Here is a 55,635-nt window from a genome sequence, read left to right as displayed (position 1 = left end):
ATTGCAACTCGGAAAGTTTGGTCTTCAACGCCTGCCGCGCGAACGCCTTGCTCTCCTCTCCCGTCGGTGGCCCAAAGAACTCCGGCCAGCGTTCGGCAAGCACCTTGTAGAGCCAGATCGCACTTGCGATCTCGACCGTGTTCAACGCGGCAAAGAGCCATTGCGTGATTTCCGCACGCCGCGCCTCGGGCAAGAGCGCGGTGCCCTCGCCCACATAGAGCAGGATCGCCCCGCTCTCGAACAGGGTCAAATCCCCGTCGCGGATTATGGGCACCTGCCCAAAGGGCTGCATTGCGCGGTGCACGTCGCTCTTGGGCTGCATGGGCGCTGTTTCAACCTGGTAGGCGCGGCCAATCTCTTCGAGCGCCCACCTCACCCGCAGGTCACGCACAAAGCCACGCGGAAACTCGGGCACCCAATCCAGCGTGATCAGTGTCAGAGTCATGCCGCTTTTCCCGAATCGAAAATGGGTTCGAACCCCGCCCACATCATGCGCTTGCCATCGAACGGCATCGCGGACATATCCATGTCGCCCATCTCGGCTTCCATTGCCTTGGACGCCGCATCGCAGGTCGCACGGTCCGGCCAGGCGATCCAGCTAAAGATTGGAACTTCACCGTCCTCCGCCTTGGTGGCACGGTAGAAATCCGTCTTCTTGCCCTTGGGCACGTCCACGCCCCAGTTCTCGACCATGCCGAGCGCACCGCCCTTGTGGAACATGTCCCAGGCTTCGCGCGCCATATCGACATAGGCTTGCTTTTTGGCTTCGGGGACGGCGAGCAGAAAGCCCTGATAGTAATTCGCTCCACTGTGCGACCCGCATTCAACAACCGGGTCAAACCCGCCAAAGATCATCCGGCTGCCGTCAAACGGCATTGCGGGCATCTCCTTCATTGCCGGATCGTTCTGCATTTTTTCCCAAGAGGCATCCGCAGTTGCTTTGTCGGGCCACTCGATCCAGGAAAATGTGATGGCTTCGTCGGCTTCTGCGGCGACTGAGCCGTAGAAATCGGTGATTTTGCCATGGGGGACATCCACACCCCAGGTCTCGATCATGCGGGTGGCACCATAAGATTTGAACATCTCCCAGACCGTGTCGACATGGGTCTGATAAGCATCCTTGTTGGTGGAGGGGACGGCGGCAACCGAGCCTGTGAAATAGGGCATTTTAACTCTCCTTTCCTATGTGTTCGCGCGCGAGAGAATCACTCTTGCATCGATACTGTGCCGCGAGTAGTATTAAAAAACAACTATAAGTATGAAAAAATGACCAAACAGGCGAAATCCCCCACGCTGCGCTATGACGAAGGCTGTCTTGCCGCGCATGCGCTCAACCTGATCGGCGACCGCTGGGCGCTGTTGGTCGTGCGCGAACTGATGTTCGCGCCCAAGCGCTTCCAGATGATCCGCGCCGGCCTTCCGGGCATCACGGCTAGCGTGCTGACCGGACGCTTGGCACAGATGGAACAGGGCGGGGTGCTGACGCATGACACGCGGTTGGGCGTTTATGCGCTGACCGATCCCGGTCGCGCCCTCTTGCCAGTCCTCGAGGCACTCTGCCAATGGGCGTTGACGATACCTGGCCATGACCCCTCGCGCTTTATTAGCCCCTCGGCCTTGATGATCTCGATGGGTGCGATGCTCCGGCGCGACCGGGCTTCGGGTCTTGATGTGAAGGCCGGGTTTGATTTCGGAAGCGAAGTCTTCGAAATGCACTTGACGGATGGTGCGCTCCATACCCGTTTGGTGGCCAAGCCCAGCGCACCCTTTGTGCTCGTCGGAAACGGCAACACTCTGGCAGCCGCCGTTTACGGAAAAAAATCTCTGCGCGACATGACACACTTGGGTGTGATCTCCCTGCGGGGCGATCAAGATGCCGCGCAGGCCTTTGTCGACCTCTTCCAACTTTCAGCGCAAGCGCAGTGATCGGCAGATATTACTCCTACTTTGGTCGTAGGCAATGAGCACAGCAAGGTCTTGTTCGTTCGCAAAACTGCGATAGGGTCAGACCTGTGCGATTACAACGTAAACGGTACTCGCATGAGCCGCGCGAAGGGGAGAGCGCGTTGGGTCTGCTTTTAGAGGTCTAAGATCAGGGTCCTGTTCTGACGCAAAGCGGCGGACAGGCTGGTTGGATTTTCAAACGGGAGGAACCCCATGAAGCAACTGCTGTCATCCATCGCAACCCTTGCACTCAGCGCGGGCCTTGCCCACGGGCAAGCGGCCAATGTGCCGGACAATCTGGAAAAGCTGTCGAATTTCCAGTCCACCGGCGTCACCGATTTCACTTTTATCGAACAGGGCGGCGACTATGCCGAGGGAATCAAGAAAACGCTGGAGGGGATCAGCCTGCCCGACGGGTTCAAGATCGGCCTCTATGCGGTCGTCCCCGATGCGCGCCACATGGCTGTCGGCCCGCAGGGCATCGTGACCTTTGTCGGCACCCGCAAGGACAAGGTGTGGTCCGTCACCGATCGCAACAAGGATCGTGTGGCCGATGAGGTCAAGGATTTCGCGCCCTCGTTGCAATTCTCTATCCCGAATGGCCCCTGCTTTTCCAAGGACGGGTTCCTCTATATCGCCGAGCAGAATCGCGTCCTGCTCTTTCCCGCCGCCGAGTTCTTTTACGAAAGCCCCGATGTGGCGGCCTTCAATCTTGTAGCCAAGGGCGATCTGATCCCTGAGGAGCAGGAAAGTTTCAACCACACCGCGCGCGTCTGCGACATTGGCCCGGATGGCAAGATCTATATCTCGCTCGGCCAGCCCTTCAACGTGGCCCCGAAAGAGAACCTGGAGACCAACACCAAATGGGGCATCGGTGGCATTATCCGCATGAACACCGACGGCACCGGCCGCGAGGTCTATACCTACGGCGTCCGCAACTCGGTCGGTCAGGATTTCCACCCCGAAACCGGCGATTTGTGGTGGACTGACAATCAGGTTGACGGCATGGGCGATGATATCCCGCCGGGCGAGTTGAACCACCAAACCGAGGCAGGTCAGCATTTTGGCCATCCCTGGTATGGCGGCGGGTCCGTGCGCACCAATGAGTACAAGGGTGAAGACGTCCCGGTTGAAGTGGTAATGCCTGCGGTCGAAACCGTGGCCCATGCCGCGGACCTCGGCATGACTTTCTACACCGGCAAGATGTTCCCGGCCAAATACAAGAACGCCATCTTTTCGGCGCAGCACGGGTCTTGGAACCGCACAGAGCCGGTCGGCGCCCGCGTGATGGTCACCGTCATCGACGGAGAGGGCAACGCCACGATGGAACCCTTTGCAGAAGGCTGGATTGACGAGAACGGCGAGTATCTGGGCCGTCCCGCCGATGTGGCGCAATTGCGCGACGGCTCGATCCTCGTGTCCGACGATCTGGCGGGGGCCATCTATCGCATCTGGTACGAGGGCAACTGATGCTCAAGGCATGTATTCTGGGTCTGGGCGGGGTTTTCCTCGCCCAGATTGCTGTTGCAGGGGATCTGACCGGCGACCCCGAGGCGGGGCGTAAGCTGGCGGGGCAGTGCCGCACCTGTCACGGGATCGAAGGTATGGCGAAAATGCCCATCGTCCCGCATATCGGCGGCGAAAACCCGTCCTATATCGAGCATCAACTGACCGCTTTTCGCGAGGGGCGGCGCGTGCACGAAATGATGAGCGTGGTGGCCGCGAACCTGACCGATCAGGCCATTGCCGATCTGGCGGCGTGGTATAGCAGCCAGACGCCTATCGCGACCCTCGCCCCAACCCAAACCGCCGAGAGCGCGCCTGAGGGCTGCACCGCCTGTCACGGCGCGGATGGGATCGCAGTGATCGACGACGCGCCCAATCTTGCGGGCGAGACGGTGATGTATATCGACACGCAGCTCAAGGCATTCCGCACCGGCAAGCGTCAGCATGACATCATGAGCGGCATCGCCGCCGAGATGACGAATGATGAAATCCGCGCGGTGGCAGACTGGTATTCCTCCGTTCAGTTCAAGGTCGCGCCGGTCCAATAGCGAACCCGGCAAATGCAAACGGGCGCACCTGATGGCGCGCCCGTCTCTATTCTGTCTGAGGTATCTCAGCCCTTTTTCAACACGCGCTGCCCCAACACTTCGGCGATCTGCACGGCATTCAGCGCGGCACCCTTGCGGAGGTTGTCGCTGACGCACCAGAGGTTGATACCATTATCAATCGTCGGGTCCTGACGGATGCGGCTGATAAAGGTGGCGTAATCGCCCACGCATTCAATTGGCGTCACATAGCCGCCGTCCTCACGCTTGTCGATCACCATGATGCCGGGAGATTCGCGCAGGATATCGCGGGCCTCGGCCTCGTCGAGATGATCCTCGAACTCGATGTTGATCGCTTCGGCATGGCCGACAAAGACCGGCACCCGCACGCAGGTGGCCGTGACCTTGATCTTGGTATCAAGGATCTTCTTGGTCTCGGCGACCATTTTCCACTCTTCCTTGGTCTGACCATCCTCAAGGAACACGTCGATATGCGGGATCACGTTGAACGCGATCTGTTTGGTGAACTTCTTGGCCGGCTTGTCGTCGGTGGGGTTATAGACAGCCTTGGTCTGATCCCAGAGCTCGTCCATGCCCTCCTTGCCGGCGCCCGACACCGACTGATAGGTCGAGACGACAACGCGCTTGATGCGCGCGCGGTCATGCAGCGGCTTCAGGGCCACAACCATCTGAGCAGTCGAACAATTGGGGTTGGCGATGATGTTCTTCTTGGCATAGCCCAGCACCGCATCGGCATTCACTTCCGGCACGACCAGCGGCACGTCGGGATCGTAGCGATAGAGCGACGAGTTGTCGATCACGACACAGCCCGCCTTGGCGGCCTTGGGCGCATAGATCTTGGTCGCGTCCGACCCGATGGCGAACAGCGCCATGTCCCAGCCGGTGAAATCGAACGTATCCAGATCCTGGGTCTTGAGAGTTCGCTCGCCAAAGCTGACCTCGGTGCCCAGAGACCGGCGCGAAGCGAGCACCGCGATCTCATCTACCGGAAACTCGCGCTCGGCGAGGATATTCAGCATTTCGCGGCCCACGTTGCCCGTGGCACCTGCGACGACGATTTTGTAACCCATGTGTGTCTGCCTCCATAGCGGGGGTTGCGGAGCGGGTCATACAAGGATTGCACAAGATGTGAAAGGGGCCGCGCTCAGTTCATGCTGTCGCGGCTAAAGAGGTATGTCACCAGACCCGCCAGCAGGGCAAAGCCGAACAGGGCAAAAATGGCGGTATATCCGGCCAATACGCTTGGGGCTGAGGCGTGTAGCGGTCCAGAGGCAAATTGCGCCACCCCGGCCCCACCAATCCCAAAGAGGTTGAGCAGCGTTACACCCCGCCCTGCCAGATGTGCCGGAAAGAACGCCCGCCCATGCGCGATGAGCACGGGAAAGGTGGACCCCGCAAGCCCGATCCCCGCGAGGAGGGTAATGGACAGCATGAGGCCCCGATCCGGCCAGAGCATAAGCGCAAAGATGGCCAGGGCGCAGATCACATTGCCGGTGAAAATCACCCATTTGCGTGACTGGAAAATCCGATCAAGCGGACCATAGGCAAAGGTGCCCGCGATCATCGCCACGCCCATGACCAGCGTCGCCTGCCCCACCTGCCCGGTATCAAGGCCAAAGACATCGCGCAGGTACGGGCCTGCCCAGAGCCCGCGCAGCGCTGCCGCCGGCGCGTAGGCGACAAACATCAATGGCAGAATGGTCCAAACGGCAGGCATGCGCAGCAGATCAAGGAGCGAACCGCGCGTGTCGCCGCTCACCGCCTCGGGGTCACGAACCACCGCAAGGATACCAAGCGCTGCCGCAACCGAGACGGCAGCTAATCCCCAGAGCGCCGCGCGCCAGCCAATCGTTTCCGCCGCCCATGCCATTGGATAAGAGGCCACCAGATTGCCAAATGATCCAACCCCCAGCATGACCGCCGCCAGCGTTGCAAATCGCGCAGGCGAGAATTGCCGCGCGAAAATGTAATAAGACGCCATCAGCACCGGCGAACAACCCACACCCAGCAATACCATCGCTAGATTGATATGCAGCGGGCTGGTGGCCATCGCAAAGAGCGCCGCTCCCCCGCCGCCGCCCAGCAACAGCAGAACCGCCGCCGTGCGCCGTGGCCCGACCCGGTCGAGCGCCCACCCCACCGGCAATTGCATCACTGCGAATGTCACGAACATGAGGCCCGAGGCTGTGGCCAGATCATCGGGCGTTGCACGTACATCCTGTGCCAAGGGGCCGGTCAGAACCGCCAGAAAAGCGCGGAAAAACTGGCTGAGCACATAGGCAAGGCTCAGCAGGACAAGGCCAGCACGCATGCGGTTTCCCTTTTGAAGCTAAGATCAGGCTGCTCCGCGCGCGATCAGGACATCGACATGCACCGCCACACTCTCGGCCAACGCATAGAGGTTATAGCCACCTTCAAGACAGCTCACCAATTTGCCACCGCAGAGTTCATCCGCCAGATCACACAGCCGTTCCGTGACCCACCGGAAATCCTCTGTTTCCAGCATGAGATCGGCCAACGGGTCTTCGCGATGCGCGTCAAACCCGGCAGAGACAAGGATCAGCTCAGGTTTGAATGCCCGAACGCGCGGAAAGACCTTGGCCTCGTACTCGCGTCGAAACACAGCGCCGCCCGAACGCGGGGCCAGTGGCACATTGAGGATCGTGTCATGCGGTCCGGTTTCATGCGCCGCCCCGGTGCCGGGCCAAAGCGGGTATTGATGCGACGAGGCGAAAAAGGCGCGCGGCTCGTCTTCCAACAGGTCCTGCGTGCCATTGCCGTGATGCACGTCGAAATCCACCACCGCCACCCGTTTCAGCCCGTGATGATCCAGCGCATATTTCGCCGCCACCGCCACATTGCCAAAGAGACAGAACCCCATGGTCGTCTCGCGCTCGGCATGATGCCCCGGCGGTCGGGTGGCGACAAAAGCGTTGCGCACCTCTCCCGACAGCACCAGATCAACGGCACGCACGGCACCGCCCACCGCGCGATGCGCCGCCGCCAATGTGCCCGGCGACATCCATGTATCGGCATCCAGCGGCACCACCCCCTTGACGGGGGATGCGGCGCGGATGGCCTCCAAATGGGATTTCGGATGCACCCGCAACAGATCGTCTTCGGCAGCAAGCGGGGCGGTCACGCGGGTCACGTCCTTGCCCTCGAGCGCCTCGAGGATACGCTCCAGCCGGGCCACCTGTTCGGGATGCCCGTCGGGTGTTTCATGCCCCAGACAATCGGGATGTGTGATCAGGGCTGTGGTCATGGCGCTCCTCCATACTTGGCGCAAAAAGAGCCTGAATTTCAGGGCTTGTCCAGTGCAGCCTTGTGGGCGGCTTGACCGCGTGCCAGTCTGGCAGACATGGAAGGAGATGCCGCCTCAGTGACTCAGGACATCGTGCTTGCCGTTTGGGGTCAGGCCGAACTGTTCCTGTGGAGCATGCTGCGGCCTTGGAATGCCTATCAGGTGGGCATCCTGCTTGCCCTATTCTTCGCGGCATATCTGCTCGAACGCCTCTTGGGACCAGCGTGCCGCGAATGGATGCGGCAACGCGAAGGCTGGCCGAAGTGGCGCATGCGGCTGCTTGTCATGCTGCACCGGCGCTTGCGTCTTATCTTTTTCGTGATGCTGATCTGGCCGGTGTGCTGGATCATGCGTGAAGTGACATGGCCTAGCCGCTCTTATCTACTGGCGATCGCCGGAGAATTGGCTCTTGCTTGGTTGGTGATCGCCATCGTCACCCGGTTGATTGGCAATAGCCTGCTGCGCAGCCTTGTGCGCTACGCAGGCTGGACTTGGGTCACGCTCAGCATTCTCAATCTCACCCACGAGGCACAAGCGCTGTTGGACAGCGCCGCAATAGACGTGGGCGAGACACGATTCTCACTCTGGCTGGTTGTGCAGGCGGTGATCGTGATCGGCGCGCTCATCGTTGTGGCACGCTTTACCGCAAGGGTGACAAGCGCACGGGTCCGCAGCAACGAAGATCTCTCCCCCTCGATGCAGGTGCTGGTGGTCAAATTCATGCAGGTGCTGCTCTATGGTGCCGCGTTCTTCATTGGCTTACGCACCGTCGGGGTGGACCTCACCGGGCTTGCCGTGCTGTCCGGCGCGATTGGCGTGGGCCTCGGCTTTGGTCTGCAAAAGGTGGTTTCGAATCTGGTCTCAGGGATCATTATCCTGCTCGACAAGTCGATCAAACCCGGCGACGTCATCAGCTTGGGCGAAACCTTCGGCTGGATCAACAGCTTGGGTGCCCGCTATGTTTCCATCACAACCCGAGATGGGCGCGAATACCTCATCCCGAACGAGGATCTGATCACTGGACAAGTGGTCAACTGGTCCCATTCCAACGATTTCGTGCGCCTCGACATCTACTTTGGTACAGCCTATGGCGACGATCCCCATAAAGTGCGCAAGATCGCAGTCGAAGCTGCCCTGAGCGTTGGCCGCGTTCTGAACGAGAGGCCCCCGGTTTGTCACATCGTTGGCTTTGGTGACAGCAGCGTGGATTATATCCTGAGATTCTGGATCAGGGACCCCACTCAAGGCCTGACCAACATTCGCGGCAATGTCTATCTGGCACTTTGGGATGCGTTTCAAGAGCATGGCATTTCCATCCCCTTCCCACAACGCGAGGTGAGAATGCTGGGGGACGAACCCGGTAACGAACCACAGATCGGGTAAATTTGCAGCACATTCCCGCGTCATGGTGCAATAGGATGCGGCGGTTTATTGAAAAGTCATGCATCTCTTGCTACTTTGATATCATACCTAGCACCGGGGCCTGCGGTGTGCAGCAAAGGAGGACGATGTCCTGTCTTTTACGACATATGCGGCAAACGCCGCTGACCAGGGGGCCATCTCGATGATGCCCACCATGACCGCAGATAGCGAAGCGCAGCTTGCGGCGATCCTGACCTCTCTCGACGATGACAAGGCGGAAGACATCGTGCAGATCGACCTGCGCGGAAAAACTGCCATGTGCGACTATATGGTGATCTGCTCGGGGCGCTCCTCGCGGCAGGTTTCTGCCATCGCAGAGAAACTGATGGATCGGCTTAAGCAGGATATGGGGATCGTTGCCCGCAGTGAGGGCAAGGAAACCGGCGACTGGGTGCTGATCGACACGGGCGATGTGGTCGTCCATGTGTTCCGCCCTGAGGTTCGCGATTTCTATCAGCTTGAGAAGATGTGGCTGCCTTCCGGGCAGACGGCGGCGTCTCAGGTCTGAATGAGGGTTCACATCTGCGCGGTGGGCCGGTTGCGGACCGGCCCGGAACGCGCATTGTTCGACGATTATCTTACCCGGTTCGACCGAACGGGGCGGGCGCACGGCCTTGGCCCTGCCACCCTGCACGAGGTCGAGGATAAGAAGGGCGGTGGCATGGCCGCCGAGGCCAGTTTGCTTGACCGGGTGATCCCCCAAGGGTCCGTGCTTGTGGTCCTCGATGAACGAGGCAAGCTGCTGTCCTCTCCAGACTTTGCAGATACGATGGCGGGCTGGCGCGATGCCGGGCGCAGCGATCTGGCTCTGGTGATTGGCGGCGCGGATGGTATCGCGCCAGAACTGCGGTCGCGGGCGGATTTCGCACTATCCTTTGGCCGGATGGTCTGGCCACATATGTTGGTGCGGGTGATGCTGTCGGAACAGCTCTATCGCGCCGCCTCGATATTGGCCGGAAGCCCCTATCATCGTGTTTGAAGTGGCGAGGGACCATGTGCCCCTCGCCTTGATTGGATTACTTCTTCAGGGCGTCGCGGATTTCCATCAGGATATCCAATTCGGACGGGCCGGGATCGGCGGCAGGTGCCTCTGCCTTGGGCTTGGATGTGGCATCTTTGGCGCGGTTGACCAGCTTGACCAAAATAAACACCACCCAGGCAATGATCAGGAAATTGATCACGGCCATGATGAATCGACCATAGGCAAAAACGGCTGCCCCGGCTTCTTCCGCCGCTGCGATCGAGGAATACTCGCCTGATCCAAGCACGACATAGAGGCCCGAAAAATCAATGCCGCCCATAAACAGACTGATGATCGGGTTAATGAGATCCGCCACCATCGAGCCAACAATCGCAGTAAAGGCCGCACCGATGATAATCCCAACGGCCATGTCCATGACATTGCCCTTGGCGATGAAATCCTTGAACTCTTGAATCATTTTCGTCCCTTTTCCACTGTCACACACGGGTCTTCTTGTGCGCCCGCGTCGGGCCTCTAGCATATTTTTGCGCAGATTTGACATAAATCTGACGGGCGGCACGGGGAATTGACCCACAATCCTCCCCTCAGAGCATCGCACTAAACCCCGACATAGCGGTCCACTAATCCGCGATCCGCGCGCAACGCCTCGGCGCTCATCACGGCACCCCCTTGGCCATTTTCCAGAAAAGCAACACGGTCCGCCACCTCCAGCACCGCATCGACCCGCTGTTCCACCAACAGCACTGCGACGCCTTCTGCCCGCAACGCCGTGATCACCTCGCGAATGGCTGCGATCATCGAGGGCTGCAATCCCTCGGTCGGCTCATCAAGCAACAGCACCTCTGGCCGCAGACAGAGCGCCCGCGCCATCGCCAGCATCTGCTGTTCGCCCCCCGAAAGGGTCTGCGCCTTCTGTCCCAGCCGATCTCGCAGGCGGGGAAAGAGTGTCAGCACTTGCTCGCGCACCTCTGGCCCGCTCTGCCGCGCCATCAGACCAATCTCCAGATTTTGCGCCACTGTCAGGTCGGCAAACAGCCTGCGACCCTGCGGCACATACCCCACGCCTGCGCGTGGCACCTCATGCGCGGGCAGCGCGCTCAGGCTCCGCTCACCCAACCAGATGGTGCCCGACATGAGCGGCAAAAGCCCCATGATTGCGCGCATCGTCGTGCTCTTGCCCGCCCCGTTGCGCCCCAAGAGGCACAGGATCTCGCCCGCCTTCACCTCAAGGCTCAGATCGCGCAGCACCTGGGCGCGACCATACCCCGCGCTGACCCTATCCAGCCGCAGCATCGGGCAGCCCCCCCAGATACGCCGCCTGCACCGCGCGGTTGGCATGGATTTCCGCAGGCGTGCCCTCGGCCAGCACCCGGCCGCCATCCAGCACGGTAATCCGGTCCGCCAGATCCATTACCACCCGCATGTTATGCTCGATCAAGAGGATCGTGGCCTTCTCTGCCACCTTGCGGATCAGGCGCAGAAAACTGTCGATCTCGCCCTCGGCCAGACCTTGGGTTGGCTCATCAAGGATCAAGAGGCGCGGGCTTTGGGCAAGGCCCATGGCAATCTCCAGCAGGCGCTGATGCCCATAGGCCAGATCGCCCGCTTCCTGCGCCGCGCGCTCTGCCAGTCCGACCTGTGACAACGCGGCATCGACTGCCGCCTCTACCGCCGTGCCCCGCAGATGACGCCGCGCCGCGAGGGCCACGTTTTCCTGCACGCTCAGCCGACCAAAGACCGAGGTGATCTGAAACGTATAGGCAATTCCGAGCCGCATCCGCCGGTGCGCGGGCAGCGCGGTGATATCCTGCCCATCCAGCATCACCCGCCCCGCATTTGGGGCGATGCGCCCCGAAATCATGCCCACCAGCGTCGTCTTGCCCGCACCATTGGGGCCGATCAGGGCGCGAATCTCGCCCTTGGGCAGGTCAAAATCCACGTCTTCCACCGCGCGCAACCCGGCAAAATTCTTGGACAGCCCCCGCGTGGACAAGAGCATCACGGCACCCCCCGCCAGAACCGACGCCGCAATTCCCCCATCAGCCCTTGCGGCGCGAAGAGCGTCAGCGCCACCAGCGCCACACCGGCGATCAGCATATAGGCGGTGGTCACACCGGAACTGAGGTCAATCAGGTAGAACATGAAAAGCGTGCCGATGAACGGTCCCAGAACCGTGCCCGCCCCGCCCAAGAGCACCCAAAGCAGGGGAAAGATCGAGTATTGCACCGAAGCGAAGGTCGCGCCCACATAGCCAAAGAGCAGCCCATATGCCGCCCCCGCCGCCGCCGCCATCGTGCCCGAAATCACCATGACCGCGAACTTATGCGCGAAAACGTCATAGCCCAGCATGCGCACCCGCTCTTCATTCTCGCGGATCGCCACCAGCACCCGGCCAAAGGGCGACCGCACCAGCCAGAGGCAGAGCATCAGGCAAACACCAAACAGGATCAGCGCCGCCAGATAGCGGTTGCCTTCAAGGCTCAGGTCGATGCCCCAGAGCATCCGATCCGCCTGCTGGATCACAAAGCCTTCATCGCCCCGCGTCAGCGCTCCGAAATAGAGCACAGTTAGATACCCCGCCTGCGCGAACATCAGCGTGACAATCATAAACGCGACCCCCGCCGTGCGCAGGGCCAGCGCCGCCAGCACGCCTGATACCACTGCACCTGCCGCCAACCCGAGGATCAGCGCGGGCACCGCCGTCAGCCCCAGATACTGCACACCGAGGCCCATCCCATACATGCCCGCCGCAAAAAACAGCGCATGGCCCAGACTGAGCAGCCCGGTATAGCCAAACATGAGGTTGTAGCCCATGGCATAGCTCGCCAGCACCATCACCCGCGCCAGATTGCCGTGGTGATACGCAGGTAGCACGAAATGCAGCGCCAAGAGCACGGCCAATAGCCCGGCATGCAAGGCATAGGCCCTCATGCGGCGCGCGTCCCGAATAGGCCCTGTGGCCGAAACACCAGCACTAACCCGACCAAGAGCGTCGCCAGTATCTTGGCCAGCGTCGGCGAGAAAAACACCGAGATGATGCCATCGCTGAGACCTATCAGGATCGCCGCCACCACCGTGCCGGGCAGACTGCCGAGTCCTCCGATGATCACGACTATGAATGACAACAAGAGAGGATCCGCCCCCATCAGGTAATGCGCCTGCTGGATTGGCACGATCAACACGCCCGCCAGCGCCGCCAGCGCCGCGCCCAGACCAAAGACCCCAGCATAAACCCGCTCGACCGGGATACCAAAGGCCAGCGCCATCTCGCGGTCCGCCTGCGTTGCCCGCATCACAAGGCCGATACGTGTGCGCGTCATCAAGACCCAGACCGCGCAGAGCAGCACCACCGCCGCGCCGATCACCGCCAGCTTGTAAGAGGTCGTGCCCAGCCCCCAGGGCCAGATCATCGCCCAGCCCTCAGGCCCATGCTCAAACCACGGGATTGCAAGCCGCGTGTTGAACGGCGCCGCGACGGGGCGCGCATCCGGACCATAGCCCATCAGCGTCACTTGCTGAATGATATAGAGCAGCCCGATTGTGGCCACGATGGTGCGTTCAGGATCATAATCCAGCCGCTTGAGGATCGTCATATCGGCGGCCACCGCCAGCGCCCCCACGATCAGCGGGGCCACGACCAGCGCCAGAGCAAAGCCGATTTCCGGATGCCCGACCACGCTCTGCGCGATCCACCACGCCAGCACCGCGCCCAGCATGAAAAACTCGCCATGCGCGATATTGACCACCCGCATCACGCCAAACACAAGACTGAGCCCCACCGCCGTCAGCGCAAGCACCGCCGCCGTCACCGCGCCCTCCAACGTGGCCAGCACCAGATATGGGCCTAGCTCCATGGGCGCAGGCACGTCATGGCACGGCGTACTCGAGCCCGCCCATCAGGATTCGGTCATCGTCGGTCAGCGTCACGATCTGCCCATGCAAACGTTCGAGCTTGCGGGCTACCACGTCGTTGCGCTTCTCCCACTTATAGGACCGGTCGTCGACCACAGGCGTCCATGTCAATTGTCCGCCCTTGCGCCAAGGATCAAGAACGATCCCCTGATCAAACGCGTCTCCCTTGGCACTTACGATCGCCGTGCTGTGCTCCAGCCGAAAGGCGTTCTCAGAATTGGCAACCGCGCGGTGCAGATCAAGCGTCTGGAACTCTTCCTGCGTCAACCGATCTTCTATGTCGCGGGCCCAATGCCAGCACAGGCCAGCCGGTTTCAACCCCATGTTGACCTTGGTGTTATGCACAATGGGCGGATCCGTGATCTCGTACTCCAGAGCAAGCTGGTGGGTATGCTCATAGGTGATACGTGCTGCGCGTTCGGCCTCTTCGGCGTCCACCTCGGGCCCGAGACTTCGGATCGCCGCGGCCAGCCGCGTCACCTCTTGCGACTCGGGCGGCGGGGGCGGCGCACCGCAACCCGCCAGCACCACAAGCGCCAGTGTCAGAATGATATGCAGACCTCTCATCGCTTCGCCCCGCTTACCCAACCCGCTTCAGAACGGCTGCGCCGTGTAATCAATTTCGTCGGGATAGAGCGTATCCTCGATCGAGGTCCGATGCACGCGCAGCAGTTTTCCGCCCTGCACCTGCGAAATATTCTGATGGCCAAACACCTGATGTGTCTTGCCGTTAAAGATCTTGTCGCCCTGCGGATGCGCAAGGCTCTCGGGCAGGACGGTCATCGCCTCGACCGCCTCGATCAGCGCGGCGCGATCCTGCGGCCCGGTATAGCCCGCCGCCTCCATCCCCGCCTTGATGACATGCAGCGTTTCCCAGCAGCCGAACATATGCGCATAGGTGGACACGTCGCGCGGGTCACTGACCGACGCGCCGCGCTCGTTGACACCCACCGCCGCGCGATAGGCGGTCTCATGCGCACTCTCATCCGGCTGCTGATCGCGGCACATGCCTTCCCAGAAATAGCTGTTCTCAAGGAATTCCAGACCGGGGCTGTCAATCGCCACCGCCTCCAGACTGTCGATAAAGCCAAAGAGCGCCGGACCCTGCCCGCCAAAGAATTCGCCCAATTCCTTGACAAAGGTCAGCACAGCAGGCCCGACCATGACGTGATACAGAACCTCGGTGTCGCGCGGAATCTTGGGGAAATACTTGGTGAACGAGGTCTCAGAGGGCGGAATCGCGATATGTGCCAGCACTTCGCCGCCCTGCGCCTCGATCGCTTGCGTAAAGAAATCGCGGTGATCATGGCCGAATGCGAAATCCGGGAACACCATCGTGACCTTTTTGCCAAGGTTCGCAGCCACATAGGGGGCCATCGCCTGAACCTGACTTTTGACATCCGTGATGCCCGGTTGCAGCGTGTAGCGGTTGAGCATGCCAGAGGCCACGTGATGCCCTTCCGAGACGACGAAATACGGCAGCTTCAATTCCCCCGCACGCGGCGCAGAGCCGATCACGACATGGCTGAACAACGTGCCAAACCCGATATCGCAGACATGCTGATTGGCGAATTTCTCGACCACCTCGGCCCCGCGCTTGGGGTCGGTGCCGTCATCCTCGGCGACAATCTCGACCATGCGGCCATTGATGCCGCCGCCGTCGTTGATCAGTTTGACCGCGGCCTGCGTGGTGCGGTCATACCAGCGGCCATAGGCGGCACCGATGCCAGTGCGGTGCACCTGAAACCCGATCTTGATCGGCGCGGCGGTCTGCGCATGGCTATAGCGCGCCCACATCGGCAGGCTCGCCGCAGCAACGCCGCCCGCAAGTGCCGTCAACGCACCGCGTCGGGACGTGCCGGTAGCCGGGCTCATTTTTGGGCTGTTCATCGCGCATCCTCCAAAGATCAGTCGCATTCGCAGGACAAATGCCGCACCTGCACACCTTGCGCAACCCCCTTGGGGTTGTCCAGCGCTTACATGTCACGCCCCGCGCGGCGTCGCCAGCAGCCAAAGACCAAAGATTGTATAGGCCACCATGAACAAAGCGAGCGGGATCTGACCCAGCACCGCCCGCCGCCGTCCCTCGCCTAGGCGCATCGCTAGCGCATGCGCGAGCAGGATTGCGATCACATGCCCAACGACCACCGCGCCTGCCTGTGTCATCCAGATGAGTTTGACCGGGCCGGGAGTGTTAAGGAATCCGGCGGAAATTGTAAGGTCCGTAAGGCCCAGCGACCGTGCCAAGGCCGCCAGAACATACTGCCCGTCAACCAGAAATGCCGTCAGATAATGCGCAACATGATAGGCCAGCGCGATTGGCAAGATCGTTGGAGCATAGAGGCAAAACAGATCACGAAGCGGCGCGCGCCCTCCGGCCAGCCGTTTGCCCAGCCACAGCGCGATAGCGAAGACCACAATAAGTGCGGTATTGGTCAACAATAACCCCAATATAGTGGGTAGAATAACCGCTGACCGCCCGGGGAACTCCAGCGGGTTGAGGCCAAGAATACCAAGCCATAGAAAAGTCTCGTTGAGCCCGTCAAAGCTGCCAGAGCCGAGCAGGATCAAGCAAAAGGCCGCCAGTCCCAAACTGACCTTTGGCCTGCTAAGTATCTGCCAACCTGGAAGCCCAACAGACACCCAGCCCTTTGAAAACCCTAAGAAAGATACCCGACGATAGGCGCGCATCAGCACCGTGATCGCCTCGCCCCGCACCAGCCAGACGGGGCCGAAAAGCACCAGCCCGGCCAACATCGCATACCAGTAGAACCCGACCACAACGGCCAGCCGCTCCGGATAGCTTGGAGCGGGGTCCGCCAAGAGAAACCCGGAAAAGGCAAGTAATCCTAAAACGCTGGGCCAATGCCCCAACACGCGCGGATAGCGCAAGGGCGCGCGCAATCCGGTGAGGTGGCGCAGCAGAACCCCAACGCCCACCCAAGGATTGATCCAGCGCCAGACATCCCCGATCAGACCCTGAACGGATACGATCCCGATCCAGAACACCACCCAGATCGCCAGCGGCAACGGATTGACGCCCGGATCGCCCGGCCCCACAAGTCCACGCCAGACCAGCCCGCCGAGCAAGACAGCAGCACCGAGGTTAACGCTATAACGGAGGAACGCCGGGGCTCGCAGTCGAAAAATGCCGACAGACCGAAACAATGCTTCTGCAATCTGCTCCGGCAGCACAGCCAAGAGCGCCAATGTTACGGCAACGGTCACACCCCCCGCCGCGATATAAGCATCCGTCGGGAGAAGAAGCACAAATCCCTGCTCTCCGGCATGCGCCCAAAGGTCGCTTGCGGTCAGCGCAAGAAACGCCCCGCCAAGCAAGATCGCCCGCATGCACTTTGTCCCCTCTCCAAACTCTCAGAACAAGTCTGACCGCTCCGCGAAGCGCGGGAAAGAGACAAATCGCCACGCGAACGAAAACCCCCTCGCCTTGTCGGACGAGGGGGTCATCACCGTTTACCGCACCAAACCTTTACGCTCAGCTGGCGTGTCTGCGGCCCGTCGCGCGAAATTCTGTTTCTTCAGTGACGGCAAACCGCCCGCCCGCCAATTTTTGCAGCTTGCCTTGACGCAGGAGCTGCCCAAAGGAACGCAGGCCATCTTCACGTGAAAACCGCTCTTTCTCGACTTCCTTGAGCTTGCCCATCAGCATCGGTCGCGAGAACTGTGGACGACCCTCGACATCGGACAGATAGGCTGCCGCCGCCTCGAGCAGATCCGGAAGGCAGCTTGCGCCCATCTCTTCGGCAAAGGCGCCAAAACTTCCGGCTTGGCTTTCGATAGAGACCTCAGCTTCGATCTCGGTCGAGGAGATGCGGCGCGGACGGATCGGGGCGCGTGGCGTATCTATGCGTTGTTCCGCCACTAACTTGAGCGGCGCAGGACGGCTTTCCTCGGGGCGCGCAGAGCGCTCGGTGGGGGCAGCAATCTGCGGGCGGCGGGGCCGCACGACACTGGCCAGATCGCTCCGGTAGGGGCTGTCATCCACGTTCTCGCGCAGGCTTGATCCGGCATTGTGCTCTGCCCGCGTTGCGGCAACGGCGGCGCGCAGGTGCTGGATGGCATTGCGTCGTTGACTCGAGGCGGGTGCCTCAAGTTGCGTATCGGTTTTCTCAAAGATCCGCGTCAAGTCGCTTGAACCTTCCGCGCGTCCAAACCGGTTTGCGCCGGGTTGTTCCGCGACTTCAGGCTCCACGTCGTCCTGCGGCGTTACCGCCTCGGGCGTAGGCTCGGCTTCGGCAATCTCTTCTTCGGCTTCGGTCTCAAGGTCCGCCTCAGATTCTGTCGCATCCTCAAAAGCCAACTCGGCCTCAACTTCGGCCAATTCGCGCTGCAACTCCGCTTCTTCTTCTGGGCTCAGTGCGGCTCCAGTCGCACCAAAGAAATTATCGTCGTCGTCGTCGTCGTCGTCGAACTCGCCTTCTTCGCCCTCGTCTTCCTCAAAAATACCATTGGCCAGTGCCGCCTCAAACTCCGTGCGTTTGACCTTGATAACGTGTGCAGTTGGTTGCTCTGCGGCCTCCGCCTCTTGGTGGATCGTGGCTGTGTCATCGCGGGTCAACTGCTTGGGTTGCGCGTCGGCCATCAGTGCCGCGAGAGTATCTTCGAACTCGTCAGCCGCGTCATAGACCTCTTCTGCCTGCATCGCTTCTGTCGTCTTCGTTTCATCGGTGCCGACGGCAGACAGGACCGCAGTCAGTGCTGCCTCTTCGTCCGGGTCCTCCCGGTCAAAGTCGCTCTCGTCCAAGGTATCCTCGATCAGATCATCTTCGATCAAATCGGCCTCGACGCGGTCATCCTCTGCGAGAACGCTGCTCAGGTCTTCTGCGACGCTGTCCAGAAAATCCTGCGCGTGTTCATCTTCGGTGTACTGATCTTCGCTGGCCTCTTCGGATTGCGCCACAACCGACCGGATACGGCTCAGCTTTGCGGCAATGCTCTCGCTGTCAACGACCGTCTCGGTCAACTCGGAGTCGGCCTGCATTGCGCGAGGCTCGTCTTCCAACCCTTCGGGCAAGTCTTGTGCGACATCTTCCGCAGCGGGCGCTTCGACCTCAGTCTCGGCTTCCGCCATATCTGTCAGGGTTTCAAGCTCAGCCGCAGCTTCGTCAGTATCGAAGGACTCTGGTGCCACCTCTGCCACAGGCTGCGGCGTGGGTATTGGCTCCGCTGCTTTGACGGAGGCAGCAGATTGCGCCACTTCAGGCGCTTGCTCCGGGCTCGGTGCAGGGTTTGCCGATCTCGTCTCCGTTATGTCCGTCCGAGGCATAAGCGCCTGACCGGACCCGGCCCGCAGCACGATCTTGCCGCGTTCTTCATGCGCTTCGACTCGCCGGGCGATTTCCCGTTCCGCGATTCGCGCCAGCATCTCTGCATCGGGGGTCGGTGGCTCTGCTCCGAAGTAACGGTCATCCGCCGCCAGATCGCGAAAATACTCCGCAATTGCTTTCATTGTATCAAATGAATCGTCAAAACCTTCCAACGTGCACGAAAACGTGCCGTAGGAGACTGTCAGTATCTTACTTGAACCAACCATAATATGCGCTCGCTTTGCTTGCCTGCAAAGTTAAGGTTTACCATGACGCCAGAGACCAAAGCGGCCCGATTCTTAGATTTTTACCGTATCATTTCGTGGCTAGAATGTGACATCAGGTTAGTTAAGGCAACGATAACAGGCAAAAGTGATGATTGTCCGAGAATCTGAACCAGTGATCTTGATCGGCGGGGCTGCCGTGCCGGAGGGGCTTGTTAACCATGCGCTCACACTTGCCCAGATCGTGATCGCTGCCGATAGCGGGGCCGATACCGCGCTGGAACATGGCATCATGCCACGGGCGGTGATTGGCGACTTCGACAGTATATCGCAATCCGCCCGCGCGAACATTCCAGATGTGTCACAATATCCAGACCGGGATCAGAACACCACGGATTTCGAGAAGTGCCTTGCCGCGATTTCGGCACCACTCATTCTAGGTCTGGGGTTTTGTGGTGACCGGCTTGATCATCAACTGGCCGTCTGCAATGCGCTGACGCGTCATTCGTGGCAACGCTGCATTCTGCTGGGCTCGAGCGATTTGATGTTTCTTTGCCCGCCATCTTTGAGTCTGCCTTTACCTGCGGGCTGTCGGATCTCGCTCTTTCCAATGGGCGCGGTAGAGGGCGTGTCGGAGGGGCTGCAATGGCCGATCAACGGACTCAACCTTGCCCCCGACGGGCGTGTTGGGACGTCAAATACGGCCATGGGTCCGGTGCATCTCGCCGTAACGGCGCCAAAGATGCTCGTGATCCTGCCGCTTGAGATGCTCGAAATCGCGGCCCCCGTCTTGACCGAGACCACCGCCCGCTGGCCTGACCCCATCATGCCGCGTCCCAACGCATGACCCTGACAGAGCGTCTTGTCAGATGGGTTGACGCCGTTGTCTTCGATCTTGGGCGACAGATGCGTTGGACGTTTCTACCGCCCTTGATGATCTATTTCGCGGCGGGGTTTTCCGGGCTCACGATGATCGTGGGCACCTTCTTTGTGAAGGAGTATCTTGACCTCTCAGCCGCCTACCTTGCCGGTCTTGCTTTTTGGGCGGGACTGCCATGGGCCCTCAAAATGCCACTGGGTCATCTGGTCGACATCATTTGGCGTTGGAAATGGCTGCTGGTCTATGTCGGAGCCGGGTTGATCGGGCTGTCGGTGTTCATCATGTATCTGCTCTTGACCCGGACCGAAGCGATGACTGCGATCATGCCGATGGGCGCATGGTATGTGACCTCTTACATTCTTGCTCCCTGCGGATTGGTCATTCAGGACGCGGTCGCCGATGCGATGTCGGTCGAGGCGGTGCCGCGCATGGATGCAGACGGAACCCCGATCCCGCAAGAGACCGCCCGCGCGCTTCACACCACGATGCAAACGCTAGGCCGGTTTGCGCTGATTTCCGGCACAGTCGCGGTGGCAGCACTCAATATCTACATGTTCGCGGGAATCGAGGCGCTGGATCCAGAGGCCAAGCGCGCCACCTACGCGCTGATCTATCTCGCCGCTCTGACAATCCCGCTGGTCTCAGTGTCGGGCGTTCTTTTGGCGGCGTGGCAGAAACACCGCCTGCGCCGGGGCCTGCGCACTCATGGGCTGAGCAGAACCGAAGCCGACACGCTGTTCGAGCGACCAGGTGAGAAGACGCGGCCAAACCCGTGGTATTTCATCGGCGGTGCCGGGTTTGTGGCGCTGTCGTTGACCATCGGCCTCAGCGATATTCCCTATGGGCAAGAGATCATCTTTGCGGGGTCCATGGCGATTGTGCTCTTGCTGATGCGTCAGCTTGTGGCGGTCTTGCCGGTGGCGCAGGCGCGCACGCTGGTCGGCACGGCAGTGATTATCTTCATGTTTCGCGCCACTCCCCGGCCCGGGGATGGCTACACGTGGTTTTCCATCGACCTTTTGGCGTTCGATCAACAGTTCCTATCGGTGCTGTCGCTCATTACCTCGCTCTTGACGCTGGCGGGGATGGTCATTCTGCGCCCGCTGATGGCGCATCGCAGCATCGTCTATATCGTGGTGTTGCTCACACTGATCGGGGGTGTTCTGTCGCTGCCCAATATCGGGCTCTATTACGGGGTGCAGGAAATCACGGCCGCCCTGACCGGTGGCATCGTTGATGCACGTTTCATAGCGATCCTCGACACGGCCATCGAGTCGCCATTGGGGCAGATTGCGATGATCCCGATGTTGGCCTGGATCGCCCGCAATGCGCCTGACAATCTCAAGGCAACCTTCTTTGCCGTGATGGCGTCTTTTACGAATCTGGCGCTCTCGGCCAGTTCCTTGCTGACCAAATACCTGAACCAGATTTTCATAGTCACCCGCGAAGTTCGCGATCCCGCGTCTGGGCAGATTACCACGCCTGCAGATTATAGTGAGCTTGGCGTGTTGCTTCTCACAGTCACGCTGGTCACGGTCGGTTTGCCGCTTCTGACCGTCTTCCTCATCCAGCGCACAGCCCTGCGGAGTCGCGACTGACCCACTCCAGGCGGCTAGGGTAGGTCACGCTCGGGGATGATCCTGAAAAACTCGCCTCCCGACCAAAGACCAAACCAGCCATCGACCCGGTCACCAATCTCGACCAAACGATAAAAGCTTTTGCGGTCGATCAACGCTTCAAGATTGGCGCGGATCAACACATAAGGGGCGGGCTCTCCGGTCTCGGGATCACGCTCGACCCGGATGGGATGTTCGGGGCCCGCGTTCGCGTGATCGCCGACATTCGTCTCAAACCGCAAACTCTGCTCCGGTCCGGCGCCATCGACCTCGAAATCCACGGCGATGAAAGGCGCGTCATCGACGGTGATTCCGACCTTTTCGACAGGGGTGACCAAAAAGTAATCGTTCCCATCGCGGCGCAGGATGGTGGAAAACAGCCGAACCAATTCGGGCCGCCCGATCGGGGTTCCAAGGTAGAACCATGTGCCATCCCGTGCGATCCGCATATCCAAATCACCGCAGAATGGTGGAGTCCACAGATGAACGGGCGGCAGACCCTTACCTTTCGCGCGAACGGCGCGCGCCGTGGCGGCAAGTCCCTCGGCTGACGGGGTTGTGACGGAATCTTTGCTCATTGCTTTTGCCATTTCTGTCTCAAGCTATACACTCTATCTATAGGATATAGTTCTGACAGGAGTTTTGCCATGACCGATGACACCGATCTCTTGGCTGGGCTAGAGGCGCTCGAAGGGAAACTGGCCCAAGCACGCGACTCGATCACCCGGCGGTTCATCGGGCAAGAGCGGGTGGTCGATCTCGCACTGTCAGCTCTCCTTTGTGGTGGGCATGGGCTTCTGATCGGCTTGCCCGGTTTGGGCAAGACCCGTCTGGTAGAGACTTTGGGCACGGTTATGGGTCTGCATGCCAATCGGGTGCAATTTACGCCTGATTTGATGCCCGCGGACATTCTCGGCAGCGAAGTTCTGGAAACCGCCGAAGACGGCAGACGGGCGTTCAAATTCATTGAAGGCCCAGTTTTTTGCCAGCTTTTAATGGCTGATGAGATCAACCGCGCCAGCCCTCGGACCCAATCCGCCCTGTTACAGGCGATGCAAGAGCGAACCGTGACCGTGGCAGGTGTAAGCCGCTCGCTCGGCACGCCGTTTCATGTGTTGGCCACCCAGAACCCGATTGAGCAAGAAGGCACCTATCCGCTGCCCGAGGCACAGCTTGACCGCTTTTTGGTGCAGATCGAGGTGCCCTATCCGGACCGCGACACAGAGCGTGCGATCCTCTTGGCCACAACGGGCGCAACCGAAGAAACCGCTCACGGCGTATTCACCCCATCCGAATTGATCGCGGCGCAGCAGATGTTGCGGAGAATGCCGGTGGGTGAAAAAGTGATGGAGGTTATTCTCGATCTGGTGCGTGCCTGCCGTCCCGAAGACACAAGCGCTGCCGAAACGGTGCGTCAGAGTGTGGCTTGGGGTCCGGGGCCGCGCGCCGCACAGGCGCTGATGCTGACAGTGCGCGCACGGGCGATGTTGCAAGGGCGGCTTGCGCCGGATGCCAGCGACGTGGCCGCCATGGCACAGCCGGTTCTTGGGCACCGCATGGCACTCAATTTCGCGGCCCGTGCGCGTGGCGATAGCCTTGCGGCGTTGATTTCCCGGACGGTCGAAGACGTAACCCACGTGCAGGCTGCCGCCTGAGATGAACGCCCCCTCCCCAAACACCCTGCGCCCGCGCGCCGAGGCAGAGGCCGCCCGCCTGCCCCCACTTTTGGCGCGCGCAGAGCTTTTGGCGCGCACGGTGCTCTTGGGGGAACATGGCCGCAGGCGGGCAGGGGCGGGTGATGATTTCTGGCAATACCGCCCGGTCCAGCCCGGTGACAGCCGTCGGATGATCGACTGGCGGCGTTCGGGACGCTCAGACGTGCAATTCGTCAAGCAGAGGGAATGGCAGATCGCGCAGAGTGTGATGCTCTGGGTCGATCCCGCCGCATCAATGCGCTTTACCAGCGATAAAAGCCTGCCCGACAAGGCAGACCGCGCACGCCTTCTGGCTCTCGCGATGGCCTTGCTCTTGGTGCGCGGTGGCGAGCGGGTTGGGCTAACCGGCACCGCCTTGCCGCCCCGGCGTGGTCAGGCGCAAGTGACGCGGCTGGCCGAGGCGCTCTTGCACGAAAGCGACGAGGATTATGCCAGCCCTGAGATGTCCGGGCTTATCCCGCATGGTCGCGCGCTCCTGATATCGGATTTCATGGGTGATCTCTCACCACTGCGCGGCGCACTGACCGCTGCGGCGGATCGGGGCGTGCGCGGACTGCTCTATCAGGTGCTCGACCCCGCAGAAGAGGCCTTTCCGTACACAGGCCGCACGATTTTCGAAAGTGTCGGCGGCACTTTGGCGCATGAGACTCTCAAGGCGGGCGATTTGCGTGCGCGCTATCTGGAACGCCTCGCACAGCGCAAAGACGAACTCGCCACGCTCTGCACGGCGACAGGTTGGCGCTATGGCTGTCATCACACCGGAGAGAGCGCTCAATCGGCGCTCTTGTGGCTGCATGGCGCGATGGCCGGGGGGTCGGGCGCATGATTCTGGGTCCCATCGGTTTTGCGGCACCTTGGCTTCTTTGGGCGCTCGTCGCCCTGCCGATCCTCTGGATCATCCTGCGCGCCGTGCCGCCCGCGCCGATCCGGCGGCGATTTCCCGGTGTTGCGCTTCTCTTGGGTCTCAAGGACGAAGATAGCGTCAGTGATCGCACGCCTTGGTGGCTCTTGCTTCTGCGGATGTTTGCGGTCGCGGCTGTGATCGTAGGGCTGGCCGGGCCTGTGCTTAATCCGCGCGACGAAGGTGAAGGGCGTGCTTCGGGGCCGCTCTTGATTCTGCTCGACAGCAGTTGGGCCAGTGCGCGGGACTGGGCGGCTCAGATGGGTGTGATTGACGCGATGCTCGCCGAGGCCGGGCGCGACGGGCGACCGACGGCGTTGATGCAACTGAGCAAGGCCGAAACGCCCGTGTTTCAGGCTGCCGAAACCCTGCGCAGTCGGGTGCCGGGGCTGACACCCGCTTCTTGGGCGATTGGAGACGACGTTTTAGAGCGCGCCGCGGACATGTTGGGCGACGGTCAGTTCGAGACGCGCTGGTTCTCGGACGGGCTGGCGCAACCGGGACGCACTGAATTTTTGGAGGTTTTAGAGGCGCGTGGTCCGGTGACCGTGCATGAAAGCGCGCGCCCCGTCCTTGCGCTCACCCCACCCGTGCTGGAGGACAGTCAGATTATGCTGCGCGTCCTGCGTGCCGCGCCAGCACCCGAACGCGACATCACGGTGAACGCCCATGGTCTTGACCCCGCCGGGGTCTCGCGCATTCTGGCGAACCTGCCACTCAGATTTGACGAGGGGGCAGTCGAGACAACGGGTGCATTGTCCTTGCCACCGGAACTGCGCGCCCGCGTCACACGCTTTGAGATTGCGGGCGAGGCTCAGGCCGGTGCCGTGACCCTGACCGACGACGGTTTGAAACGCCGTGAGGTGGCCCTGATCGCAGGCCGCGAGGATCGTGAGGGCCTGGAACTCTTGTCGCCGCTTCACTACCTCCAGCAGGCGCTCAGCCCGACGGCCGATTTGCTGGAGGGGGGGCTGATGGATATTCTGCCTGCGAATCCGGACGTGATCGTTCTGGCGGATGTGGCGACGTTGTCGGGTGCCGAACAGGCGGCTCTGCTTGAGTGGACCAACGAGGGGGGGCTTCTCCTGCGGTTTGCCGGGCAACGGGTGGCGGCGAGCGATGTGTCGCGCAGCGACGAAGATCCGCTCATGCCCGTACGTTTGAGGGCGGGTGGACGTACGGTCGGTGGCGCGATGAGCTGGGGCGAACCCAAGGCCCTTGCCCCCTTTGTCGAGGGAAGCCCGTTCCAAGGACTTGCCATTCCGTCCGATGTCACCGTCAGCGCGCAGGTCATGGCGCAACCCGATCCAACTCTGGCAGACCGGGTGATTGCCCAATTGACCGATGGCACGCCTTTGGTCACGCGCAAGCGCATCGGCGCGGGGCAGGTGGTCTTGTTTCACGTCACCGCCAATGCAGAATGGTCGAGCCTGCCGCTCTCTGGTCTCTTTGTCCAGATGTTGGAGCGGTTGGCGGTTTCTTCGGCCATGGCCCCGCCTGATGCAGCAGAACTTGAAGGCACCATTTGGCAACCCCTCGAAGTGCTCGACGGGTTTGGACGGCTGAAGGACGCGGACAATCGCCCCGGCGTGCCGGGAGAGAGACTGCTTGAGGCACCGCTTGGCCCCGATCTCTTGCCGGGTCTCTATGACGGGCCAGAGCGAAGCGTTGCACGAAATGTGATTGCGGCAGACACGGTGCTGACCCCGATGGAGTGGCCCGCTCGCGTCACGGTCGAGGGGCTTGAACGTGCGCCTGAAACACCTCTGGCGGGTTGGCTCTTGGCCGCAGCGCTCCTTTTGCTGACGGCGGACATTCTGGCGTCGCTGGCCCTTTCAGGGCGACTTTGGCCTGCGCGCGCGGTCGCTCTGCTGGCACTCACGCTGAGCCTTGGTGCGGTGCAAGAGGCGCGAGCGCAGGATGATGCCCGCGCAATTCTCGCAACAGAGGAACTGGCGCTCGCGCATGTCCTCACGGGAGATGCGCAGTTGGATGACACCGCCCGCGCTGGGCTCCGTGGTCTCGGACAAGTGCTCAATTTCCGGACCTCTGTAGAGCCGGCAGAGCCGATTGCCGTCGATCTTGAGCTGGACGACCTGACGTTCTACCCGATCCTATACTGGCCGATCAGCGCCAATCAGCCGACTCCCTCAGCGGAGGCATATGTCAAGTTGAACGACTATTTGCGAAATGGTGGTCTAATTCTCTTTGATACGCGGGATGCTGATATCGCAGGATTTGGTGCGGCCTCGCCAAATGGCGCGCGTTTGCAACGATTGGCGGCGCCCTTGGATATTCCACCGCTGGAGCCGCTCCCCGAAGATCATGTTCTCACACGAACTTTCTATCTCTTGACCGACTTTCCGGGCCGTCACATGGGCCGCGCCGTGTGGGTAGAGGCGGCACCTCCGGATGCCGAACAGATCGAAGGCATGCCATTTCGCAACCTGAACGATGGTGTGACGCCTGTGGTGATCGGTGGCAACGATTGGGCCGCTGCCTGGGCGGTGAACGAGCGCGGCGATCCGATGTTTCCGGTGGGCCGAGGCTATGCGGGTGAGAGGCAAAGGGAACTGGCCTACCGCTTTGGTGTGAATTTGGTGATGCATGTGCTGACAGGTAACTACAAATCTGACCAGGTGCATGTGCCTGCACTTCTCGACAGGTTGGGCCAATGACCGCAAGTGTGATCTTTGATCCTCTTCTTCCGGTTTGGTTGATTGCTGGGCTGGCGATCATCGTGGTCGCGGGTCTGGTGTTGGCGATCTGGAAGGGGCTTGCCGGTTGGCCGCTTCGGGCGCTCGCGGGGCTGGTTATACTCGCCGCCCTCATGGGCCCCGCCTATCAACAAGAAGAGCGCAATCCGCTCAGTGATATCGTGCTAATCGTCGAGGATGAAAGCGCCAGTCAGGGACTGGCGGACAGGGCGGAGCTTACACGAGAGGCCGCAGAGACGCTTGCAGCCCGTCTTGAGGCGCGCAACAACACGGAAGTGCGCCGCATTCGGGTGCCTGACGCCCCGGACAATGGTGGCACGCAGGCAATGACCGCATTGGCGCAGGCGATGGCCGAAGAGCCTCTGGGTCGAATCGCCGGCGTGATCATGCTCTCGGATGGGCGCATTCACGACGCAGAGCGTGCGCCGGATATTCCCGCGCCGCTGCATTTTTTGCATACAGGCCGCGAGGGCGATTGGGATCGGCGGCTGAAGATCGACAACGCGCCCGCCTTTGCCATTCTAGGCGAAGAGGTGCAGATGACGCTGACGGTAACCGACGAGGGGGCTGCGCCCGAGGGCGTCACCAATGTACCGCTCGATATCTCGGTGGATGGTGAGGAATCGCGCCGCTTTGAGGTTCCTTTGGGTCAAGAAATCACCTTGCCGTTGATCCTCCCACACGGGGGCCGCAACGTGCTGCAATTCTCCACCCCTGCCGTGCCAGGCGAGTTGACTGAGCGCAACAACACCGTGCTGGTGCAGATCAACGGGGTACGCGACCGGCTCAGCGTGCTCTTGGTCTCTGGTCAGCCGCATCCCGGAACCCGCACCTGGCGCAATCTTCTCAAATCCGACAGTTCGGTTGATCTGGTACATTTTACCATCCTGCGGCCACCGGAAAAGCAGGATGGCGTGCCGGTGCGGGAATTGTCGCTGATTGCCTTCCCGACCCGCGAGCTGTTTCTGGAAAAGGTTGATGATTTTGACCTGATCATCTTTGACCGGTATCGGCGGCGCGGTATTTTGCCGAACGTCTATTTGGAGAATATCCGGCAGTATGTCGAAAATGGCGGTGCCGTCCTCTTTGCGGCCGGTCCGGATTTCGCCGGGGCCGAGAGCATCTATCGCGGTCCGTTCGAAGCCATTGTGCCCGCTCGCCCAACTGCCCGTGTCATTGAGAAAGGGTATTTGCCCAAGGTTACGGATCTGGGCGCGCGGCATCCGGTTACCGCAGGGCTGGAGCAGGAGTTTTCCGGTGAATGGGGTCGTTGGCTGCGCCAAATCGAGGTCAATCAGACCGCCGGTGACGTGGTGATGTCTGGTGCAGATGATCGGCCCTTGCTGCTGTTGGACCGCGTGGGTGAGGGGCGCGTGGCGCTCTTGGCCTCGGATCATGCATGGCTCTGGGGGCGTGGATTTGAAGGCGGTGGACCGCAACTCGAATTGCTACGACGTCTGGCGCATTGGATGATGAAAGAGCCGGAACTGGAGGAAGAGGCGCTCTGGGCAGAGGCGACAGGTCAGCAAATGCGAGTCATTCGCCGCTCGCTTGAGGACACTGTTGGTCCAGTGACCATTACAACACCTTCGGGCGAAGTCATCGAACGCTCGCTTGACGAAGTGTCGCCTGGACGGTTCGAGACCGTCTACGATGGACCAGAGATTGGTCTCTATCGGTTGGAGAACGATGATCAACGCGCGGTCATTGGCCTTGGCCCCGCGTCGCCGGTGGAGTTTGAGCGTACAATCGCCAGCGCCGAAGTGCTGCAACGCTCGGTGGATGCCACCAATGGCGGGGTGTGGGCATTGCAGGACGGCGTGCCTGCGATCCGTGACATACGCGAAGGGCGTCCGGCTGCCGGGCGCGGTTGGATCGGTATCACGCCACGCGGTGCCTATGAAACCCAAAGCCTGCGCCAGATGGACATCTTGCCGCCTTGGCTTGTCCTGTTGCTGGTGTCTGGGCTGATCCTGGCTGGCTGGCTAAGAGAGGGGCGGCGGTGAAACCGAGGTGAGCAATGGCGGTCAAGGCTCCAACGCGACACGAAATATCTCGCTGTTCCATCCATCAACCGAGCAATGGGCCCGCACAAAGATTTCTTGCGCGCCGTCTGGCAGCGCCAAGTCATTCAACGACCGGGTAAAGGGCTGCTCCTCGACATGTGGATGATGCAGCAGGCGATAGCCCAGCCGATTTCCCTCGGCGTCAAGCACTTCCCATCCATCGACGTAATGATCCCATCCGGTGTCAGGGTGCATGAGTGTGACCGCCACCTGTAGACCCGTGCCGGATTTTTCGACACGCACTCCCAGAATTTCTGGCTCATGGGCGAGCAGGGGACCGGCAATTAGAACGGCGGCGAAGGTTAGGCAAATATGTCTCATGCAGGAGAGTATAACTTGCCCCGCAGCAAAACACAGTCACGTCTGAGTGTGGCGGTCCGTCACATCCGGTTGCATGAGCACCACGCGGGACTGAGAGGCGAATTCCCGACGCAACAACACGAGGCAAGTCACTGTCGTGCCCCCAATCAGCGCGATCGGGCCGAGCAGCCAAGCCGCCGCGGTCAATGCGAAATAGATCGCCCGAAGGCCACGATTGAAGCCGCGCGCCGCCGTGATATTGATCTCTGCGGCCTTGCGCGCACGCGGCAGAGCGGCGGGATCGGTGGGGTCATTGGGCACAGCGGCCATGATCACGGCGCAATAGCCAAAGAGGCGATTGGACCAGACAAACTTGAGAAAGGCATTGGTGAGAAAGATGAGGATCACGAGGATCTTCACCTCCCACACAATGACCGGTACGGTTGCCGGGGTCAGATCGTCTGCAATCCCCATCACCCGATCCAGATCGCCCAGCATCGCTAGCGCCCCGCCGATGGCGATCAGTGTGGCCGAGGCAAAGAACGCAGTGCCCTGTCTCAGGCTCGCCAGAAGCTGAGCATCAAAGATGCGCGCGTCGCGGGCGACCATCTGCACCATCCACTCGCGCCGGTACTGAGCCATGAGCGCCGTGACCGACGGGCGTTTGCGGGGCGGGTTCTCGATCATCAGGCCAAGCAGAAGCCATCCCCCGACCAATGCACCGAGTGCTACGGCATCCAGACCGTTGAAATGTGTCAGTTGATCCATCCAAATCATTGCATCACGCTATCCTTGAGAGGTTTAACTTGCCAGATGCAAAAATTGGTTATATTTTATTACCAATCAGAGAGGAACATATCATGGAAATGCCCGTCCCCCGTCCAGAGATTCTGGCGCGCAAGGCTGAACTTGTTGAACGTTTGCTCGAAGTTCTGCCCGCAGATGCGGTGATTTCCGATCCGGCCGAGACACGGGCCTATGAATGCGATGCCCTCACTGCCTACAAGTGTCCGCCACTGGTGGCGATTCTGCCGGGATCGACCGAAGAGGTCGCAGCCGCCCTGCGCATCTGTCACGAGATGGGTGTGCCTGTGGTGCCTCGTGGTTCAGGCACATCGCTGGCAGGTGGAGCATTGCCGACCGCCGATAGTGTGATTCTCGGGGTGGCGAGACTGAACGAGGTTTTGGAAACCGATTACGACAACCGCTTTATCCGGGTGCAGACCGGGCGCACCAATCTCAGCGTGACGGGGGCAGTCGAAGAGTATGGCTTTTTCTATGCACCTGATCCGTCGAGCCAACTGGCGTGTGCAATTGCGGGCAATATCGCGATGAATTCGGGCGGGGCGCATTGTCTGAAATATGGGGTCACAACCAACAACCTGATGGGTGTGACCATGGTTCTGATGGATGGCACCGTGCTGGACCTGGGCGGCGCACATCTGGAGGCCGAAGGGCTGGACCTCTTGGGGGTTGTCTGTGGGTCCGAGGGGCAATTGGGCGTCGTGACCGAGGCGACGCTGCGCATCCTGCGCAAGCCTGAGGGCGCGCGGCCTGTGCTGATCGGATTTGACAGCAACGAGGTGGCGGGTGCCTGTGTCAGCGACATCATCAAGGCGGGCGTGCTGCCGGTGGCGATTGAATTCATGGACCGCCCCTGCATCGAGGCGACCGAGGATTTCGCCAAGGCAGGCTATCCGATGTGCGAGGCGCTGCTGATCGTCGAAGTCGAAGGCTCGGACGCCGAGATTGACGAGCAACTGGGCCTGATCGAAGACATCGCGCGGCGGCATGATCCGGTGGAATTCCGCCAGAGCCGTTCGCCCGAGGAAAGTGCGGCTATTTGGTTGGGGAGAAAATCGGCCTTTGGCGCGATGGGGCAGATCAACGACTACATGTGCCTTGATGGCACTATCCCAGTCAGCCAATTGCCGCATGTTCTCAAGCGGATTGGTGAATTGTCCAAGCAGTTTGGCCTTGATGTCGCCAATGTGTTTCACGCGGGCGACGGCAATATGCATCCGCTGATCCTGTTTGATGCCAACAAGCCCGGGGATCTCGAACTGTGCGAAGATCTCGGCTCGGAAATCCTCAAGCTCTGTGTCGAGGTTGGTGGCTGTCTGACCGGCGAGCATGGGGTGGGGATCGAAAAGCGTGATCTGATGACCCATCAATATGCGCCCGAAGATCTGGAGGCGCAGATGGCGATCAAGGATGTGTTCGATCCGAAATGGCTTCTTAACCCGGCCAAGGTCTTTCCGCTGGCGTCCTCTGACGCCCGGCGTGTAGCCTGAGCGATCCGACCGGGGGCGTCGCCCCCGGACTCATGAGTATTTTCCAAGAAGAAGCAGCATGACACCCAACACCGAGGCAGAGCTTGCCGAGATCATCCGGGGTGCCGACGGCCCCTTGCGCATCGAAGGGGGTGGCACCCGCCCGATTGGCGCGCCGTCGAATGGCGCGCGACTGAGCACCGCCGCGATGCGTGGCATTACGCTCTATGAGCCCGGCGCGCTGACGCTGGTGGCACGAGCGGGCACGCCGCTTGCGGACATTGAGACGGCGCTCGCGGCAGAAGGACAGCGGCTGGCGTTTGAGCCGATGGATCACCGGGGTTTGCTGGGCACATCTGGCACGCCCACGATTGGCGGCGTCGTCGCCGCAAATGTCAGCGGGCCGCGCCGGATTCAGGCCGGCGCCTGCCGCGACTTTCTGCTGGGCGTGCGATTTGTCGATGGGCGCGGGCAGATCGTCAAGAATGGCGGTCGGGTGATGAAGAATGTCACCGGCTATGATCTGGTCAAACTGATGGCGGGCAGTTTCGGTACGCTGGGGGTGCTGACTGAGGTCGCGCTCAAGGTCTTGCCGCGGCCGCGCAGCATGGGAATGCTGCGGATCGAGGGGCTGAGCGATGCCGCGGCCGTGGCGGCGCTTTGCCGCTCTTTGGCGTCGCCCTATGAGGTAACGGGGGCCGCGCATCTGCAACAGGGGCCGGATGGCACGTCGGTGACGATGATCCGGCTGGAAGGCTTTGAGAACTCGGTCGCCTACCGCGCCGAGGCGCTGACACGCCTCTTGGCCGAATATGGCACTTGGATCTTTGAGGCGGATACGGACAAGACCGCCGCGCATTGGGCGCATATCCGCGATGTTGGACCGTTTCAGAAACAGGCGGGTAATGTCTGGCGCTTGTCGGTGAAACCCACCGATGCGCCGGGGATTGTGGCGGACCTTCCGGGTGCGCGGGCGTTTTACGATTGGGGTGGCGGGTTGATCTGGCTGTTGGCCGCCGAGGGATCGGGGCTGAGTGCCGCTAGAGTCCGCAGCGCAGTGGCGGCGCGCGGTGGCCATGCGACGCTGATCCGCGGGAATCGCAGCCAAGGTGCATTTCCCCCCCTGCCTGCGCCGGTTGCGGCGTTGCAAGAAGGGCTGCGGCTCAAATTTGATCCAAGGCAAATTCTGAACCCCGGGCTGATGGCCACGGGTGCAGCCGTTTGAATGGCGGGAAAGTAGAGATAGATGAAAACCGAATTCACCGCCGAACAGCTTGAAAACCCCAAGATTGCCCGCGCCAACGAGATCCTGCGCTCTTGCGTGCATTGCGGGTTCTGCACCGCCACCTGTCCGACGTATCAGGTTCTGGGTGATGAGTTGGACAGTCCGAGAGGGCGGATTTACCTCATCAAGGATATGCTGGAAAATGACCGCGTGCCGGATGCCAAGACGGTCAAGCATATTGATCGCTGCCTGTCCTGTCTGGCCTGCATGACGACCTGCCCCTCTGGCGTGCATTACATGCATCTGGTGGATCAGGCGCGGGAATATATCGAAGAGCGCTACAAGCGTCCCTTGGGGGATCGCGCGCTGCGCTGGATTCTGGCGCGAATCCTTCCCTATCCAACGCGGTTCCGGTTGGCTTTGCTTGGGGCCAAGATCGGGCGGCCTTTCGCGCGGCTGATGCCCGATGCGCGGCTGCGCGCGATGCTGGAGATGGCCCCGAAACAGGTGCCACCCGTGAGCCGCAATGACGATCCGCAAACCTTTGCCCCCCAAGGGACGCGTAAGAAGCGCGTGGCTTTGATGACGGGCTGCGCGCAAAAGGCGCTCAACACCGACATCAACGATGCCACGATCCGCCTGCTCACGCGGCTGGGATGTGAAGTGGTGGTGGCTGAAGGGGCGGGTTGTTGCGGGGCGCTCACGCATCACATGGGCAAGACTGATGAAAGCCACGCGACGGCGGCCAAGAATATCAAGGCTTGGGCGCGTGAGATGGATGGCGCGGGCCTTGATGCCATCGTCATCAACACCAGCGGTTGCGGCACCACGGTCAAGGATTACGGCCACATGTTCCGGCACGCGGCGTTGGCGCAGGATGCTGCGCGCGTGAGCGCGATTGCCATGGATGTGAGCGAAATCCTGATGCAGCTCGATCTGCCGCAAGGCGAGGACAAGGAGATGGTGATCGCCTATCACGCCGCCTGTTCGCTGCAACATGGACAAAAGATCAAGACCTATCCCAAGGACCTCTTGAAGCGCGCCGGGTTCGCGGTGGTGGAACCGGCGGACAGCCACCTCTGCTGCGGATCGGCAGGCACCTATAACCTGATGCAGCCCGAGATTTCCAAACAGCTCAAGGCACGCAAGGTGCGGACGCTGGAGGCGAAGAAGCCCGAAGTGATCGCGGCGGGCAATATCGGCTGCATGATGCAGATCGGTTCTGGCACCGGGATTCCGGTGGTCCACACGGTCGAGTTGCTGGATTGGGCCACGGGGGGGCCGAAACCGCCCGCCATGAGCCGCGCGGCCCAAGGGATGACCGGGGTTCCGATCCTGCGCTGATCCGGTCATAATCTGGCCCAAAACGCTTGCTATCCGGCAAGTGTCTGGACCCGGTCGGAGACCTCATGCTGCGCCTTATCATCACCCTTCTGTCAGCCTGCATCGCAGGCGCGTCGATGGCGCAGGACAGCCGATTGCAACGCTTGGATGTCGGCGACGAGGCCCGCCAGTGGGAGGCTGTGGGGCGGCTGGAATTGGGCGGGCGCGGGTTTTGTACCGGGGCGCTGGTGGCCCCCGATCTGGTGCTGACGGCGGCGCATTGCCTCTTTGACAAGGAAACCGGCGCGCGGCTCGATCCAGCGCGGATCGAGTTCATGGCCGGGTGGCGTAATGGCCGCGCGGCGGCCTACCGCTCGGTGCGCCGTGCGGTGACACATCCCGACTATGCACCGGCGACCGATGTGACCGCAGATCGCGTGCGCAACGACGTCGCGCTGCTCGAATTGTATCACCCGATCAACAACACGCGCGTGACCCCGTTCGAGACCGACGAGCGCCCGCGCAAGGGACAAAAGATTGGCGTTGTCAGCTATGCCCGCGACCGATCCGAGGCGCCTTCGCTGCAAAATATCTGCGAAGTTCTGGCGCGTCAGGATGGCGTTCTGGTCATGTCTTGCGATGTCGATTTCGGATCGAGCGGCGCGCCGATCTTCAGCTTTGAAGGCGGGGTGCCGCGCATTGTCTCGGTTGTCTCGGCTATGGCTGAGGTCGAGGGGCGCAAGGTATCGCTGGGCACACAATTGACCGATCCGTTACGGGTGCTGCGCGCGACGCTGGATGAGGGCGGCGGCGTGTTTCAGGATGCAGCGCCCAAGATGTTCACCTCTGGCGTCCGCCGCGATACCGGCGCGAAATTCGCCAAGCCATGAGAGGCTGGCGCGCCTGTCTTGTGGCGCTCGTTCTCAGCGCATCGGGCGCTATGGCGCAGACAAGCGGCCTTATTCGACTGACCGACCGCGACGATCTCTTTGGGTGGGAGGCGGTGGGCCGGGTCGACCTTGGGCGCGATGGCTATTGCACGGGCGTTCTGATTGCCCCCGATCAGGTTCTGACGGCGGCGCATTGTGTCTTTGACCGAGCGCAACGTGCGATCCCTTCCGACATCATCCGGTTTCGCGCCGGTCTGCGCGATGGCGTCGTCATCGCCGAGTCTGGCGTGGCACGCTATGTGGTTGCACCCGGATATGATCCGGCGGCAGGGATGCAGGCCGAGAATGTCCGGCGCGATGTCGCCCTGATGCACCTGACCACCCCAATTCCTGCGGCCCTCGCGTCGCCGTTTCACCTTGCGGCCACCCCTGCGCCGGGACAGCGGGTCAGCGTCGTTTCTTATGGCCGGGACCGAGACAAGGCCCCGTCATGGCAGCGTGATTGCGGTCTCTTGTGGCGGTCCGAGGGGGTCATGGGGTTTGATTGCGCAGTGATCAACGGCTCGTCCGGCGCGCCGGTCTTCGCGCGGGATGGCGGGCGGGTGCGGATCCTGTCGCTGGTCAGCGGTGGCAATTGGGACGGCGGCGAAAGCCGCGCTTATGGCGTGGACCTGCCCGACCTCGTGGCGCGGCTGAAAAAGGATCTGCGTGCGGCGGCCTCGCGCCCGCTTGCGGCAAACCCGGGGTTCCGGCGCGTGACGGTGGGCGGGGATGCGGCAACCTCCGGGGCGAAGTTCGCGCGGCCCTAAGCGCGCGGGCTGGGGTCTTGACAGCCGCTAGAGCACTTCCCAAATCACAGGTGTTCCGGTGCCGCAGGACGGGCCGGACGTATAGCCTGTCCCCACAGGGGAAGGCGCAACTTGGTATCGCTCAATGGAGGATGACCCATGCGTAATTTTGACCTAGCTCCGCTTTATCGTGCCACGGTCGGTTTCGACCAGATCGCTGATCTCTTGGACCGCGTGATGGCCAGCGATGTGACACAGCCGACCTATCCGCCGTACAACATCGAGAAAACCGCAGACGATGCCTATCGCATTTCGATTGCGGTGGCTGGATTTGCCGCCGATGATTTAGGCGTCGACGTGAAGGATGGCTCGCTTGTCGTCTCGGCGCGCAAAAGCGACGAAACCGAAGGCCGTACCTATCTGCATCGCGGCATCGCCACGCGGGCTTTTGAGCGTCGTTTCCAACTCGCCGATCATGTGCGCGTGATGGGGGCCACACATGCCGACGGGATGCTGCACATCGACCTGCGCCGCGAAGTGCCCGAAGCACTCAAGCCGCGTCGCATCGCGATTGCCAGCGGCGACATTGTGACCAAGGATGTGGTGGACGCCGACAAGGTGAACTAAGCGTCTCAATCCAAGCTCGGTCAGACTCCTCTGGCCGAGCGTTGGCTGTTCAGGGACGCCGCGCTTCGATCAGCAGGCTGTCTTCGGACCCACCGATCAGGTGCAATGCGCCATCCTCGGTGATATCGAATCGCGCCACCTGTTCCAACGCATCGAGCATGCGGCGCTCTTGGTCCATCAGCGGTTCAGGGCAGGCCATCAATGTGCTGCCCATGGAGCCAAAATGCAGCCCCTCACCAGTCAGTGTGTAGCCCCCGACCAAACGGTTGCAGCCTGTGCCGCCGGCCAGCCGACCCGGTGCCGTGAAGTTCAGGGATAGCTGCTCTGGCTCGATCAACTCTGCATCCCCCAAGGACATGACCTGCCAGGTTGATCCAACCAGCAAGTCCTCAGGCGCACCACCGCAGCCTTGGAACGTTCGTCCGCCAAGGTCCAGGGCCGCCGCGTCTGGATGCGGCATGCCAGTGGCATCGTCCCTGCAAATCCCCTCGCGGATCGTCAGGCGTGCCTCGACATCGGACATATCAAACACATAGGCGCCGGGCAGGACCTGCACATCGGGACGAGGAAGAGTGTGGGTGATCTCACCGTAATCTGCGGTGATTATGGCGGTATCGTTTAACACGACGGACCACCCGGGCTCATTTCCGCCGGCGCGATAGCTCTGCTGTTGCGGTGGCGGTGCCTCCTGACATTCGGGCAGATCCCGTCCTTCTAACCGGACCATGGCCGTGTCACCCTTGTTCCAAAATTCCGTATCCCGGTCTTTGATGCCCTCAAATCGCGCGCCAGAGGCGGATACCGCCTGTTTCATAGGAATATCTCGTCCCTCGGCGCGCAGGACAATTTCATCCCCCAACATGCCAAAGGAAACCGTGGTATCCCCACAGATAAAATCGACGGCAAAGGCCAGTGCCGAGACCGGCTCCAGAATGAGTGTGCCGAGGTCGACCGGTTCCGTCCCAGCTGCAAAGGGCAGGTCCCGCAGAATCCAACGCGGTTGGTTATGTACCCGGATTACCGCGCTCAGCCGTCCCGATAGGTCGGCAGGCACCGTCATTTCAAACGGTAACGGCACCTGTTTGCCATCCGCGTCAATCGTCACTTCACCCAGCATGGTTCCGAAACGCCCTTCGGCCACGACGACGGCGCGAGCGTCGGGAGGCAAGGCGATGCGTTGCAGATAGCCAAGCCCGCCAGAGACTGTGCGCGTCTCGTCCTGTGCCTGTGCCACGACCGCGGACGATAAGGTCAGAAAACTGGCCAAAAGGATCGAGCGGGGCATCGCCTGCCTCCATTGCAACTAGAGTTGCGGGCATCCTAGCGATTGCCCCGCCTTTGGTCGAGTACCGCTTTGGTCAGATGCTCATGCAAATGTATTTCATTTCGAGGAAATCTTCGATCCCGTGATGACTGCCTTCGCGGCCAAGCCCGGACTGTTTGACGCCGCCAAAGGGAGCAACTTCGGTCGAGATAATCCCGGTGTTGACGCCGACGATCCCGTATTCCAGCGCTTCGGCCACTTTGTAGACGCGGCTGAGATCCTTGGCATAGAAATAAGAGGCCAGTCCAAAGATCGTGTCATTGGCCATGGCGATCACATCGTCTTCTGTCTGGAACTTGAAGAGCGGTGCCAGCGGACCGAATGTCTCGTCAGTCGCAAACTGCATATCTTGCGTGCAACCAGTGACGATGGTGGGGGGCAGGAAATACCCCGCACCCTGCGTCGGCTCTCCACCACCGAGAATGACCGTGGCACCTTTGGCTTTGGCGTCGGCCACATGCTCTTGCACCTTGACGATGGCATCGGCGTTGATGAGCGGTCCAAGGGCTACGCCCTCGTCCATGCCGTCGCCCATCTTGAGCTTTTCGACTGCCGCCTTCAGCTTGGCGGCAAAGGCGTCGTAAACTCCCGCCTGCACATAGATCCGGTTGGCGCAAACACAGGTCTGGCCATTGTTGCGGAATTTGCAGAGGATCGCACCCTCGACCGCCGCATCGAGATCGGCATCGTCGAACACGATGAACGGCGCGTTGCCGCCCAGTTCCATCGAGCATTTCATCACCTGATCGGCGGCTTGTCGCAAGAGGATGCGCCCCACCTCGGTCGAGCCGGTAAAGGTGATCTTGCGCACGGCCGGGTTCTCGCAGAATTCCTTGCCAATCTCGGAGGCGCGCGACGAGGTGACGATGTTGAACACCCCCGCCGGAATGCCTGCGCGCTCTGCCAAAAGGCCCATCGCGGTCGCAGAAAGCGGCGTTTCCGCAGCTGGGCGGCCAACGAAAGAGCATCCCGCCGCCAGCGCCGGGGCCGCTTTGCGCGTGATCATCGCGTTGGGGAAGTTCCATGGCGTGATGGATGACACGACACCGATCGGCTGTTTGATCACCGTGATCCGTTTGTCACGCTGGTGACCGGGGATTGTCTCGCCATAGATCCGCTTGGCTTCTTCGCCAAAGAATTCAATGAAGGCCGCGCCATAAGCGACCTCGCCCTTGGCCTCTGCCAGTGGCTTGCCTTGCTCTGAGGTCAGGATAACGCCCAGATCGTGCTGGTTCTCAATCATCAGGTCAAAGAAGCGGCGCAGAACGGCGGCGCGTTCCTTGCCGGTCCATTTCGCCCATTCCTTTTGTGCGGTCTCGGCGGCGGCAATCGCGCGCGCTACCTGCGCGCGGCTGAGGTCGGCCACATGCGCGATGACCTCACCGCGTGCCGGGTTGGTCACCTCAAAGGTGCCATTGTCGCCATCCACCCACTCGCCATTGATATAGGCCCGTTCGCAGAGCAGGCTGGGGTCCTTGAGCATGGATTTCAGGTCGGTCTTGGTCATGGCGTTTCCTTCTTGGCATGGCTTTTGGTCTCGCAAACACAGACCAGCTTGGGCTAGGAATGTCTAGGGCCAGATAAGGGAGAATGCGCTGTGGAACTGGACGATGCCTATGCCAATGTACCTTATATTCCCGGTGGGGCCCAGTATCCGGCGCGCTGGACCGTCGCGGCCGAGGCGTTCCGCGCCCGACTAAGCGCAGAGCGGCGTGCCGAGCTTGGCCTGCCCTATGGCGACGGCAAGCGGCAGGCCTTTGATCTCTTTCACCCCAAGGATACGGCGCGGGGGCTCTGCATCTTTGTGCATGGCGGCTATTGGTTGCGCTTCGATCGGTCCTTTTGGTCCCATCTGGCAGCGGGGGCGCTGGCGCGAGGCTGGGCGGTGGCGATGCCGTCCTATGACCTCTGCCCGGAGGTGCGTATTTCGGACATCACCCGGCAGATTGCCCGTGCGGTTTGCGTTCTTGCGGCGCAGAGCAACGGGCCGATAGCCCTCGTCGGGCATTCGGCGGGCGCGCATCTGGTGGCGCGGATGGCGGTGCCGGGGGTTCTTCCCAGTGATGTGGCGGCGCGGTTGAGCCACGTCATGCCGATTTCCCCGGTGTCGGACCTGCGGCCATTGCTGCAAACCTCGATGAACGAACACTTCCGGCTTGACCGGGCGGCGGCAGAGGCTGAGAGCCCGGCGCTCATGCGGCCTCGGCCCGTGCCGGTCACGGTCTGGGTCGGCTCTGACGAGCGGCCGGTGTTTCTGGATCAGGCGCGGTGGTTGGCAGAGGCGTGGAACGCGGGCCATGAGATTGCCAAGGGGCGGCACCATTTCGATGTGATCGAGGCCTTGGCCGATGGGGATAGCCGTATGGTGTCGCAACTCCTGAGGTGACGCAGAACGTGATGACCCCCATCACAAAGCGTGAATTGACGCCCCCGTGCATTTCCGTAATCTGCGTCAACATCGCGCGAGGACAGTATGCTGAAATCCAAACCTCTGATTACCCCCGTGCTCGTTGCGGGCTGCGTGATCATTTTGATCTCCTTTGCGATCCGCGCATCGTTCGGCGTGTTCCAGATTCCGATTGCGACCGAGTTCAACTGGCCTCGCGCCGAATTTTCACTCGCCATCGCCATTCAGAACCTTGCGTGGGGCATTGGTCAGCCCATCTTCGGCGCGCTCGCGGAAAAAATCGGCGACCAAAAGGCGATCATTCTGGGCGCGCTGACCTATGCGGCGGGTCTGGTGCTATCGTCCTTTGCCGTCACGCCCGAGGCGCATCAGATGTATGAAATCCTCGTGGGGTTTGGCATCGCGGGCACCGGCTTTGGCGTGATCCTCGCCGTGGTGGGGCGGGCAAGCTCGGACGAGAACCGCTCGATGAGCCTCGCAATTGCCACCGCTGCGGGATCGGCGGGGCAGGTGTTTGGCGCGCCGCTGGCGGAATTCCTGCTGTCGCTGATGACATGGCAGAGCGTGTTCCTGATCTTTGCCGCCGTGATCATCGCTGTCTTGGCCATGCTGCCCCTGATGCGCGCGCCCGAGCCGGTGGGGCGCGCAGTGATCGAGGAATCGATGGGCACGATCCTGCGCCGCGCCTTTCGCGATCCGTCCTTTACGCTGATTTTCTTGGGTTTCTTCAGCTGCGGCTATCAACTGGCCTTTGTCACCGCGCATTTCCCGGCCTTTGTCACCGAAATGTGCGGCCCGATCCTGCCCGGTGGGGCGCTGCATAACATCGGCATCACCACCACCTCGGCGCTGGGCGCTGTGGCGATTTCGATCATTGGTCTGGCCAATATCGCGGGCACCCTCACGGCTGGCTGGCTGGGCAAGCGCTACTCCAAGAAAAACCTGCTGGCGGGCATCTATCTGGGCCGGACCCTGATTGCGGCGGCGTTCATCATGACGCCGATCACGCCTGCGACGGTGCTGCTCTTTTCGGTCTCGATGGGGGCGCTTTGGCTGGCCACCGTGCCGCTGACCTCGGGCCTCATCGCGCATCTTTACGGGCTGCGTTACATGGGCACGCTCTATGGGATCGTGTTCTTTTCCCACCAACTTGGCAGCTTCATGGGCGTCTGGCTGGGCGGCAAGATGTATGATCTCTATGGCGATTACACGATGGTGTGGTGGATCGGCGTTGGGGTTGGCGCATTCTCGGCAATCGTCCACCTGCCGGTAAAGGAACGGCAGTTACAGCCAGCCTAATCGCGCACGAGATCGCGCATGGCGCGCAGCACCTCTTCGCTATGGGTATAGGTCAGACCATGGCCTGCACCCTCGATTACCTCCTGTCGCGCGCTGCGGTTGATCTCAGCCAGACGTGCCATACTGCGCAGCGGGATGATCGTATCCTCGCGCCCCCAGATGGCCAGCACCGGCAGCCGCGTTTCGGCGATATCGGCATGCTCTTCGGTCAAATCCTCGGACACCATCCCACTGATGGAGCGCGCCACGGCAGGCACAAAGCCGCGATAGCGCAGCTGGGCCTGTTGCAGATCGACAATGCCCGGCACGCTGCTGGGCAGGTGCCGCTCTGCCTCGCAGCCCTTGCGAAAGCTGCGCGGGAAACCTGACAGCATCAGCCATTGCGCCAGCGGTCCACCCTGCGCGACCCGTTCGGCCAAGCGCCCCAGATCATGCCCGAGCCCGGCAGGTGCTATCAGCACCAGCGCGCGTAGCTGCTCGGGATGCAGCGCGGCAAAGGCCGTGGCAATCGCGCCGCCCATGGAATAGCCCACAAGCGTAAAATCCCCTGCGATCCCCTGATCCTCGAGCAACTCCTCAAGCTGGGTGATGAAAAAGGCGCTGTCCTGCGGGCCGTCGGGCCGGTCGCTATAGCCGCGCCCATAGAGGTCATAGACCAGCACGCGGTAGCCAAGTTTGCCCAGTCCCGCCGCGATGCCATGCCAGACAAAGCAGGGCGTGGTGAGACCATGCACACAGACCGCCACCGGCCCGCGCGTGGCGCCCAGCCAGCGATAGTGGGTCTTGCCGCGTGATAACGTGACGAAATCGCCGGGGGCGTCCTTGCGGAGATGATCGGTCATCGCGGGTTTCATCGCCTCCCGAAGGAATGGGGCCGCGATGGCCAACCCTGCAAGGATGAGCAGTCCGAACCAGATCATGCCACAGCCCTCCAGGCATCGAGGATATAGCGGCTGGTCATCAGATCGAGATGCGCCCCGCCGCCGTTTTTGAAAAGGGTGATCTCCTCGGGCGCGTGCCGTCGAAATCTCTCAGGATCATAGAAATCGGCGATGAGGTGGTCGCGGGTGATCACGCCGCTCGCCAGTGGTGTCATGATCTCACCGATATGATCCACCGTGGTATCGAAACTATCGACAAACACCCGCGCCCGCGCGATGGCCGCATCATCCGCCTCGCGCATGTCAGGCCGATAGGCCCCGATCAGATCGAGATGCTGGCCGGGGCGCAGCCAGTCACCCTTGATGAGCGGATCGGTGGACATGGTGGCAGAGGTGATGATATCCGCCGCGCGCACCGCCGTTTCCAGATCCTCGGCCACTGTGATCCCGTGACAGGCAGCGGCCATCGCAGCAGCATTTGCATGGGTTCGGTTCCAGACGCTGAAACGCGCCTGCGGGAAAAGCGCGCGATAGGCCTGCCAGAGCGAGCGACCCACGGTGCCTGCGCCGACAATCAGGATGGTTTCGCTATCGGGCCGGGCCAGCCGCGTGGCGGCATAGAGGCTGTCGCCTGCGGTTTTCCACTTGGTCACAAGGTGGAAATCCACCAGCGCCTCCAGCGTGCCATCGGTATCGGAATAGAGGTTGACCGCCCCGTTGATCATCGGCGCGCCCTGCTCTGGATTGCCCGGAAAGATCGTGGCGGATTTCACGGCAAGTCCCATCCCGTCGATCCATGCCGCCCGGTTGAGCAGCGTATCGCGGCCGCGATAGAGCAGCGTATCGGCAATCTCGGCCTTGGGCAGTCGGTGCCCCGCCTCGAATGCCGCGCAAAGACCCCGCCACTCCAGATGCGCCTCGCCTTGGGCAAAAGGAATGATCGTCAGGCTCATGCGTCTCTCCTGTGTTTAGCGGCGATAGGTCGGGCCCTTGGTGGCCAGCGTCGCATCCTTGACCGACTCGCGCCACAAGAGATAGAGGCCAGAGCCCACAATGAGCGCAATTCCGATCCACGCGGTGGCATCGGGCCAGGTGCCAAACACCGTCACCCCCCACATGATCGCCATCGGCATGGCCACATATTCAAAGGGGGCGGCAAAGGCGGCCTCGGACAGGCGGTACGCCTGAGAGATGAAAAGCCCGCCCAACATGCCGGAAATGCCGAGCATGATCAGGATCGGCCAATCCCCCGGATCAGGCCAGATCCAGGCGCGAAACAGGAACTCCAGCGAAGGATGCCCCATCCCGGCAAACCGCCCGTCGCCTAAGCTAAGACCGATCAGGCTGCTTGCGATCACAAAGGTAAGTTGGATGTAGAACGCCATGGTTGGAGCGCTCTCGGTCCCCCCGATCTTGCGTGCCAGAATGTGCATAACCGCATAGAGAAAGGCCGCGGCAACCGGCAAGAGCGAGGCAAGTTGAAACGCTGCCGTGCCCGGTTTCACGATCACCATCACGCCGAAAAAGCCCACGCCAATGGCGGCCCAACGCCGCGTGCCGACGGTCTCTTGTAGGAACAGCACGGAAAACACCGTGATCACCAAGGGCGAGACAAAGAACACCGCGACCGCATCGGCAATCGGCATCGCCGCCAGCCCGAGAAAGAGACAGGTATTGGCGCTGACCACGCAGAGGCCGCGCAGAAGGTGCATTCTCGGGCGGCGCGTGCGCAAGAGGGCGAGACCGCCCGCAAAGGGCATCACAAAGGCCACAAAGGCCGCCATGCCCACCAGTGCCCGGATGAACACCACCTGATGCAGCGCATAGCTGTCAGACAGGAACTTGATCCCCACATCGTTGAGGGAAAAGCACAACACCGCCGCAAGCGCATAGGCGGCGCCAATGAGGTTGGAGCGCTGAATAGTGATGGCTGTCGTCATGGGGGTCCTTCAGATGTTACGGGCCGCCGCGCGCACCGCCCGTTCCAGCGCGTCGAGAAAACGCGAGCGGTCGGCCTTTGTAAACCCTTTGCCGCCGCCCTGCCGGAATGGATCGGCGGCGCGCAGGTCGGTCATCAGATCGCGCGTCGCCAGTACATTGCCGATATTGGCACCGGTCAGCGCCTCGCCATTGTGTTTGAGCACCAGCGCGCCAGCCGCCACACATTTCGCGGCCAGCGGGATATCCCCGGTGATCACCACATCCCCCGGCCCCGCGCGCTCGGCAATCCACATATCCGCCACGTCGGGGCCATCCGGCACAATCACCGTCTCGACCAGCGGATTGCGCGACGGGCGCAACCCACCATTCGAGACCACGAACATCCGCAGCCCGTGCCGCGTGCCGACACGCTCGACCTCGTCCTTGACCGGGCAGGCATCGGCATCGACGTAAATGGGCATGGCGTGGTCCTTTAGCAAAGGGTCAGAGTGGAGCCTTAAGCCAGGCGCGAATTTCGGCGCTGTGCTCTCCGCGTGTGGGCGGTGGGGCGATGCTAGGGCTTGCGCCGTCAAAGCGCGGCGCGGGCGCGGGGCACAAGCTGCCTGCCTCCTCTTGCCAGATGCCGCGCGCCGCCATATGCGGATCATGTGCCGCCGCGTCAGGGGACAGAACCGGCGCGACACAGGCGTCAGACCCGGCAAAAACCTCAGCCCAATGTACCAGCGGTTTTGAGGCAAAAAGCGTGGTCAAAGCTGCGCGCTGTTCCGGCCATTGCGCGCGGTCCTGCTGCGCGGCAAAGCGGGGATCCCGCGTCAAGCCCAGACGCGCCAGAAACGCCGCGTAAAACTGTGGCTCAAGGCATTGCACCGAGAGCCAAGCGCCGCAGGCGCAGGCGTAAACACCGCTCCAGTGCGGGCCATCAAGCAGGCTCTGACCACGCGTCATGCTGAGGTTGCCCGTGGGCATCATCGACATCAAGAGCGCCATCATATGCGCCGAACCATCCACAATGGCCGCATCCACCACGGTGCCCAGTCCGGTGCGCCCGGCGTGGATAAGTCCCGCCAGCAAGCCCGCCACGAGATAGAGCGCGCCGCCGCCGACATCGCCCACCAGGGTCGGGGGCGTCTGGGGTGGTGTGCCGGGCGCACCCGCATACCAGAGCGCGCCGGAGGTGGCGATGTAATTGAGGTCATGCCCTGCTTCTTGCGCGCGCGGCCCGGTCTGGCCCCAGCCGGTCATACGGCCGTAGACAAGGCGCGGGTTGGCGGCCTGCATCACCTCTGGCCCCAGCCCCAGACGCTCCATCACGCCGGGGCGGAACCCCTCGATCAGCGCATCCGCGCGTGTGATCAGGGCGCGGGCGGTGGCTACATCCGTCGCGGTCTTGAGGTCGAGCACGATGGACCGCTTGCCGCGATCCAAGAGGTTGCGCGCGCCTGCCACCGGATTGCCCGCACCGGGGCGATGGATCACGATCACGTCCGCCCCCATCTCGGCCAGCATCATCGCGGCAAAGGGGGCCGGCCCCAGCCCCTCGAATTCCACCACGCGCAGCCCTGACAGCATCCTAGCCCCAATCTCGTTTTGGCGCAGGGTAAGGGCAGCGGCGCGCGAAGGCCAGATGCCTTGCGCTGCTCCGACTTTCTGCTCCCTTGGCGCGGCACGGGCGCTGCGCTAGGGTGCAGGCATCACGGACTGGGAGGGGATGACCACATGCAGATGAGTGACGCACGCGACATCAAGGCGGATCGGGCGACGGTCTGGGCCGCCCTGCTCAGCCCCGAGGTGCTCAAGGAATGTGTGCCCGGCGCCCAAGACGTGACAGGCACGCCAGCGGATGGCTTTGAGGCGACCGTTGTGCAAAAGGTCGGGCCGGTCAAGGCCACGTTCAAGGGCATGGTGAAAGTTTCGAACATTGTCGAGATGCAGAGCCTGACCCTGACCGGTGAGGGCAAGGGCGGGGCCGCAGGCTATGCCAAGGGTGGCGCCAATGTGCGGCTGGAGGATAGCGAGACCGGCACGCGGCTGAGCTATGATGTAGAGGCCAGCGTCGGCGGCAAGCTGGCACAATTGGGCAGTCGGTTAGTGGACGGTTTTGCCAAGAAGATGGCGGATCAGTTCTTTGCCCGTCTCGAAGAGGTGCTCGAAGGGCCATCCGAGGATGACCCTGAACCCGAGGCCGAGAAGAAGGGCTGGCTCAAACGGTTGATTAGTTAGCATCGGTCAGTCTGTCATGATCCGGTTATGAGAAACCCGCCCGGGATCATTCTCCACAACGATCCGCGCAATGCGTTGACCGATCATGCGGCTGGCCTTGAACGAGGGGTGAATAAGGTCGATGGCGTGATAAGAGCGGTCGCCATGGGGCACCATATCCGCCAGTGGCAGGAAGTGTACGCCCCGGTCCAGCCCCGCGAGAAGGGCCACGCGACGATCCATCTCGGCCCCTTCATCGGTGCAATGTTCCACTGGTGATGTGATACCGGGCGTGCGCAGATAGCCCACATAGATCACCTGTGCGCCGCTCTGACGCAGACGTGAAACAAACCCTGGGATCACGCCGCGCCGCCCGTCGCTGGAAATCAGGCGATCCAGCTTGCCCGCGCAGCGCATGCAACCGCAGCCAAGCCAGAGATCATTGCCGCCGCCATTCAGCACGGCCCAATCCCAATCGCCCTGACGAAATTGCTTGGTAATATTGAGGCCAAGCGCACCGCTGATGGGCAGGCGGTAGAGGAATCTTGCCCCGGCAACCGACATGTCGGTGACGCGCACGCGCAATTCCCGCTCAACCGAGGAAGAGACCGAGCGCCCCAACAGTTTGTGCATCGCCAAGAGAGAATCACCCATCACAAGAATGCGCGGTTCTGCGCGGCTAGGGGTTGGGGTCATCATCATCCCCAATACCAGCAGGCTCAGGGCGAAAATCTGTCTGATCATTCCGTCATCCTCGTGTCCGTCAGGCGCGCCACAGGGCATCTCCGATACTCTAACAGCATGCCGCGAAACTATGAACAAACTCACAAAAACAGACTGTTCTCTGATCGGCAACGCCGCGCATCGGCGCACAGATGCCTATGCGGGGATGCATGTTGCGCTCAGTCACCAGCGGTTTACGTTCTGCGTACAAAAAAAGGGGGCTGATATGGCGGCAATCGTCAGGGTCGAAGGTCTGACCAAAACCTACAGGGGCGGGTTCACTGCGCTCGACAATGTTACGCTCGCCATCGAAGAGGGTGAGATTCTCGCGCTGCTTGGTCCGAACGGCGCGGGCAAAACAACGCTGATTTCAACGCTGTGCGGAATCACCACGCCCACCGGCGGGCACGCTTCTGTCGGCGGGCATGACATCATCACTGGATATCGCGCCGCGCGGGCGATGATCGGCCTCGTGCCGCAGGAAATCGCGTTGGAGCCGTTTGAAAAGGTAATCAACACCGTCCGGTTTTCGCGCGGCCTATTCGGCAAGCCACGCGACGAAGTGCTGATCGAGAAAATTTTACGGCAACTGTCACTTTGGGACAAACGCAATAATCGGATACGGGAACTGTCAGGCGGTATGAAGCGGCGGGTGCTCATTGCCAAGGCGCTGTGCCACGAACCGCGCGTTCTCTTTCTGGATGAGCCGACGGCGGGCGTCGATGTGGAACTGCGCCGGGACATGTGGGAGGTGGTGCGCGATCTGCAGAAGAGCGGTGTGACCATCATTCTCACCACGCATTATCTGGAAGAGGCAGAGGCAATGGCAGATCGCATCGCGGTCATCAATCGGGGAGAAATCCTGCTGATTGAGGACAAGACCGCATTGATGCGCCGAATGGGCAGTAAGTCGTTGCGCATTGAGCTTGTGACCTCTCTCGACACAATCCCTGCGAGCCTTGCGACCTATGATTTGGACCGTGCCGAGGATGGACATTCGCTCATCTACAACTACCAAACGCGTGCGGAGGGCACGGGGATCACCCGGCTCTTGCAGGCATTGGCCGAAGAGGGACTATCGGTGCGTGACATTGAAACGCGGGAGAGCAGCCTCGAAGAAATCTTCGTAGGCCTCGTGCGGGAGGATGCGGCATGAACCTGCATGCGATCCTTGCGATCTATATCTACGAGATGAAACGGTTTTTCCGCACTATTCTTGAGAGTCTGCTGTCACCGGTCATTTCCACCACGCTCTATTTTGTGGTCTTTGGCGCAGCCATTGGGGGCAGAATCGAAGAGGTCGAAGGTGTGAGCTATGCCGCCTTCATCGTGCCGGGTCTTATCATGCTCAGTGTGATGACGCAGGCGATCAGCAATGCGTCTTTCGGAATATATTTCCCGAAGTTCATCGGCACGATTTTTGAGTTGCTGTCGGCCCCGGTCAACTTCCTCGAAATCGTTCTGGGCTATGTTGGGGCCGCTGCCACCAAGGCACTGATGATCGGCGCCGTCATCCTCATCACCGCCAGCATCTTTGTCGAACTCGACATTCAGCATCCGGTAATCATGGTTGTATTTCTGCTGATGATCTGTGTCTCCTTTGCCCTGTTTGGGTTCATCATCGGGATTTGGGCCGAGAACTTTCAGCAATTGCAGCTTATTCCGCTTTTGGTGATCACCCCCTTGGTGTTCCTCGGTGGCGCGTTTTACTCGGTCTCGATGCTGCCGCCTGCGTGGCGGGTCGTTACGCTCTTTAACCCGGTGGTCTATCTCATCTCGGGTTTCCGCTGGTCCTTTTTTGGTGTGGCGGATGTGGGTATTGGCTACAGCCTGCTGGCGGTTGGCCTGTTCTTTGGCCTTTGCCTCGCGGTGGTCTGGCTGATCTTTAAGACCGGCTACCGGATTAAATCCTGAGTGTCGCTGCGTGATCTTTTTCACGCGGCGCCGTCTTTATTGCTTCGATGTAGTGGGGTCAGTTGCGCGGCCTGCCTTGTTTGTCTTGGCTCAGCACTCTACATCGGGCTGCATGAGACAATTGATCCCATTTATCAAACGCAAGCCAACGGTAGCTGTCATTCGACTCGCGGGCATGATTGGCTCCGGCTCGCGTGCGCCCCTGAGTGACGAGACCATCGGTCCGGTCATTGAAAAGGCATTCTCGCGCGGTAAGCCGGTGGCGGTGGCGCTGGTGATAAACTCCCCCGGCGGATCGCCGGTGCAATCCTCTTTGATCGCCGCCCGTATCCGGCGGCTCGCCGAGGAAAAGAGCATCCCGGTTCATGCCTTTGTCGAGGATGTTGCGGCCTCGGGCGGCTATTGGCTGGCGGTGGCTGCGGATGATATCTGGGTCGATGCCTCGTCGGTGCTGGGCTCTATCGGGGTGATATCGGCGGGCTTTGGCGCGAACGAGTTTCTGACCCGGCAGGGGGTCGAACGCCGCATCTACACGGCGGGCAAATCCAAGAGCACGCTGGACCCGTTCATGCCGGAAAAGCCCGAGGATGTGACCCGCCTCAAGGGTATTCTGGAGGATATTCATGGAGCCTTTATCACCCATGTGAAGTCCCGGCGCGGAAGCAAGCTGGCGGACGATCCCGATCTCTTCACCGGCGAATTCTGGCTCGGTGCGCGCAGCATAGAATTGGGACTCGCCGATGGAATTGGTCATCTGGTTCCCAAGATGAAAGCGCTTTACGGCGACAAGGTCCGGTTTTCCAAATACGGGCGCAAGCGCGGTCTCTTTCAAAGGTTTGGAGCGTCTCTCACACAGGATGCCCTGTCATTTGTCGAGGAACGGGCAAGCTATGCCCGGTTCGGTCTCTGACGTGTTGGTCAAGATCGTCATATTGTTTCTGGTTGCCATGGGCGTGCTGGCGATGTTTGGGCGCCTACGCTTTCCGGGGCAGAAGCGGCTGAGCGAGGCCAAATGCCCAAAATGCGGCCGCTACCGCATCGGCAAAGGCCCTTGTTCTTGCGAAAAAGGTAAGTTGAAATGATGCCATGGCTCTTATCGGCGCTTGGGCTGGTGATCCTTTTGCTGGCTGGTGACGCCTTGGTCAAAGGCGCGGTGAATCTCAGCCTGCGGGTGGGAATTCCTGCCCTTATCGTCAGCCTCACAGTGGTGGCTTTTGGCACCTCCGCCCCCGAACTTCTGATTTCCGTGAATGCGGTGCTGGATAACAAGCCCGGATTGGCGCTTGGCAATGTTGTGGGATCGAACACCGCCAATATCCTGCTTGTATTGGGAATACCGGCCATTCTCTCGGTTCTCCACACCAGCGGCTGCAGCTGTTCTAAATCCTATCTCCAGATGCTCGCGGCAACTGTGCTCTTCATCCTTCTGGCCTTTCGCGGCACATTTGATTGGATAGCTGCTCTGATCCTTTTGGCCGCCTTGGTGCTCATGTTGACGGACGCGTTTCGTGATACGCTTGCCCATCGCCGTGATGCCGCCACTGCCCCGCTGTCCGATGCAGACCGGATTGAAGATGTGGAAGGTGCCGATCCAAGTATGCCTTGGTGGCAGATCATGACCTTTCTGGTGCTTGGTTTGGTAGGTCTTCCGCTTGGTGCCGACATTCTCGTGGATAATGCCTCGATCATCGCTGAACGCTATGGTGTGAGCGAGGCCGTGATTGGCCTAACGCTGGTCGCGGTGGGGACATCTCTTCCAGAGCTTGCAACCACGGTTATGGCGGCCCTGCGCAAACAGGCGGATGTGGCGCTTGGCAATGTAATCGGCTCGAACATGTTCAACCTCTTGGGGATCATTGGGGTCGCCGCTTTGGTCGGAAACATTCCGGTGGACCCTCAGTTCCTAAGATTTGACCTCTGGGTTATGTTGGGCACAGCTCTCCTGATCATTCCCTTTGTATTCTTCAAGGTCGACATCACTCGCTTTTGGGGCATCGCCTTGACCTTCACCTACGTGGCCTATGTCTCGTTCATCCTGATATGATTGGAGTGACTGAATGACTCGAGCTTTGGTGACGGGTGCAGGCAAACGTCTGGGCCGGGCGATGGCGCTGGAGCTGGCGCGACAAGGTCATGACGTTGCGGTGCATTTTGCCTCTTCGAGGGACGAGGCCGAGGGTGTGGCAAAAGAAATCCGCGCTCTGGGGCGTCGTGCCGTGACACTTCAGGCCGATTTGCTTGACGAAACGCAAGTGACGGCGTTGGTGGCCCGTGCCGCCGAGACGCTTGGTGGACCGATCACGACACTGATCAACAACGCCTCAATTTTTGAGTATGACAATATCCAGAGCGCAAGCCGACAGAGCTGGGATCGGCATATGGAGAGCAATCTGCGCGCGCCCTTCGTGCTGACGCAAGAAATGGCTCGACAGGTGCCTGACCCCGTTCCTGATGCGCAGGGTGAGCCGTTGGCGCAGGGTTTGGTGATCAACATGATCGACCAACGTGTGCGCAAACTGACGCCCGAGTTCATGACCTACACCATCGCCAAATTAGGCCTATGGGCCTTTACACAAACCGCCGCACAAGCGCTTGCGCCACGCATTCGTGTCAATGCGATTGGGCCGGGCCCCACGTTGCAGGGCCATCGCCAGAGCGACAGCCATTTTCAGAACCAGCGCCACGCCACCGTTTTGAGGCGCGGCGCGAATGGATCCGACATCACTGGGGCGCTCGCCTATTTCCTCAATGCGCCGGCTGTGACTGGTCAATTGCTGTGTGTGGATGGGGGTCAGCACCTTGGCTGGCAGACCCCGGATGTCCTTGGTGTAGAATAAAGGACCCGTCCTGCCGGAAAAGTTTTGCACTGGTCACCGGCCCGTCACGTGGCCGTTACAAAAATGCTAATGTTATCAGTGTTTTGTTCGCCACCTTTATTTTTTCTGCATAAAATCAAAGCCTTGAGAAACTGCTTAAAAAGTAGGCAACTCAACGAAGCCAGCCGAATTCAAGGGAAATTTCCACTTTACTGAAACTTATCTCCAGACTTATCCACAAGAATCGTGGACAGCTTCTCTCTTGCTCTCGGTTCGGTATCATTGCAGCACTCATTGGGAATCATATCTGGACGACAATGCCTGACACTGACCCCATCACCACACCGAAAACCGGCTATGAGGTAATCCGCGACTACCTGCGTTCTCTGGATGCCTCACCAGGGGTCTACCGGATGCTCGATGCGCAGGCGCGGGTGCTCTATGTCGGCAAGGCGCGCAATCTGCGGGCTCGCGTGTCAAACTATGCCCGCCCTAGTGGACATACGGGGCGCATCGCGCGGATGATTTCAGAAACCGCCTCAATGATGTTTCTGACCACCGCGACCGAAACCGAGGCGTTGCTGCTCGAACAGAATCTCATCAAGCAACTCAAGCCGCGCTACAACGTGCTCTTGCGCGATGACAAGAGTTTTCCCAACATCCTTGTCACCGGTCATGATTTTCCGATGATCAAAAAACATCGTGGCGCGAAGCGGGAGAAGGGCTCCTATTATGGCCCTTTCGCCAGCGCGGGAGCGGTCAACCGGACACTCGCCCAGTTGCAGCGCGTATTTCAGTTGCGCAATTGCACCGATGCGATGTTCGAGAGCCGCACGCGCCCCTGCCTGCAACATCAGATCAAACGCTGCACTGCGCCCTGTGTTGGCAAGATCAGCCGCGCCGACTATGCGGTGCAGGTCAGCGATGCCGAACGGTATCTGTCGGGCCGGTCCACTGAAATCCAAGAGAAACTTGCGGCCCAAATGGCCGAGGCCGCCGAGGCGATGGAGTTTGAGCGTGCCGCCGCGTTGCGTGACCGCATCAAGGCGATGACACAGGTGCAGACCGCCCAAGGCATCAATCCCCGCACCGTGGACGAGGCCGATGTGATCGCCCTGCATCTGGAAAACGGGCAGGCCTGTGTGCAGGTGTTCTTTATTCGCGGCGGGCAGAACTGGGGCAATCAGGATTTCTATCCCCGCGTCGGCGTGGATGTCGAAGAGGCCGAGGCGCTCGAGGCCTTTATCGGCCAGTTCTACGATAGCAAGGAACCACCGCGCGGCTTGCTGCTTTCGCATCCGATCGAGGATGCCGATCTGATGCAACAGGCCTTGAGCGACAAGCTCGGTCGCAAGGTGACGCTGACGGTGCCACTGCGTGGGGAGAAGGCCGAATTGATCGACGCCGCGATGCGCAATGCCCGCGAGAGTTTGGCGCGTAAATTGGCCGAGACCGCCACCCAAGGCAAACTGCTGCGCGGCTTGGCGGAGGCGTTTGATTTGGCCGGGCCGCCACAGCGGATCGAGGTCTATGACAACAGTCATATTCAGGGCACCGATGCCGTGGGTGCGATGATTGTCGCAGGCCCCGAAGGCATGATGAAGAACCAGTATCGCAAATTCAACATACGCGGTGACGCCCTCACCCCCGGTGACGATTTCGGGATGATGAAAGAGGTGCTGACTCGCCGCTTCAAGCGCCTCTTGAAAGAGGACCCAGACCGCAGCCAAGGCCAATGGCCCGACCTCTTGCTGATCGACGGCGGGGCGGGGCAAGTGAGCGTCGTGGCCAGTATCATGCGCGAGATGGGGGTCGAGGATATCCCGATGGTGGGCGTCGCCAAAGGCGTGGACCGCGACCACGGCAAAGAGGAGTTTCACCGGGTGGGCAAACATCCAATGGCGCTGCGCCATAATGACCCGGTGCTCTATTTCGTGCAGCGTTTGCGCGACGAGGCGCATCGCTTTGCCATCGGCACCCATCGCGCGAAACGCGCCAAGGCGGTGGGGGCCACACCGCTGGATGAGGTGCCGGGCATCGGGGCCGCGCGCAAGCGCGCGCTCTTGGCGCATTTCGGCAGCGCCAAGGCGGTGAGCCGCGCCAATCTGGCCGACCTGCGTGCAGTAGAGGGGGTTTCTGACGCGATGGCGCAAAAGCTCTATGATTTCTTCCACGAACGCGGCTGAGCGGGGCAGTGGGAAACCGGGTTGACAGAGCGGGCTCTGAAACTGAATATGACGTCAGTTTCATTTTGAGTCGCCATGCAATCACCCGCCGATCAAACCAGCTATCCCGTGTTCCTTGCCGCGCAGGTCGAGGGCGAGCCCAAGGGCATCCGCACCGCGCAGGCGCTCCGCATCGCGGCCTGCGCCCTCTTGGAACACGCGGCGCTCACGGATTTAACCATCACCGCGATCTGCAAGGAGGCGGGCGTCGCCAATGGCACCTTTTACCTCTACTTTCCCGATCAGGCGCATCTGCTCGATGACCTGCTGCAAGGGTTCGCCGCGTTTCTGCAAGCGGGGATGATCCGCGCCAGCCAGACCAGCGCCGAGCGGAGCATGCGCCCCGCGACCGAGGCCTACGCCCGCCTGTTCGAGGCCAATCGCGGGTTGATGAAATGCCTCATCCACCAAGTCGATGCGTTTCCGGCGGCCCGCGCGGCCTTTCATCGCCTCAATCGAGAATGGATCGACACCGTCGTGGCCGCTACCCGCCGCAGGCTGGCGCGCGAGGGGCGCGATACGTTGAGCGACGCCGAACTTACCCGCCGCGCCTATGCGCTGGGCGGCATGACGGATCAGTATTTATCCAGTCTCTATCTCTCGCAGGAGCCGGGGCTGGTTGATGTGTCCGCCGACCGCGCGGCGGTGATTGCCACGCTCACAACCATCTGGGAACGGGGAATGCAGCCATGAGCCCGCTTGACCAAGCCGAATATGCCAGCCTCGAACGCTTTCGCGTGCATCAGGCCGCCGCCTGGGCGGTGCAGAGCGCCCATGTCGCGCGGCGCTCGGAATTCTACCGTGAACTGTGGCAGGGGCAAACGCCCCCCGCCGACCTGCGCGACCTGCCGGACCTGCCCCTGTCGGACAAGGCGCAATTGCGGGTCTCTCAGGCCGATCATCCGCCGTTTGGCAATTACATGGCCGCGCCGCGTCGTGATGCCGTGCGCCTGCATCGCACCTCTGGCACCACGGGGCAGGCGATGAATCTGGCGCTCTCGGCGCGCGATTGCGCGGTGACGGAAACGGTTGGCGGGCGCTGTCAATCCGCCGCTGGCCTTACGCCTGAGGATACCGTGGTGCATTGCCTGAACTATCAGATGTGGATGGGGGGGCTGACCGATCACATGACCTTGCAGGCGACGGGCGCGATGGTGGTGCCCTTTGGTGTGGGATCAACTGAGCTATTGGTACGCACCATTCAGGAGGTGGGGATCACCGCGATTTCCTGCACGCCCTCATATCCATCTGTGTTGGAGCGGGTGATTGCCGAGAAGTTTCCGGGACTTAGGCCACGTGATCTGGGCCTTCGGCTCGGGCTTTTTGGTGGCGAGGCGGGGTTGGATGATCCGGCTTTTCGCGCGCGTCTGCGGGATGTCTGGGGGATGGAGCCGCGCA

55 protein-coding genes (2 of these 55 running past the window's edge) are annotated in these 55,635 nt (G+C 61.1%); 30 read left to right on the top strand and 25 right to left on the bottom strand.

Annotated features, from left to right (window positions below; translation table 11 throughout):
• Window positions 1–445, bottom strand: partial view of a glutathione S-transferase family protein gene (locus tag ROS217_RS05395; protein ID WP_009816671.1) — the 5' portion only. The gene continues 224 nt to the left of window position 1, outside the view; 445 of the gene's 669 nt are visible here — the first part of the coding sequence; the start codon lies at window positions 443–445; its stop codon lies off the left edge, out of view.
• Window positions 442–1,167 carry a DUF1428 domain-containing protein gene (locus ROS217_RS05390; RefSeq protein ID WP_009816670.1) on the bottom strand — a complete coding sequence of 242 codons (726 nt, stop codon included), beginning with the start codon at window positions 1,165–1,167 and terminating at the stop codon, window positions 442–444. Before ROS217_RS05390 ends, ROS217_RS05395 begins: the two co-directional genes overlap by 4 nt.
• A gap of 99 nt (window positions 1,168–1,266) precedes the next feature.
• Here ROS217_RS05390 and ROS217_RS05385 point away from each other — a divergent pair, with 99 nt between their 5' ends.
• The 3 genes from ROS217_RS05385 to ROS217_RS05375 all read left to right on the top strand — a co-directional run bounded on the left by ROS217_RS05385 (window position 1,267) and on the right by ROS217_RS05375 (window position 3,998).
• Window positions 1,267–1,926, top strand: a complete 660-nt coding sequence (locus tag ROS217_RS05385) for a winged helix-turn-helix transcriptional regulator (protein WP_009816669.1) — start codon at window positions 1,267–1,269, stop codon at window positions 1,924–1,926.
• A 231-nt stretch (window positions 1,927–2,157) separates the two neighbouring features.
• The gene (locus ROS217_RS05380) at window positions 2,158–3,414 is read left to right on the top strand and encodes a PQQ-dependent sugar dehydrogenase (RefSeq protein WP_009816668.1); all 1,257 of its coding nucleotides are present in this window, start codon (window positions 2,158–2,160) and stop codon (window positions 3,412–3,414) included.
• Window positions 3,414–3,998 (top strand): c-type cytochrome, encoded by a 585-nt coding sequence (locus tag ROS217_RS05375; protein WP_009816667.1) that lies wholly within the window; start codon window positions 3,414–3,416, stop codon window positions 3,996–3,998. The genes ROS217_RS05380 and ROS217_RS05375 overlap by 1 nt, the downstream gene beginning before the upstream one ends.
• A 65-nt stretch (window positions 3,999–4,063) precedes the next feature.
• On the opposite strand, the gene ROS217_RS05370 is transcribed toward ROS217_RS05375, so the two are convergent.
• The 3 genes from ROS217_RS05370 to ROS217_RS05360 all read right to left on the bottom strand — a co-directional run bounded on the left by ROS217_RS05370 (window position 4,064) and on the right by ROS217_RS05360 (window position 7,281).
• Window positions 4,064–5,086: an aspartate-semialdehyde dehydrogenase gene (locus tag ROS217_RS05370; RefSeq protein ID WP_009816666.1), complete on the bottom strand. Its 1,023-nt coding sequence runs from the start codon at window positions 5,084–5,086 to the stop codon at window positions 4,064–4,066.
• A 74-nt stretch (window positions 5,087–5,160) separates the two neighbouring features.
• Complete coding sequence (locus ROS217_RS05365) at window positions 5,161–6,327, bottom strand: MFS transporter (RefSeq protein ID WP_009816665.1); 1,167 nt, start codon at window positions 6,325–6,327, stop codon at window positions 5,161–5,163.
• A 24-nt stretch (window positions 6,328–6,351) separates the two neighbouring features.
• A complete protein-coding gene (locus ROS217_RS05360) occupies window positions 6,352–7,281 on the bottom strand; it encodes a histone deacetylase family protein (RefSeq protein WP_009816664.1) in 930 nt (309 codons plus the stop codon).
• A 96-nt stretch (window positions 7,282–7,377) separates the two neighbouring features.
• Between ROS217_RS05360 and ROS217_RS05355 the strand changes: the two genes are divergently transcribed.
• The 3 genes from ROS217_RS05355 (at window position 7,378) to rlmH (ending at window position 9,721) form a co-directional block, all read left to right on the top strand.
• On the top strand, window positions 7,378–8,703 hold the full coding sequence (locus ROS217_RS05355) for a mechanosensitive ion channel family protein (protein ID WP_009816663.1): 1,326 nt from the start codon (window positions 7,378–7,380) through the stop codon (window positions 8,701–8,703).
• A gap of 181 nt (window positions 8,704–8,884) precedes the next feature.
• Window positions 8,885–9,250 (top strand): ribosome silencing factor, encoded by a 366-nt coding sequence (gene rsfS / locus ROS217_RS05350; RefSeq protein WP_009816662.1) that lies wholly within the window; start codon window positions 8,885–8,887, stop codon window positions 9,248–9,250.
• Window positions 9,251–9,721 (top strand): 23S rRNA (pseudouridine(1915)-N(3))-methyltransferase RlmH, encoded by a 471-nt coding sequence (gene rlmH / locus ROS217_RS05345; protein ID WP_009816661.1) that lies wholly within the window; start codon window positions 9,251–9,253, stop codon window positions 9,719–9,721.
• Between the two features lie 37 nt (window positions 9,722–9,758).
• On the opposite strand, the gene mscL is transcribed toward rlmH, so the two are convergent.
• The 9 genes from mscL to ROS217_RS05300 form a co-directional block, all read right to left on the bottom strand.
• On the bottom strand, window positions 9,759–10,181 hold the full coding sequence (gene mscL / locus ROS217_RS05340; RefSeq protein WP_009816660.1) for a large conductance mechanosensitive channel protein MscL: 423 nt from the start codon (window positions 10,179–10,181) through the stop codon (window positions 9,759–9,761).
• Window positions 10,182–10,321: 140 nt separating this feature from the next.
• Entirely contained in the window at window positions 10,322–11,017 is a 696-nt protein-coding gene (locus tag ROS217_RS05335; RefSeq protein WP_009816659.1) for an ABC transporter ATP-binding protein, read from the bottom strand.
• The gene (locus tag ROS217_RS05330; RefSeq protein ID WP_009816658.1) at window positions 11,001–11,723 is read right to left on the bottom strand and encodes an ABC transporter ATP-binding protein; all 723 of its coding nucleotides are present in this window, start codon (window positions 11,721–11,723) and stop codon (window positions 11,001–11,003) included. Before ROS217_RS05330 ends, ROS217_RS05335 begins: the two co-directional genes overlap by 17 nt.
• Window positions 11,723–12,655: a branched-chain amino acid ABC transporter permease gene (locus ROS217_RS05325; protein ID WP_009816657.1), complete on the bottom strand. Its 933-nt coding sequence runs from the start codon at window positions 12,653–12,655 to the stop codon at window positions 11,723–11,725. The genes ROS217_RS05330 and ROS217_RS05325 overlap by 1 nt, the downstream gene beginning before the upstream one ends.
• Complete coding sequence (locus ROS217_RS05320; protein WP_009816656.1) at window positions 12,652–13,578, bottom strand: branched-chain amino acid ABC transporter permease; 927 nt, start codon at window positions 13,576–13,578, stop codon at window positions 12,652–12,654. Before ROS217_RS05320 ends, ROS217_RS05325 begins: the two co-directional genes overlap by 4 nt.
• Window positions 13,579–13,591: 13 nt before the next feature.
• Complete coding sequence (locus tag ROS217_RS05315; RefSeq protein WP_009816655.1) at window positions 13,592–14,203, bottom strand: hypothetical protein; 612 nt, start codon at window positions 14,201–14,203, stop codon at window positions 13,592–13,594.
• Window positions 14,204–14,230: 27 nt separating this feature from the next.
• Window positions 14,231–15,526, bottom strand: coding sequence for an ABC transporter substrate-binding protein (locus ROS217_RS05310; RefSeq protein ID WP_009816654.1), 1,296 nt, complete (start codon window positions 15,524–15,526; stop codon window positions 14,231–14,233).
• A 93-nt stretch (window positions 15,527–15,619) separates the two neighbouring features.
• A complete protein-coding gene (locus ROS217_RS05305; protein WP_009816653.1) occupies window positions 15,620–16,987 on the bottom strand; it encodes a hypothetical protein in 1,368 nt (455 codons plus the stop codon).
• A gap of 145 nt (window positions 16,988–17,132) precedes the next feature.
• Window positions 17,133–19,106, bottom strand: a complete 1,974-nt coding sequence (locus ROS217_RS05300; RefSeq protein WP_009816652.1) for a hypothetical protein — start codon at window positions 19,104–19,106, stop codon at window positions 17,133–17,135.
• Window positions 19,107–19,338: 232 nt separating this feature from the next.
• Here ROS217_RS05300 and ROS217_RS05295 point away from each other — a divergent pair, with 232 nt between their 5' ends.
• The gene (locus tag ROS217_RS05295) at window positions 19,339–20,034 is read left to right on the top strand and encodes a thiamine diphosphokinase (protein ID WP_009816651.1); all 696 of its coding nucleotides are present in this window, start codon (window positions 19,339–19,341) and stop codon (window positions 20,032–20,034) included.
• On the top strand, window positions 20,031–21,665 hold the full coding sequence (locus ROS217_RS05290; protein ID WP_009816650.1) for a membrane protein: 1,635 nt from the start codon (window positions 20,031–20,033) through the stop codon (window positions 21,663–21,665). The genes ROS217_RS05295 and ROS217_RS05290 overlap by 4 nt, the downstream gene beginning before the upstream one ends.
• Before the next feature lie 14 nt (window positions 21,666–21,679).
• Here ROS217_RS05290 and ROS217_RS05285 read toward each other — a convergent pair whose 3' ends face one another.
• Entirely contained in the window at window positions 21,680–22,261 is a 582-nt protein-coding gene (locus tag ROS217_RS05285) for a DUF1285 domain-containing protein (RefSeq protein ID WP_009816649.1), read from the bottom strand.
• Between the two features lie 69 nt (window positions 22,262–22,330).
• Between ROS217_RS05285 and ROS217_RS05280 the strand changes: the two genes are divergently transcribed.
• The 4 genes from ROS217_RS05280 to ROS217_RS05265 are packed head-to-tail and all read left to right on the top strand — an operon-like array spanning window position 22,331 to window position 29,022.
• Window positions 22,331–23,338, top strand: coding sequence for an AAA family ATPase (locus ROS217_RS05280; RefSeq protein ID WP_009816648.1), 1,008 nt, complete (start codon window positions 22,331–22,333; stop codon window positions 23,336–23,338).
• Window position 23,339: 1 nt separating this feature from the next.
• Entirely contained in the window at window positions 23,340–24,224 is an 885-nt protein-coding gene (locus ROS217_RS05275; protein WP_009816647.1) for a DUF58 domain-containing protein, read from the top strand.
• Complete coding sequence (locus ROS217_RS05270) at window positions 24,221–26,977, top strand: DUF4159 domain-containing protein (protein ID WP_198134867.1); 2,757 nt, start codon at window positions 24,221–24,223, stop codon at window positions 26,975–26,977. Before ROS217_RS05275 ends, ROS217_RS05270 begins: the two co-directional genes overlap by 4 nt.
• Window positions 26,974–29,022 (top strand): membrane protein, encoded by a 2,049-nt coding sequence (locus tag ROS217_RS05265; protein ID WP_009816645.1) that lies wholly within the window; start codon window positions 26,974–26,976, stop codon window positions 29,020–29,022. The genes ROS217_RS05270 and ROS217_RS05265 overlap by 4 nt, the downstream gene beginning before the upstream one ends.
• Window positions 29,023–29,043: 21 nt before the next feature.
• Here ROS217_RS05265 and ROS217_RS05260 read toward each other — a convergent pair whose 3' ends face one another.
• Together ROS217_RS05260 and ROS217_RS05255 are read right to left on the bottom strand one after the other, a co-directional pair.
• A complete protein-coding gene (locus tag ROS217_RS05260; RefSeq protein WP_009816644.1) occupies window positions 29,044–29,403 on the bottom strand; it encodes a hypothetical protein in 360 nt (119 codons plus the stop codon).
• A 36-nt stretch (window positions 29,404–29,439) separates the two neighbouring features.
• A complete protein-coding gene (locus ROS217_RS05255) occupies window positions 29,440–30,159 on the bottom strand; it encodes a DUF599 domain-containing protein (protein WP_009816643.1) in 720 nt (239 codons plus the stop codon).
• A gap of 83 nt (window positions 30,160–30,242) precedes the next feature.
• Here ROS217_RS05255 and ROS217_RS05250 point away from each other — a divergent pair, with 83 nt between their 5' ends.
• The 6 genes from ROS217_RS05250 to ROS217_RS05225 all read left to right on the top strand — a co-directional run bounded on the left by ROS217_RS05250 (window position 30,243) and on the right by ROS217_RS05225 (window position 36,508).
• Entirely contained in the window at window positions 30,243–31,676 is a 1,434-nt protein-coding gene (locus ROS217_RS05250) for an FAD-linked oxidase C-terminal domain-containing protein (RefSeq protein ID WP_009816642.1), read from the top strand.
• 58 nt (window positions 31,677–31,734) lie between these two features.
• Entirely contained in the window at window positions 31,735–32,880 is a 1,146-nt protein-coding gene (gene glcE / locus ROS217_RS05245) for a glycolate oxidase subunit GlcE (protein WP_009816641.1), read from the top strand.
• A gap of 21 nt (window positions 32,881–32,901) precedes the next feature.
• A complete protein-coding gene (gene glcF, locus ROS217_RS05240; RefSeq protein WP_009816640.1) occupies window positions 32,902–34,224 on the top strand; it encodes a glycolate oxidase subunit GlcF in 1,323 nt (440 codons plus the stop codon).
• A gap of 65 nt (window positions 34,225–34,289) precedes the next feature.
• Window positions 34,290–35,093, top strand: a complete 804-nt coding sequence (locus tag ROS217_RS05235) for a trypsin-like serine peptidase (protein WP_009816639.1) — start codon at window positions 34,290–34,292, stop codon at window positions 35,091–35,093.
• Entirely contained in the window at window positions 35,090–35,902 is an 813-nt protein-coding gene (locus ROS217_RS05230) for a trypsin-like serine peptidase (RefSeq protein ID WP_009816638.1), read from the top strand. The genes ROS217_RS05235 and ROS217_RS05230 overlap by 4 nt, the downstream gene beginning before the upstream one ends.
• Before the next feature lie 138 nt (window positions 35,903–36,040).
• Complete coding sequence (locus ROS217_RS05225) at window positions 36,041–36,508, top strand: Hsp20 family protein (protein ID WP_009816637.1); 468 nt, start codon at window positions 36,041–36,043, stop codon at window positions 36,506–36,508.
• A 49-nt stretch (window positions 36,509–36,557) separates the two neighbouring features.
• On the opposite strand, the gene ROS217_RS05220 is transcribed toward ROS217_RS05225, so the two are convergent.
• A complete protein-coding gene (locus ROS217_RS05220; RefSeq protein WP_009816636.1) occupies window positions 36,558–37,793 on the bottom strand; it encodes an META domain-containing protein in 1,236 nt (411 codons plus the stop codon).
• Window positions 37,794–37,866: 73 nt separating this feature from the next.
• On the bottom strand, window positions 37,867–39,339 hold the full coding sequence (locus ROS217_RS05215) for an NAD-dependent succinate-semialdehyde dehydrogenase (protein WP_009816635.1): 1,473 nt from the start codon (window positions 39,337–39,339) through the stop codon (window positions 37,867–37,869).
• Between the two features lie 90 nt (window positions 39,340–39,429).
• On the opposite strand from ROS217_RS05215, the gene ROS217_RS05210 reads away from it, so the two are divergent.
• Window positions 39,430–40,218 (top strand): alpha/beta hydrolase, encoded by a 789-nt coding sequence (locus ROS217_RS05210; protein ID WP_009816634.1) that lies wholly within the window; start codon window positions 39,430–39,432, stop codon window positions 40,216–40,218.
• 87 nt (window positions 40,219–40,305) lie between these two features.
• Window positions 40,306–41,538 carry an MFS transporter gene (locus ROS217_RS05205; protein WP_009816633.1) on the top strand — a complete coding sequence of 411 codons (1,233 nt, stop codon included), beginning with the start codon at window positions 40,306–40,308 and terminating at the stop codon, window positions 41,536–41,538.
• Here ROS217_RS05205 and ROS217_RS05200 read toward each other — a convergent pair.
• The 5 genes from ROS217_RS05200 to ROS217_RS05180 are packed head-to-tail and all read right to left on the bottom strand — an operon-like array spanning window position 41,535 to window position 45,929.
• Window positions 41,535–42,458 carry an alpha/beta fold hydrolase gene (locus ROS217_RS05200; protein ID WP_009816632.1) on the bottom strand — a complete coding sequence of 308 codons (924 nt, stop codon included), beginning with the start codon at window positions 42,456–42,458 and terminating at the stop codon, window positions 41,535–41,537. The two genes, ROS217_RS05205 and ROS217_RS05200, sit on opposite strands and share 4 nt — an antisense overlap.
• Complete coding sequence (locus tag ROS217_RS05195; protein ID WP_009816631.1) at window positions 42,455–43,372, bottom strand: ornithine cyclodeaminase family protein; 918 nt, start codon at window positions 43,370–43,372, stop codon at window positions 42,455–42,457. The genes ROS217_RS05200 and ROS217_RS05195 overlap by 4 nt, the downstream gene beginning before the upstream one ends.
• 15 nt (window positions 43,373–43,387) lie before the next feature.
• A complete protein-coding gene (locus ROS217_RS05190; protein WP_009816630.1) occupies window positions 43,388–44,359 on the bottom strand; it encodes a DMT family transporter in 972 nt (323 codons plus the stop codon).
• Between the two features lie 9 nt (window positions 44,360–44,368).
• Window positions 44,369–44,821 carry a YaiI/YqxD family protein gene (locus tag ROS217_RS05185; protein WP_009816629.1) on the bottom strand — a complete coding sequence of 151 codons (453 nt, stop codon included), beginning with the start codon at window positions 44,819–44,821 and terminating at the stop codon, window positions 44,369–44,371.
• Between the two features lie 22 nt (window positions 44,822–44,843).
• Window positions 44,844–45,929 carry a CaiB/BaiF CoA transferase family protein gene (locus tag ROS217_RS05180; protein ID WP_009816628.1) on the bottom strand — a complete coding sequence of 362 codons (1,086 nt, stop codon included), beginning with the start codon at window positions 45,927–45,929 and terminating at the stop codon, window positions 44,844–44,846.
• Between the two features lie 147 nt (window positions 45,930–46,076).
• Between ROS217_RS05180 and ROS217_RS05175 the strand changes: the two genes are divergently transcribed.
• Entirely contained in the window at window positions 46,077–46,580 is a 504-nt protein-coding gene (locus ROS217_RS05175) for a CoxG family protein (RefSeq protein ID WP_009816627.1), read from the top strand.
• Between the two features lie 6 nt (window positions 46,581–46,586).
• Here ROS217_RS05175 and ROS217_RS05170 read toward each other — a convergent pair whose 3' ends face one another.
• Window positions 46,587–47,303 (bottom strand): SGNH/GDSL hydrolase family protein, encoded by a 717-nt coding sequence (locus tag ROS217_RS05170; protein ID WP_040651132.1) that lies wholly within the window; start codon window positions 47,301–47,303, stop codon window positions 46,587–46,589.
• A gap of 205 nt (window positions 47,304–47,508) precedes the next feature.
• Here ROS217_RS05170 and ROS217_RS05165 point away from each other — a divergent pair, with 205 nt between their 5' ends.
• From ROS217_RS05165 to ROS217_RS05125, 9 genes are all read left to right on the top strand, one after another.
• On the top strand, window positions 47,509–48,438 hold the full coding sequence (locus ROS217_RS05165) for an ABC transporter ATP-binding protein (RefSeq protein ID WP_040651130.1): 930 nt from the start codon (window positions 47,509–47,511) through the stop codon (window positions 48,436–48,438).
• On the top strand, window positions 48,435–49,196 hold the full coding sequence (locus ROS217_RS05160) for an ABC transporter permease (RefSeq protein WP_009816624.1): 762 nt from the start codon (window positions 48,435–48,437) through the stop codon (window positions 49,194–49,196). The genes ROS217_RS05165 and ROS217_RS05160 overlap by 4 nt, the downstream gene beginning before the upstream one ends.
• 112 nt (window positions 49,197–49,308) lie before the next feature.
• Window positions 49,309–50,106 (top strand): S49 family peptidase, encoded by a 798-nt coding sequence (locus ROS217_RS05155; protein ID WP_040650369.1) that lies wholly within the window; start codon window positions 49,309–49,311, stop codon window positions 50,104–50,106.
• The gene (locus ROS217_RS05150) at window positions 50,087–50,278 is read left to right on the top strand and encodes a hypothetical protein (protein WP_009816622.1); all 192 of its coding nucleotides are present in this window, start codon (window positions 50,087–50,089) and stop codon (window positions 50,276–50,278) included. Before ROS217_RS05155 ends, ROS217_RS05150 begins: the two co-directional genes overlap by 20 nt.
• Window positions 50,275–51,240, top strand: a complete 966-nt coding sequence (locus ROS217_RS05145; protein WP_009816621.1) for a calcium/sodium antiporter — start codon at window positions 50,275–50,277, stop codon at window positions 51,238–51,240. The genes ROS217_RS05150 and ROS217_RS05145 overlap by 4 nt, the downstream gene beginning before the upstream one ends.
• Window positions 51,241–51,253: 13 nt before the next feature.
• On the top strand, window positions 51,254–52,033 hold the full coding sequence (locus ROS217_RS05140) for an SDR family oxidoreductase (protein ID WP_040650367.1): 780 nt from the start codon (window positions 51,254–51,256) through the stop codon (window positions 52,031–52,033).
• Window positions 52,034–52,329: 296 nt separating this feature from the next.
• Window positions 52,330–54,198, top strand: a complete 1,869-nt coding sequence (gene uvrC, locus ROS217_RS05135) for an excinuclease ABC subunit UvrC (protein WP_009816619.1) — start codon at window positions 52,330–52,332, stop codon at window positions 54,196–54,198.
• A gap of 75 nt (window positions 54,199–54,273) precedes the next feature.
• Window positions 54,274–54,930, top strand: coding sequence for a TetR/AcrR family transcriptional regulator (locus ROS217_RS05130; protein WP_009816618.1), 657 nt, complete (start codon window positions 54,274–54,276; stop codon window positions 54,928–54,930).
• Window positions 54,927–55,635 carry the 5' portion of a phenylacetate--CoA ligase family protein gene (locus ROS217_RS05125; RefSeq protein WP_009816617.1) on the top strand. It continues 596 nt past the right edge of the window, so the window shows 709 of its 1,305 coding nt (coding positions 1–709); its start codon is at window positions 54,927–54,929; its stop codon lies beyond the right edge, outside the window. Before ROS217_RS05130 ends, ROS217_RS05125 begins: the two co-directional genes overlap by 4 nt.

Origin of the sequence: Roseovarius sp. 217, from assembly GCF_000152845.1 — a bacterium.
Classification (GTDB): Bacteria; Pseudomonadota; Alphaproteobacteria; order Rhodobacterales; family Rhodobacteraceae; genus Roseovarius.
The sequence above is the reverse complement of the archived record's forward strand: the minus strand, read 5'-3'. Positions and strand labels throughout refer to the sequence as shown.

Bases quoted from the DNA above. Each gene is read 5' to 3' on its own strand.
- ROS217_RS05275 (WP_009816647.1), top strand. From the start codon at position 23,340: ATGAACGCCCCCTCCCCAAACACCCTGCGCCCGCGCGCCGAGGCAGAG.
- uvrC (WP_009816619.1), top strand. From the start codon at position 52,330: ATGCCTGACACTGACCCCATCACCACACCGAAAACCGGCTATGAGGTA.
- ROS217_RS05390 (WP_009816670.1), bottom strand. From the start codon at position 1,167: ATGCCCTATTTCACAGGCTCGGTTGCCGCCGTCCCCTCCACCAACAAG.
- ROS217_RS05330 (WP_009816658.1), bottom strand. From the start codon at position 11,723: ATGCTCTTGTCCACGCGGGGGCTGTCCAAGAATTTTGCCGGGTTGCGC.
- ROS217_RS05315 (WP_009816655.1), bottom strand. From the start codon at position 14,203: ATGAGAGGTCTGCATATCATTCTGACACTGGCGCTTGTGGTGCTGGCG.
- ROS217_RS05300 (WP_009816652.1), bottom strand. From the start codon at position 19,106: ATGAAAGCAATTGCGGAGTATTTTCGCGATCTGGCGGCGGATGACCGT.
- ROS217_RS05360 (WP_009816664.1), bottom strand. From the start codon at position 7,281: ATGACCACAGCCCTGATCACACATCCCGATTGTCTGGGGCATGAAACA.
- ROS217_RS05225 (WP_009816637.1), top strand. From the start codon at position 36,041: ATGCGTAATTTTGACCTAGCTCCGCTTTATCGTGCCACGGTCGGTTTC.
- ROS217_RS05185 (WP_009816629.1), bottom strand. From the start codon at position 44,821: ATGCCCATTTACGTCGATGCCGATGCCTGCCCGGTCAAGGACGAGGTC.
- ROS217_RS05320 (WP_009816656.1), bottom strand. From the start codon at position 13,578: ATGGAGCTAGGCCCATATCTGGTGCTGGCCACGTTGGAGGGCGCGGTG.
- ROS217_RS05375 (WP_009816667.1), top strand. From the start codon at position 3,414: ATGCTCAAGGCATGTATTCTGGGTCTGGGCGGGGTTTTCCTCGCCCAG.
- ROS217_RS05190 (WP_009816630.1), bottom strand. From the start codon at position 44,359: ATGACGACAGCCATCACTATTCAGCGCTCCAACCTCATTGGCGCCGCC.
- ROS217_RS05150 (WP_009816622.1), top strand. From the start codon at position 50,087: ATGCCCGGTTCGGTCTCTGACGTGTTGGTCAAGATCGTCATATTGTTT.
- ROS217_RS05285 (WP_009816649.1), bottom strand. From the start codon at position 22,261: ATGAGCAAAGATTCCGTCACAACCCCGTCAGCCGAGGGACTTGCCGCC.
- ROS217_RS05270 (WP_198134867.1), top strand. From the start codon at position 24,221: ATGATTCTGGGTCCCATCGGTTTTGCGGCACCTTGGCTTCTTTGGGCG.
- ROS217_RS05250 (WP_009816642.1), top strand. From the start codon at position 30,243: ATGGAAATGCCCGTCCCCCGTCCAGAGATTCTGGCGCGCAAGGCTGAA.
- rlmH (WP_009816661.1), top strand. From the start codon at position 9,251: ATGAGGGTTCACATCTGCGCGGTGGGCCGGTTGCGGACCGGCCCGGAA.
- ROS217_RS05145 (WP_009816621.1), top strand. From the start codon at position 50,275: ATGATGCCATGGCTCTTATCGGCGCTTGGGCTGGTGATCCTTTTGCTG.
- ROS217_RS05310 (WP_009816654.1), bottom strand. From the start codon at position 15,526: ATGAACAGCCCAAAAATGAGCCCGGCTACCGGCACGTCCCGACGCGGT.
- ROS217_RS05175 (WP_009816627.1), top strand. From the start codon at position 46,077: ATGCAGATGAGTGACGCACGCGACATCAAGGCGGATCGGGCGACGGTC.
- ROS217_RS05305 (WP_009816653.1), bottom strand. From the start codon at position 16,987: ATGCGGGCGATCTTGCTTGGCGGGGCGTTTCTTGCGCTGACCGCAAGC.
- ROS217_RS05215 (WP_009816635.1), bottom strand. From the start codon at position 39,339: ATGACCAAGACCGACCTGAAATCCATGCTCAAGGACCCCAGCCTGCTC.
- ROS217_RS05280 (WP_009816648.1), top strand. From the start codon at position 22,331: ATGACCGATGACACCGATCTCTTGGCTGGGCTAGAGGCGCTCGAAGGG.
- ROS217_RS05335 (WP_009816659.1), bottom strand. From the start codon at position 11,017: ATGCTGCGGCTGGATAGGGTCAGCGCGGGGTATGGTCGCGCCCAGGTG.
- glcF (WP_009816640.1), top strand. From the start codon at position 32,902: ATGAAAACCGAATTCACCGCCGAACAGCTTGAAAACCCCAAGATTGCC.
- mscL (WP_009816660.1), bottom strand. From the start codon at position 10,181: ATGATTCAAGAGTTCAAGGATTTCATCGCCAAGGGCAATGTCATGGAC.
- glcE (WP_009816641.1), top strand. From the start codon at position 31,735: ATGACACCCAACACCGAGGCAGAGCTTGCCGAGATCATCCGGGGTGCC.
- ROS217_RS05325 (WP_009816657.1), bottom strand. From the start codon at position 12,655: ATGAGGGCCTATGCCTTGCATGCCGGGCTATTGGCCGTGCTCTTGGCG.
- ROS217_RS05385 (WP_009816669.1), top strand. From the start codon at position 1,267: ATGACCAAACAGGCGAAATCCCCCACGCTGCGCTATGACGAAGGCTGT.
- ROS217_RS05140 (WP_040650367.1), top strand. From the start codon at position 51,254: ATGACTCGAGCTTTGGTGACGGGTGCAGGCAAACGTCTGGGCCGGGCG.
- ROS217_RS05170 (WP_040651132.1), bottom strand. From the start codon at position 47,303: ATGATCAGACAGATTTTCGCCCTGAGCCTGCTGGTATTGGGGATGATG.
- ROS217_RS05220 (WP_009816636.1), bottom strand. From the start codon at position 37,793: ATGCCCCGCTCGATCCTTTTGGCCAGTTTTCTGACCTTATCGTCCGCG.
- ROS217_RS05290 (WP_009816650.1), top strand. From the start codon at position 20,031: ATGACCCTGACAGAGCGTCTTGTCAGATGGGTTGACGCCGTTGTCTTC.
- ROS217_RS05180 (WP_009816628.1), bottom strand. From the start codon at position 45,929: ATGCTGTCAGGGCTGCGCGTGGTGGAATTCGAGGGGCTGGGGCCGGCC.
- ROS217_RS05200 (WP_009816632.1), bottom strand. From the start codon at position 42,458: ATGATCTGGTTCGGACTGCTCATCCTTGCAGGGTTGGCCATCGCGGCC.
- ROS217_RS05235 (WP_009816639.1), top strand. From the start codon at position 34,290: ATGCTGCGCCTTATCATCACCCTTCTGTCAGCCTGCATCGCAGGCGCG.
- ROS217_RS05380 (WP_009816668.1), top strand. From the start codon at position 2,158: ATGAAGCAACTGCTGTCATCCATCGCAACCCTTGCACTCAGCGCGGGC.
- ROS217_RS05195 (WP_009816631.1), bottom strand. From the start codon at position 43,372: ATGAGCCTGACGATCATTCCTTTTGCCCAAGGCGAGGCGCATCTGGAG.
- ROS217_RS05370 (WP_009816666.1), bottom strand. From the start codon at position 5,086: ATGGGTTACAAAATCGTCGTCGCAGGTGCCACGGGCAACGTGGGCCGC.
- ROS217_RS05165 (WP_040651130.1), top strand. From the start codon at position 47,509: ATGGCGGCAATCGTCAGGGTCGAAGGTCTGACCAAAACCTACAGGGGC.
- ROS217_RS05230 (WP_009816638.1), top strand. From the start codon at position 35,090: ATGAGAGGCTGGCGCGCCTGTCTTGTGGCGCTCGTTCTCAGCGCATCG.
- ROS217_RS05155 (WP_040650369.1), top strand. From the start codon at position 49,309: ATGAGACAATTGATCCCATTTATCAAACGCAAGCCAACGGTAGCTGTC.
- ROS217_RS05355 (WP_009816663.1), top strand. From the start codon at position 7,378: ATGGAAGGAGATGCCGCCTCAGTGACTCAGGACATCGTGCTTGCCGTT.
- rsfS (WP_009816662.1), top strand. From the start codon at position 8,885: ATGATGCCCACCATGACCGCAGATAGCGAAGCGCAGCTTGCGGCGATC.
- ROS217_RS05260 (WP_009816644.1), bottom strand. From the start codon at position 29,403: ATGAGACATATTTGCCTAACCTTCGCCGCCGTTCTAATTGCCGGTCCC.
- ROS217_RS05130 (WP_009816618.1), top strand. From the start codon at position 54,274: ATGCAATCACCCGCCGATCAAACCAGCTATCCCGTGTTCCTTGCCGCG.
- ROS217_RS05160 (WP_009816624.1), top strand. From the start codon at position 48,435: ATGAACCTGCATGCGATCCTTGCGATCTATATCTACGAGATGAAACGG.
- ROS217_RS05365 (WP_009816665.1), bottom strand. From the start codon at position 6,327: ATGCGTGCTGGCCTTGTCCTGCTGAGCCTTGCCTATGTGCTCAGCCAG.
- ROS217_RS05255 (WP_009816643.1), bottom strand. From the start codon at position 30,159: ATGATTTGGATGGATCAACTGACACATTTCAACGGTCTGGATGCCGTA.
- ROS217_RS05265 (WP_009816645.1), top strand. From the start codon at position 26,974: ATGACCGCAAGTGTGATCTTTGATCCTCTTCTTCCGGTTTGGTTGATT.
- ROS217_RS05205 (WP_009816633.1), top strand. From the start codon at position 40,306: ATGCTGAAATCCAAACCTCTGATTACCCCCGTGCTCGTTGCGGGCTGC.
- ROS217_RS05295 (WP_009816651.1), top strand. From the start codon at position 19,339: ATGATTGTCCGAGAATCTGAACCAGTGATCTTGATCGGCGGGGCTGCC.